This is a genomic window from Rhodococcus sp. P4_F5 (genome assembly GCF_056401315.1).
Map to the genome: position 1 here is coordinate 1 of NZ_JBFUJP010000035.1, position 52,513 is coordinate 52,513.

A 52,513-nucleotide genomic window follows, 5' to 3' on the forward strand; every position below is an offset into this window, starting at 1 on the left:
ATGGCGCAGGAGTGGGCGTTCGCCCGGCACTACAAGTCAGAACAGGCCCGACGGACAGCGTTGCCGGCGTGGTTGCACACCTACAATCACCACCGGCAACACTCCGCCATCGGCAGGAACGTTCCCTTTAGTCGTTTGACCAACGTCCCTGGGCAGTACAACTAGTCGAGCCTGATCGAGTCGGGTGAGGCGTGCGCCGCGATCACCTTCTCGACACCGCCGACGTCGTCGAAACCGCTCGCAGCACCCTTGTCGTTGGCGCCACCTGACGCCGGGAGAACCCCGCCATCTATCGCCGCGAGTCACAACCGATGCCGGCCGCCATTCGAGGCATCCATCAATCGACCGTTTCCCGGACACGAATCCGGTCGTGGAAGCGTGGTCCGGCGACCAGATCCTCGAGTGTCCCAAAAACGTGTCCGATTGCTCGAGTCCCAAAACCGGGGCCTGTCAGTGAGTTCTGGGACACTCACCGCCGTGAGCACACTGTTGGGTGTGACTCACGGCAGTAGATGGCGGTGTTCTTGCGCAGTCAGGTGGCGCCAACGATTCGCTTCGCAGACCATTCGATCGCGGCACACCCAACGACCAGCCCAACCAGGAGGCAGGCCGGGAAGACGAAAGTCATGGCATGCCAACCCGCACCCGGGAGCGCCAAAGCAATGACGACGGCTACTCCTATGACCAGAGCAACGGTCCGGCGAACCCGACGCACATCTACGCCCGGACGAATCCGAACCACGCCAAACCCCACCAGCCACGACAACAGGCACAGCCAACAAAATTCCAACAAGGACGAAGAACACGAGATACATCGGCCCATCCTCGGCTAACAAGCAGGCCCTATGGGCGTGCAAACGCGACGAGGTAGTCGAATTCACAGCTGCGCGCCCTCGGTCGACAGATCAAGATCCCGTGACCGCCAACTGACCGCCACGCCCGCAGCGTGCGGGGGTTCCTCGATGCCGTCTACGCCTGCTGCGTCCACTTCTCGAGCAGCTCGGCCAGCTCGGGTGCCTGGAACTGCTCGACCGGCCTGACGACGAGAACCGGCCGGCCCGGCAGCTCGGACTTCGGCGGGAGGTCGCGCATAGCGAACTGCTTGAAATGCACCATCCCCGACGAAATCGTGTGGTTCACGTCGTCGACGAGCCACCCCGGCGGGCGGCCTTTCGGCTCCCGCAGCGGATCGAACCCGACCTGCGCGACAAGCCATTTCATCAGGTGGTCGCGGTAGTGCGCATTGTCCTCCGCGTACTGCGGGTTCGCCTTGGTGAGGATCTTCTGCCACTGCTTGAACGGCGCATCAGGATCACTGCCTGCCTTCGCGAGCCCCACGAAGAACCGCATGGTGTTTCCGAAGCCCTTGATCTTCTGCTGGCAGGCTGGATGGTCCGCGGGGAGGTAGCGGCCGGTCGCGTGCCATGCCTTCATCTCGTCGCTGACGATCCTGGCCACCGCACGGTCGGCCGCCTGCGCCCACTGCTCGTTGCGGCCCTCGCACATCCTCGCCAGAGCTTCACCGTGGTCGAGCCACTCGGCCCAGGCGACGCCGTCGGGCGTCTGCCGGTACATCGCCCACCGGGCTACCTCTTCGCGGCGGGCGCGCTCCCTCGCGATCGCAGTCTGCTCTGCGAGAGCGCGTTGCTGCGCGGCGCTCAGCTGCGCCGCGGCCTGGGCCTGCCTCTGCGCCGCCGCCGTGTCCGCCGCGGTGCGCGCATTGGCCGCGTTGACCAGTTTGCGGTTGGTCGCCGCGTTCTCGCCGGCCCTCTGCTTCGCGATCCTGGTCTGTTTGCGCTGGGCGTCGGTCTGCGCCCGGCTCTCTGCGAGCATCTGCTCTTTGTACGTCGGTCCGTCGAAAAATCCCATGTGCGTTCCCACCCCTAGATCTCCCCGTTGAACGCCGAAGTCTACCGACCTAGGTATGCCCGGCCGTCTCGTCCGGAAGATAGAGCTCGTCCCAATTCTCGGGTGACTCGGCGATCCCCACTTCATATGCCCCACAGTGCAGCTGGGGTCTGACCGGCACTGACGCAAGCTCGGGCTGGCACTCAACTCCGACGACTTCACCGACGCCCAGGCCATCGCTGCCGTCGTCCGCATCACCGGCGGCAACTTCCGCCTCCTGCAACGGTTGTTCGCCCAGATTCACCRCATTCTGCGAGTCAAGAGCTCCACATCATCACGGCCGACGTCGTCGAAACCGCCCGCAGCACCCTTGTCGTCGGCGCCACCGGACGCCGCGAGAACACCGCCATCTATCGCCGCGAGTCACAGTTGTGGGACGGTCATGCGCCGGCAGGCCCCGGATCGCATCACCCCAGCTCACACCGTCCCATTAATTGATTCCAAAACAGAGTTTCGAAACCCTGCTACGGGAACAACTTTCGATACGCTCCGGAGTGTGGAGCTTGGATATGCGCGGGTGTCAACGACGAAGCAGGACCTCGAGCGGCAGATCGACGCCCCACCAAAGTGGGGATCGACCCGGCGAACATCTACGTGGACCGCAAGTCCGGTGCAACCACCGACCGCCCCGGTCTGACCGCGCTGCTCGGGTACGCCCGCGAAGGCGACGCCATCGTCACGCACACCCTCGACCGGCTCGGCCGGAACGTGCGCGACACCCTGAATCTGATCCACGACCTGCGGGAACGTGGGATCGGGATCCGTAACCTGGCCGACCCGATCCGGATCGACTCGAGCAATTCGGACGATCCGATGACCCAACTCGCCGTCGTGCTGCTCGCTCTGTTCGCGCAGATGGAACGCACCTCACCCTCGAACGCGCCGCCCACGCCCGGGAGCGCCCGGGAGGTCGCCACAGCGAAGGGCCGGCGCACCGGCCGCCCGTCGGTGGTCTCCGAATCCCAACTCGCCCACGCGATCCAACTGCAGGATGCAGGGGCCACCGCAGCCGAGATCACCGCGAAAACCGGGCTGGCAGCAGTCGGGCGCTGGCCGGTTCCAAGATCGCTGAGTTGACCGCGGACCTCACTGATGAGGGAGTGCTGTCGGAGCTGCCCCCGGGAGGCTGTGGCGGTGAGCTTGATGGTGTCGCCGACGCTGACCAGGCACACGTCCTCTCGGAGCTGTCCGGCGGCGGCTTCAGCGTCGAAGGCTGCTCCGCCACACTGGCTTTGGCCAAGTCCGGGAGTGTTTCTCCGCCCAAACCGCAGCAGCTGCGATACCAGGCGGGCGACACCGAAACTAGGTCCGTTGAGCCAAGGTAGTGCCCCTCGCAATCGAGGGGGCACTACCTCTCCGCACGTGTGCGCGCTGCTACGCCTGCTTCACGAGTGCGATGCCAACACTCGGGCCCCCGTCCGGAAGCTGGACGAGCGGACTATTGGTGAATGTGTACGGCGTGGGATCGAACACAGTGAAGCCCGGCATCACGTTAGGCGCGACATACGGTTGGGGGTTCACGACAACCCTTCCGCGGGTCGAATCGCTGGTGTAGAAGACATCTGGCGCAGCGGCCCCGAGCCCGATGAACTTCGCGGTCGGTGAGCTTAAGACGTTGATGTCGTACACCCGTCGATACTCGATTGCGTTGAACGAGGCGTTCGGCCCTGTTGACGGGATAGAGAAGTGCGTTATTCCCGCTGCTTCGTAGATCGGGAATCCCGCGGACCGGGCCGCGATCAGCGTTTGTACTGTGATTCCCTGTGGGGCCGCGATATCCCCGAGAGCGGCACGGGCCGCGACCTCGGTGACGGGCCTCAACTCATCCAGAGTCGGCGCGGCGGACGCCGGCGCAGCAGCACCGACGGCCACTGCAGCAGACAGCCCCGCCGCGACCAGAAGTTGCTTTGACCTGCGAATCTTCATACTTGTCCCCCTAGTTTGAATGTGATTGCCTAGCGATGCTACGCATGTGAAACCTGTTATGGCGGAAACTGATTCCGAGTTGATATCAATAGTCGGCGGTGCGGCGCGTACCGGCCACGCCAGCCTTGAAAGGGACTGTCCCCTGTTGGTGTACGCGGTCACGATCGCCCTCTCACCGGATGGGGAACGCGCTGAGCGCGCGGCCCCGATTGTGAGCGACCTTCTGTCGACTCTTCGCTCCCTGCTCACCGGCGGTAAGCAGTGAACGCCCCTGGCCGGAGTGGACGGCCACCACTGTGCCCCGCCCACGTCCTCGACCGCGTCCTCGACCTGCGGGCCGACGGACTGTCGTACCGGGGCATCTGCAAGCGCACTGATAGTTCACGCGCCGACCATCACGCCGACTGCCTCGGCTGCGATCTTTTCAGTAGATGACTGACCAGACCCACAGCACTACCGGAGCAAGCGGGCACATCCTGAGTGGGCGCGTACCTAGACTGATTGAACGGTCGGGGCGGGGCCGGCGGCTCCCGCCGTCATAGGGGCACTCGTCCCGTGCGACTTCCGCCGCGCACCGCCGCTGAGGGGAGGTGATTGAGATGGATAATGGTTTCTTCGGGCCCATCGGGGTGGCCATACTGAATGCCATCTCCTGGTGGAACTACCTGACACCCTGGTGAACTACACCGACAGCAGATCGGTGAGGAGACTTTGCCTTGCGGGTCCGGACTCGACACCGGAAGTGTTGCAGATTATTCCCAGACGTTGGATGTGGACCTTGCCGATACCCGAGGTGTCGCAGCGGGTGCTTTTCAACATCCTCGGGTGCGACCTGGGCGGGCACTGCCCGTAGTTGGGGCGGCCTTCGGAAGTGATTCATCGATGGACAACCCGATCTTCTTTATACCGATACCACGCGAGTGGCAGATCTGGCTGACTCAGCACACGCCATGCTGGTTCTGGCTGGCCGGCTGCCGCCCGTAACCCGAGGGGTGAGGCTGATATGGGTGACATGTTCTGGTACATCCCGCTGCTTCCGTGGGATGTCAAGCTGTGGCTGGCAGCCACATATCCGTGTGTCATCGACTTCCGGCAGAGCTGCGGGTGATCAAGATGGACGACCCGATTGTCTTTTTCGGCCCCGTGTTCGGCCCGCTGTACGTGGCGGTGGTCACCTGGCTCGTGTCGATCGGGGTGCTGTGATGCTCGACATCTTTCCTGTGCCGCCCTGGCTCTACGCCGTGCTGTACCAGCTGTGGTTGCTGGGCATCCCGCCGCACTGATCGGAAGGTGAACGCCGATGGACACGTACTCAATTTGGCTTGGCCCCCTTGGGGTGCTCATCGACCAGGCGCGATACATGTGGTTCGCGTTCAATGGATGGAAGTAGTCGAGATGGATTTCCCGCTGATCTACTGGCTCATGTGGCCGCCGTTCTTCAACGACCAGCAGCGGCAGTGGGCGCTGGACAACGTGCCCTGTTGGCTGGGCGGCTGGTGCTACTGAATGGACGTCATCGTGCAAGGCGAGATCTGGCTTTGCCCCGGGGCTCGCCATGGCCGCGATCCCTTGCCACCTTGGCGGGCGCTGCCCCTAAACACCCGAGAGGTGATCGCGATGGATTCCAGTGTTACCGCCACCAGTCGACAGATTCGGGTACTTGGCAAGATGACAGTGCGGGCACCCAGCAGGCATGGATCCGTCGACCCTCCAGCCGCACCAGGGTGCGGGGGCCGGCGCGCCATTTACAGCCGTCAAAACGCCGCCATCTACGGCTGAAAGTCACACCCGGTGTCGGAAAACCATCGTTATCTGGAGCGACCTGAAGGGCGTCCTCGACGTTGAGCACGTGCGGGTAAGACACCGGTGTCCACCCGTGCTGCGCAGTGACACGGGCGACGCGGCGGGTGATCGTCGCCAGCGCCCGGCGGCGAGCGCAGCAGGGTCATGCCCTCGATCAACCGCACCAGCTCGGGGTCGGTTCGTCTGCCCGTCGACCGACGCTGGGCCGGTGCCAGCCCCGCCAGGCCCTGGCTCAGATAGCAGTGCAGCCACCGTTGCACGGTCCGCAGTGAAGTGCTGGCCGCGGCCGCGGCGCGGGTCAGCGGCACACCGTCTTCCAGGTGAGGTCGCAGTACCGCGAACCGGCTCATCGCTTTGCTGCCGTTCGCGTTCGGTCAATCACGAGTCACCTCGCTTCTACGCTCGCCGGCCGCGACTGTATTGGTCACATTCTTGCGCCTGGCGCGTCCCGGGGTGCGAGCTGCGGCCAGGCCGTCTGTGTCGGTGGACGATGTCGCCGCCGCGATCAGGACTCGTCCCGGGCCCGTTGCAGTGTCGCGTACATCGCCGACCGGGACAGACCGCTGATCTCGCAGAGTTGGCCGGCGGAGTAGTCGCCCGAGTCGTAGTCCGTGAGCAGGCGTTTGCGTTGCAGGGCGGACAGCTTGGGTTGTTTGCCCTTGAGTCGGCCGGCCTTCTTCGCTTCGGCCATGCCCTCGCGGGTCCGGGCCCGGATGAGGTCCGACTCGAACTCCGCCATCAGCGACAGCATCCCGAAGAACAGCTTTCCCGTCGGGTCGGACGGGTCGTGGATGGATCCGCCGATGCTCAGTCGGGTGCCCTTCGCCTCGAGTTCCTCGGCGATCGAACGCAGATCCACCGCGGACCGCCCGAGCCGGTCCAGTTTCGCCACCACAAGGGTGTCGCCGGCGCGGCAGGCCGCCAGCGCCTCCCGCAGTCCCGGCCGGTCGCGGTTGCGGCCGGTGAATCCCTTGTCGGTGTAAATGCGATCCGGCTCGACGCCGAAGCGTTTGAGCGCTGTGCGCTGCGCTCGCAGATCCTGGCCCTGAGTTGAGCATCGGGCGTACCCGATCAGCATTCCGTCCACGAGAGGACAGTAGTCCGGCAAAGGCAACCCATGCCGGATCAACATGCAGGACGGATAAACAGGACACCTGGGGGTAGCGATCGCGCTGGCCGCAATCGAGCCCAGCCCGTCCGACGGGCGTCCTGTTGGAGGGTCGTCATACAGGAAACCCGACTGGAAAGCAGAGCCTGTGAAGTTTGACGGCAAGTCGCGGCGCTCTGTCATCGTTTGGTGGCGTTAGTCGCCGATGACGAGGATGCTCGCGGCGGCTTCGATAACTTCGTCGGCAATCGTCTCATCTCCGGCTGTCCCGCCACGGCCGCCAACAGATGGTCAAGTCCGGCTGCCCCGATATCTACCCCCAAACCCCGGTACGCGTTAGTGGTGCCAGCACACCCTAGCCGTATAGGGTGGTGGGCATGCAACTCGACACGATCCAGCAAACGACCGACAGCCTTATCACCGCATGGGGCGCGACCCTCCGCGACCTCATGGACTACGGATTGACAGAACACAAGGCGCGAAAAGCCCTCGCCAACACCGCGATCCCGTCCCTCCCTTCCAGCTCGGTCACGACGGTCCCCCACATCACCGGATTCACTGACACGGTCTGCCTCGTTCCGATGGGCGAAGTGGGTCGGCGCTACCTCAGCCACAACGTCTACCTCCGCGACTATGCACTCAAGGGGCAGATCCGACTGCGCTCTACCCACCTCGGATACTCAGACGACGGCTTCATCAAGACTGTCCGCCCCATCCTGCGTCGGATACGACTCGGATCAGGAGGGGCTATCGCGGGGGCCGGGGTGGTCAACTCCGCCGCGATCCAGCTGGAACCCGACTTTGGCACGTCATGGCCGGAGGCATGCACTCTCGTTGAGCTCGGCCCGCCCATCCCTGTCGGGCTGCCACTCGGATTCCGACCCAACCCCAATGGCGGCGCAACAGCGATCGCCGGAGTGCGGCACGTCGAACTCGATGCACTGTTCGCAGCCGTCCAGGCCGGAGGTGCGCTTACTGACGTGCCGTCGATCTGACACCTCAGGCTGACCATCTCGGGATCCTGGAGGCACCGACAGATGGGCGGCGCCCGGTCGCCCCCGACGGCATCGGTCACCGGAGTTTGCGGAGCATCTCCATCAACCACGAGTCAATCCGGATGTTCATCTTCCGGGTGCACTCAAGGACCGCCGACGCCTGCCCGTCGAGCTCCCCGGCGGCGTTCGCATGGAGGGCCACCGCCGGATCCGCGAAGTCGAGGGTGCGTTCCACGCCGTCCAGCGTGGCCAGCTTCTCGCCCGCAGCCGCCCGGCGGACCAGCAGGACGCCGCCGACCTTGGCGGGTTGGCCAGACGATAGGGACAGCCCGTATCAACGAGAGCTTCGGCAATTGCTGCAGCTCTCGACCTTTCCATGCCCGTCTTCACACGAAAGAAGCAGATGACACCTGACTCAACCGAATCCACGTCCACCGGCCGTCCGAAGAGCAGCCTCGCACAGACCGTGACCGCGTGGGCCACCGCCGCCGTTGCCGTAGCCCTTGGCGGTCTCGTCGTCGCTGGTGGCGCCCTCCTCACCGCTGCAGAAAACTCACTCAATCACTTCAGTGAGACGAGCACGGCCTCCAGTGCCGTGACTCAGTGGCTGTGCCTGCCGTACACCCAGTTCGTCCTCGAGCAGCACCGCGCCGGCCTCACCCCCGAGCAGATCGCGGGTGCCCTCGAAGTGTCCGAGTACAAGCGCGGCGGCCAGCTCGGTGTCAGCGCACCGGTCACCGACATCGACGGACCTCGCCTCGACTCGACGGACGCCTGCGGACTCCCCTTCGAGATCATCGACGCCGTCGCGCCTGCTCCGACCCCGGTCCCGGCCCCGTAGAGCACGCCCACACCCGACATGTCTATGACGGTGTCCGACAGATAATCCGGACACCGGCAAACTGAAACTGACGCCGATCTTCCACAGAACATCCGTTCAAGATGGTGTCGCAGTAAGACATCTCGGGGAGGACACGTTCATGAAGAAGCCCAGTCGACTGATCGCCACCGGAGCTTTCGCTCTGGCCGCCACCGGCGCCGCTGTTGTCGGTACCGTCGTTGCCGCGCCCGCAGCCTCGGCTGCCGTAGCACCCGGCAACTACACCTTCACCACGATCAACTTCGGCATCCCGTCCACCGCCCCGGCCAGCGTCCAGAACGGTGTCCTGACCCTGTTCGCGCCCCTCGGCCCGGTCAACCACCGGATCGTCGACGTCCCCGGTGGCGGATACATCGACTCCGGGCAGGGGCAGCGGTACTTCCTCGGCGGTGAGACCTTCATCGACACCTTCGTCGGTCCTGTCCGGATCGGCCACAGCATGCTGACCCCACGCTGATCGAACCCCACCCGCGCACTGCTACACACAGAACGCCGCCTCGTACTCCACGAGGCGGCGTTCTCCTTTCTCCACGACACGAACGCAGCTCCGGGGAGAGCGGGCAGCCCGGCATAGCGACCGTCTCGCCCGCGGGTGCGGTACCCGTGCCGCCACGGCAAGGACGAGAGCACACCAACGCCGACGCGCGGATGGAGTCGCACAAGGAGATTGACGAGCCGAACGTCGTCGGCCTGTACGCGGACGTCACCGACAGCACGGATACGATCGCGGAGCACTTCAACGACCCGTCTGTCGGCGGATACGGGAGGAACCGGGATCTGCCCACCGCGGTCGCCGACGCGTTCGTGTCCACGTTCGGCGTCGTCGACCTGCCGTATTTGAGCACCCAAAGCAGGCTGTGACCTGCATAAAAAAACACGTCCCCGGGGGGTCGGGGATCACCACACACTGAGGGGGAATCGTGCGAAGAGCTCTTCTCGCACCAGCAATCGCCGCGGCAATGTTGTTGTCCGGATGCGGATCCGACAGCGACGAGGCAGCCACTGGAGCCTTCCACGAAGGCAGCGAACCGTCGCTCGCCGACGATCCACTGATGGCCTGCTACGGGCGCGTCGGGTTCAAGGAACGCCAGGACTGTGTGCCCGGAGTCGGGACGATGTCGGCGCGGGACCTGAAGGTGAAGCTACCCGAGTACGCCAAGGTGATGATCGGAAAGATGGACCGCGGTCCGGACGAGGTGCCGGTAGCCACGCTGAACGTCGACGACCGGTGGCTTCGCGCGTTCCTGGTGCCGTATCGGATCTCCAGCCACGGGATGACCCCGGAGTCGAGGGGGACGCGGATTGAGGTGGTGAACCTCGCCGACCGGTCGACGGTCACCTCGATCGACCTGCCGAACACCCAGATGAACGCGATTCTCCCGGACACGAAGAACGGCCTGTTCGTTGCTGCATTAACCGACTTCGACCTGCTCTTCGAGGGCGGGTTTCGGAACAAGGGCCCGAAGATCGACGCGACGATGGCGGCGGTCGACCCCCTGGCGGGGAAGGCCCTGTGGCAGAAGAACGACCTGCTGACCTCCAACCCGGACGCGGTCATCGACCGTGGCGTTCTTCCGGCGTACGGGGTTCCGGACCGCGAGTGCGACGGGTACACGAAGGCGCGCACCGTGCAGGTGCTCGACACGAGGACCGGCGAAGCGAAGTGGTCGAAGCACGTCACCGAGCTCCGGGGGCCCAAGAACGGCGACCAGTGCACGGTCGACATCGTGTACGCCGACCCCGGACTGCCGTTCATCCCGGTCACCCGTAAAGGGGACCTGGCCGTCGTCGGGGTCCGCGATGACTACAACCTCACGACCAACCTCGATGTCGACACTGGTGAGGTGTTCGCGCCGCTGCCGTCCGAGGTCATCGAGCTGCCGAGCAAGTCGATGCCGGGCCGGTTCTTCGCCGACCCGCGCAGTCCGTTGACGCTGATCGAGGTTGCCCATGAGGGGCAGGTCGGCCGCACCGGCGGGGAGACGGGTTGGCTGGTCGTCGACCGGAATGCGGGGACCATCGTCAACCGGATCCCGGGGACGACACTGTCCGAAGTGAAGGCCGGCATCGTGGGCTTGTTCGATTCCCAGGTTTACCTGAAGAACTCGACGATCTTCACGATCGACGGTCGCACCAACGCCGAGGGTGGCACCGTCAGTGCGCTTCCCGTGCGGGTGGTCAATGGCTGGACGCTCCACGACGACGGCACCTTCACCAAGGACTGACTCCCCCGCATCACGAGAAAAGTGGCCTCACCGCGATCGGCGGTGAGACCACTTTTCTATGTGTTGACCTGTGATGATGTCACGTCCCGCCGGCAGCGGTGGCGGCGCCGGCTCGGGCAGTCGCCTACTTCGGCGACCTCATGCTCACGCTGCGTCTCGTTTGGGAGTCCTACCGCGTTCGAGTGAGCCCTGCCGAGATGATCGAGGCAACCGTGTCCGGGTCTCTGGGGGTGAAGGCCGGCGTCCCGTAACCCCAGATCTCCAACACGATTGCGGTGTGCTTCCTCGGCCGCAGTAGGTCGAGGCTGTACCAGTGGCTGAAATCGCCCGTGCCCCAGATCCTCCACCGACCTCCGATGTCGGGGAGTGCGGCGTTTTGCACGTACTCGATCTTCTCGTAGGGCAGGAACCTGCTCACGAACGGAAAATAGAAGTGTCGAATCGTCACGCCTCGATCGTCGAGACGCACAGTCCTGTCTTCGTAGAGAATCCCACCCATACCCGCGACCATAGCTTCGTGCTGTGGCGTGGGTTCACATCCGCTCCGGAGCGCTGACGCCGAGCAGTTCGAGACCGTTCGCGAGGACCTGGCGGGACGCGTCGCACAGCTCCAGACGCGCGATGTGCAGCTCGCCGGCCTCCTCGTCGCCCTGCGGCAGGATGCGGCACGCGTCGTAGAAGCGGTGGTAGGTACCCGCGAGCTCCTCGAGGTACCGCGCGATGCGGTGCGGCTCGCGCATGTCGGCGGCCTTCGCGACGACGCGCGGGTACTCGCCGATGGTGCGGATCAGGTCGCCCTCGCGGTCGTGCGTGAGCAACGCCAGGTTCGGGTTGGCCGAGCTCAGCCCCAGTTCCGCGGCGTTGCGAGCGATCGAGCACAGGCGTGCGTGCGCGTACTGGACGTAGTACACCGGGTTTTCGTTGCTGGTGCTCGTCCACAGTTCGAGATCGATGTCGATGCTCTGGTCGACCGACGAACGCACCAGCACATAGCGGGCGGCGTCGACGCCGATGGACTCGACCAAGTCGTCGAGGGTGATGACCGTGCCCGCGCGCTTGCTCATCTTCACCGCGACACCGCCGCGCACGAGGTTGACCATCTGCCCGATCATGACCTCCACGGTGTCCGGGTCGTCGCCGAAAGCGGCCGCGGCGGCTTTGAGGCGACCGATGTAGCCGTGATGGTCGGCCCCGAACATGTAGATGCACAGGTCGAAGCCGCGGGCCCGCTTGTCCTGGAAGTACGCGATGTCGCCGGCGATGTACGCGGCGTTGCCGTCGGACTTGATGACGACGCGATCCTTGTCGTCGCCGAAGTCGGTGCTCTTGAGCCACCAGGCCCCGTCCTCGTGGTACAGGTTGCCCGAACCCTTGAGGGTCTCGACGGCCCTCTCCACCGCACCCGACTCGAACAGCGAGTTCTCGTGGAAGTAGACGTCGAAGTCGACGCCGAACTCGTGCAGCGTGAGCTTGATGTGCTTGAACATCAGCTCGACGCCGATGGACCGGAAGGTCTCGTGGGTCTCGACCTCGGGCAGGTCGAGGATGCCCGGGGCCTGCTTCTGGACCTCGGCAGCGATGTCGCCGATGTAGTCGCCGGCGTAGCCGTCCTCCGGCGCCGGCTCCCCCTCGGCCGCGGCGATCAGCGACCGCGTGAAGCGATCGATCTGGGCGCCGTGGTCGTTGAAGTAGTACTCGCGCGTCACATTGGCGCCCTGCGCGGTCAAGATGCGACCGAGAGCGTCGCCGACCGCCGCCCAGCGCGTTCCACCGAGGTGGATGGGACCGGTGGGGTTCGCGGAGACGAACTCGAGGTTGATCGGCTTGCCTACGAGCATGTCACCCGTGCCGTACGCCGCACCGTCCTCGAGTACCTTCGTGACGATCGCGCCCCGCGCGTCGGCCGCGAGGCGGATGTTGAGGAAGCCGGGTCCGGCGACGTCGGCCGAATCGATGCCGTCGGACGCCGCCAGCTCCGCCGCCAACCAGGTGGCGAGATCGCGGGGATTGACGCCGGCCTTCTTGGCGACCTGCATCGCCACATTGGTGGCGTAGTCACCGTGCTCGGGGTTGCGGGGCCGCTCGATCGTCACGACTGTCGGAAGTACAGAAGAATCCAATCGTCGCTCAGTGAGAACCTTCGCGGCAGAGTCGCGGAGAAGTTCACTGAGCATGGTCGGGTTCATGGCAACGCACTATACGGACAGGTGTTCTGCGACTACCCGACGAATCCGCTGCATCACCCCTATAGAGCAGGGAATTGGGAGTGCTGGCGATCAGCCGCAGCACTCACCCAGTCAGCGAGCTTGCAGCGCGGATTACAGCGTCCGCGCACCTGGTGTCTTCGTCCAAGGTGCCGCCTTCCGCTGTCGCCGAATGTTGAGACAAGTACCTGCGGGAATGCGCGCGATGAGACGCTCTGAGGACGGAGCGTTGAGACGGAATCGCTTAAGGACGCCTCACTCGATTTAGGGTGTGCTTCTCGCTCATCCTGTGAGGATCTCTGACCGGTCGGAGAGATCGGAGTGAACGCCCACATACTCTTAGACGGACGGCCTGGAGTTTCCGAATGACTCCGTTGTTCGAGGAGGATCGTGGACACACCCAGCACGGCGCGGGCCGGGCAGTGGATGCGCGACTACGTCGCCGAAACCCTCTCCCGCACCGATCTCGAGTCATTCATCGACAACGTATGTCAGTCCATGGGGGCGGACGTCCCAGAACTGTCCACGGACGCCGAGATCCAGCGCGATCTCGAGTTGGCTGTGCGCAGTCAGTTTCGTCTCATCCTGGCCGTGAGGCGATCGGACACCTCGCCGCGGTGGTCGATCCCGGCCACCGAGGAAGGCCGTTCACTGGCACGAACTATTGCGCGCCGAGGGCTGGAACTACGGTTTCTCTCCCAGCTCTACCACGCCGGCCACCGGGCCGTATGGCGGTTCGTCTCCGGGTTCGTCAACGATGCCGACCTACCGGCGGACTTCAAGGTTCAGCTCGTCGTCGTGATGTGGGAGCAGACGAGCGAGGTCATGAACTCGATGCTCGCCGACCTCGCCGCCACCTACACGCAGGAACATGAACGGCTGCTCAGCGGCGCCTTCTCCATGCGGGTGAACACGGTCCGCGAAATCCTGGACGGCACCCAGCAGAGCGCCGACGAGGCCTCCGTTCAGCTCGGCTACCCACTGCACCGCACCCACACAGCACTGGTGCTGTGGACGACAGACCACGCGATCTCGATCGACGCGCAGATTTTCGAGCCGCTCGCCCGGCGACTCGCTCGATCAGCCGACGCCACCGAAATCCTCTGCGTCCCATCCGGACTACGGGGGCTGTGGGTCTGGATGGTGTCGAGGAACAACGAAGAGCCCACAATCGATTCCGCACTCGTGCCACCCGGGGTGCGTGTCGCGGTGGGCCGCCCGGGGCAGGGTATCGACGGGTTTCGGCGAACCCACCGTGAGGCGCAGGCGGCGCAGGCGATCGCCGCTCGCGCCCGACAGGATCGGTCCGTCACCAGCTACCGCGACGTCGAACTTGTCTCGATGCTCGCGTCCCGCCCGGACGCGATGAGCACTCTGGTCGAACGCGAGCTGCCCGGGATGCTGGGCGAGGACGAGCTGTCCGCCCGGCTCCGCGAGACTCTGCGCGCAGTCCTGTCGCAGCAGGGAAACCTCGAGTCCGCAGCTCGCCAGCTCTCCATTCACAAGAACACCGTCAGGTACCGCATGCAACAGATCGAGGAGCGACTCGGCCGGCGAATCAACCACCGGGCGGTTCACCTGGAACTGGCACTCGCCTGCTTCGATACCTTCGGCGGTTCGCTCCAGACGGATGTATCGACAGGACAAAACTCGCGAACGAACTTGGACAACTAGACCAAGCCACCAAACCTGTTCTCCTGCAAGGCTGAATGTCGACAGTACGTCTTCCAGTTTGAAAGATCTGTGGCAATGGCCACTGCGACCAATAGTCAAGTACGGGGAGGGTTTTGCAATGAAGACCAAGGGTGCGTTGCTGTGGGGCATCAACGAGAAGTGGTCCGTCGAGGAGATCGAACTCGGTGACCCGGTCGCCGGCGAGGTGCAGATCCGCATGGAAGCCGCCGGCATGTGCCACTCCGATCACCACATCGTCACCGGCGCGACGCCGATGGCGTCCTACCCGGCGATGGGTGGCCACGAGGGTGCGGGCGTGGTCATCAAGCTCGGCGAGGGGGTCAAGGATCTCGAGGTCGGCGACCATGTCGTGCTTTCGTTCATCCCGGCGTGTGGACGCTGCCCGTCGTGCGTGTCGGGACATTCGAATGTCTGCGATCTCGGTATGGGGCTGCTGCAGGGCCAGGCCATCGCCGACGGCACCCACCGTGTCCAGGCTCGCGGGGAGAACGTGGTCCCGATGAGTCTGCTCGGCACGTTCTCGCCCTACATCACCGTCCACGAGTCCTCCGTCGTCAAGATCGAGAAGGACATCCCGTTCGAGCTCGCCGCCCTCGTCGGCTGCGGTGTCCCGACCGGATGGGGTTCGGCGACGCACATCGCCGAGGTCAAGCCGGGTGAATCGGTTGCCATCATCGGCGTCGGAGGCGTCGGCATGTTCGCACTGCAGGGCGCGGTCGCGTCAGGTGCGCGCCACGTGTTCGCGATCGACCCGGTGCCGTTCAAGCGAGAGCAGGCACTCAAGTTCGGTGCCACGCACGCGTTCGCCTCGATGGAGGAGGCGATCGGCCCGATCATGGAGATCACCTGGGGCCGCATGTGCCAGAAGACGATCATCACCGTCGGCGAGATGAAGGGCGAGTACATCGACCCGGCCCTCACTCTCACGGCAAAGACCGGCCGCTGCGTCCTCACCGCGATGGGCCACATCGCCGACATGGACGTCAAGCTCAACGCGTTCACGTTCACGTTGCTCCAGAAGGACCTGCAGGGAAACATCTACGGTGGCTGCAACACCCGCGTGGACATCCCGAACCTGCTGAACCTGTACAGGGCCGGTCAGCTCAACCTCGAGGACATGGTCACCAACGTCTACTCACTTGAGCAGGTCAACGACGGCTACCAGGACATGCTCGACGGCAAGAACATCCGCGGCGTCATCCGCTACACCGAAGCGGACTGGTAGATCGTCGATCGGGCGTGCCTCGCAGTCTGATCGGGTGCAGACGCTCGATCAGATCGCGTAGTGGTCGGTGAACAACGCCTCGGCTGCTGTCGTCTACGACGGTGGCTGAGGTGTTGCGCATTTCGGGGATCGGGAGCGGGTCTACCCGCAGGCGTCGCAGGACTGGCAGGTCCGCCACCGGCCGCGGGCGGCTACCGTGAGGCGGGTGAGTACGAGCCAGCCGGTACCTGAAGATGCCAAACCCGCCGACCACCCAGCCCGGGTCTCCTCGATGTTCGACGGGATCGCCGGCCGTTACGACCTGATGAACCTCGTCATGACCTGGGGGCAGGAGCCGCGGCTGGTGCGGCGTACCGTCCAGCGGGCAAAGCTGCCCGATGCTCTGAAGGTGCTGGACCTGGCCACGGGAACCGGCGACATCGCCCACGAGGTGCTGCGAACCCACCACGACGCGGACGTCACCGCAGTGGACTTCGCGCCGGAAATGATGGCGATCGGCGCAGCCCGTCCCGATGGCGACCGGATCGCCTGGGTCGAGGCAGACGCGATGGACCTCCCGTTCGAGGACGACACCTTCGACGCCGTGACCCACGGCTACCTGCTGCGGAACGTGGCCGACATCCCCACCACGCTGGCCGAACAGTTTCGTGTGCTGAAGCCCGGTGGTCGGATGGTGGCTCTGGAAACCTCACCGGCGCCGGACAACATCCTCAAGCCTTTCTCCACCGCCTACGTCAAGTACGTCGTCCCGCAACTCTCACGGCTCATCACCAAAGATCCGGAGGCCTACGAGTACCTCTCGGCTACGACCCGGGGATTCCGGACTCCCGCCCAGGTCCAGGAGCTACTGAAGGATGCGGGCTTCGTCGGCGTCGGCCATGAACTGCACCTCTTCGGCACCCTGGCGATCCACTGGGCAACCAAGCCGAGATAGTCGATAGGCGACGGCCGTGCGCTGACGTCATTTCAGGCGATGGGATGAAGACTCCGGAACCGACCTGATGTACCACTTCTCGTGTTGCGGGTAGCCGCGGCGAGCCCGCGGGTAGCGACCACGGTCTCGGCACCGTAGATCACCAGCTTCATCGAAGGGGCTCCCCCATTCGTGCCGCATGCTCCAGCCGCTTGACCTGTCGGCGCGATGGAGGGACGGGCCCCCGATCGTGAATCGGAGTCGGTAACGCGAATGGGGGTGTCGACGATCTTGATCTTGAACATGTGAGCGCTACGTCTGAGGTCAGAGCAGTCTCGATGGGGAGGGCCGATTGTTGAGAAGAACTGCCGCGGTGTGGTTGGTCGCTTTAGGGCTTGCGGTGTCAGGTTGTGCCGATGGCGGCGAATCTAGCGATGGGGCGGACGCATCCTCTGCGACGACTACCTTCGCGGTATCAAGTTCGGGGCAGACCACACCGATGTCGACTTCGTTGCCGCCTGCTGCGACACCACCTCCGGTGACGGCGGACACCGGAGGTGGTGTTGCTGCACCGGAGGAGACGGAGGTGGTGACGGAACCGCCCGTTGTCGAGCACGAGGGTGGCGGGGACGAGCCGAGGCAGGGAGTCGACCCCAATCCGTTCAACTGCGTCGGTGACATCTGCCCCAATCCCTACACGGACGCGCCGCCTCCCGATCCGAACGCGGACCATCGGAACCCGCAAATTTCGTGGTGCGGAACCGATAAGAACGTCGACAACCGCGGAGCCACGGTGTACGACGACGGCACCTGGTCACCGTGGACGCAGTTCTGCGCCAACGAGTTCGACGCCGTGAACAATCCGCCCAATCCACCGGGAACGATGGGAGGCGGCGGAGCTGTCGCCGGTCCGTGCCGTCCCGACGAAGAGGGAACGATCACACACACCCCGGACATGCGCAAGCAACAGTGCACGGGTGGCCATTGGGTCTACATTCGCTGATCGCAAACCGACAGAGACACGCCCGACGTCCCCGAACGGTCGAACACGAAGGGGACGTGTCATCCGCACAGTTCACAGCCAAAAAAGGTGTTTCTGTCGGCGCGCTCGGCACCAACCGGCAGCGAACCGGTCGACTCAACTCACGCAGACGCGCGAGGAAATCCTCATAATCGGGACATGCCAACTTCACACAAATCTGCTTCGGCCGCAGTAACCGGACTCATCAGCGCGGCCATGTTCGTTGCCGCGCCAGGGGTAGCCGGCGCCACCGAGGCAACCGGCCCTTGCCAGCTCGGGACCAGCAACACAGAACCACGATCGTGCGCCCAGTCGGAGATCGGATACAACCGGGTGTTGACGCTGGGAAACGGCATCTGCGCCGGTTTGATGTCCGTCTCCGGGACTGCGTTTGACGGACCCCTGTGGGATTACTCCGAGGGCCGAGGGGCTGTACATTCCGTCGAACTGCGAATCTCGCAGGGCTTCTCACCGCTGGGCGACTGGGGATCGACCACCCTGGCCTGCGACGTCACTGCGATCATCGATTGGCAGAACCTCGACACCGGTCACAGTGGCACAGCGAGTCGGCCCGTACCCGCCAGCACCACCAGCACCCAACCACCGACGCTCATGTATGTGGGTACGGGCCCGGGACGGGTTCGGCTCACCATGCGAACCGACCACCCGAGCATTCCGGTTTCCACGGACGTGGTCGTCCCCTGACGTAAGTCAGCTCTCGTCGTACTTCTCCCAGAAGCGCGCCCGCAGCCGGTACCGCGTCCCCTCGTCCAGGTCGTACCTCTGCATCACGTCGGAGGCGTCGAGCAGCAGGGCCCGGTCGATGTCCCTGGGGACCGACGGCCTCGCCCGCTCGAGTCCGAGTCTGTCGTCGGGGGTGGCGCTTTCGTGGAACGAGGTGAGGATGCGCTGGACGACCTCGTCGAGGAGTTGGTCCTGTTCGGGATCGTCGACGTACCCGGGGAGTGCGTGCGCGGGAGATCCGGTCGAGACGCTGTAGGCGAGCACGCTCGTCGACTGCGGGGCCGCAGCTGCTGGGGCCGGCACGACCGTCGCGAGGTCGAGGGGTGTCCGGGTGACCGGCGGTGCGCCCGCCGCCGCGGGCCGGGCAGATGTGGGCTTCGGGCCGCTCGGCACGGGCGCCGRCCTCGGCGCACTGGGTGCAGGCCTCGGCGCGGGCGCGGGCTGGCGATCAACCTTCATCACCGCAGCATCGACCGCGGGGCCGTCGATGCTGTCGAGCTCGTCGGCGGCCCGGACCAGGTGCCGGCTCATGCCGTGCGGCCGACCCTCGACCGTGGGCACCGCCAGCAGCACCACCTGCACGCCATGCACCTGCGCCTCCTCGACCGCCTCGGTGAGGTCGTCATCGCCGGAGACGAGGAAGAACACGTCGGCCGCACCGTTACGGGCGTGCGTCACCAGGTCCAGGCCGATACGCAGGTCGACCCCCTTCTGCTCGCCGTTGACGCCGAACCGACCCAGTCTGAGCTTGACCTTGGACAGCTCGCCGATGTGCTCCTGCTGGCTGTCCGGGATTCCGTTGCGGGCCGAGTCGTACCAGTGGACCCGCAGCAGGGGCAGGCCCGACCTGGCCTCCGCGGCATCGACCAGTGAGCGGATCAGCTTGGCGTAGTCGACATGGATCCCGCTGCGCAGGGAGGTGCCGGTGACGCGAGTCGCGGCAGAGGCAAGCAGGTATCCGGTGTCGATGTAGAGGGAGCAGGTCGATCGCATGGGTCACTATGGCATGCGCGACAGGTGGTTCCGGCTGGGTCAATACCGAAGATCGCGTCACGGTCCAGGTGCGGCTGCCGAGTCAGTCAGGGAACCGTCCAGACACCTGCGCCGGGCGTGCTCGCGAGTAACCCGTATCCATAGGGCAGCGTGGCCAGGGCGACCACCGTCCCGGAACCGGTCTCGACCGGTGTGCCGTCACCGAGGTATGCGACACCAGCTGCACCGGTGGAGATGTTTCGCCAGTGGACGAAGACATCGGTGTACGGCCCAAATCGGGTCACTCCCGGAGTGTCTGTATCGGTAGTGGCGGTCAGGTAGAAGTAGCCCGAGCTCGGGAGTCCGGTCACACCGACGCCGAAACCGGAACCGGGAATGGCGAAGACAGTGTCGGTCGGTGCGGCGGCGGCGGGGTGTGCCGCGAGAAGCAGGGCCACGCCGGCTCCGGCGACGATGGATGCTCGGCGTAGACGGTGACGTTGCCTCATCGACGGACCTCCCTGCCTGGCGGCCCGCTCCAACCCCCGAACACCGGCGCCGGCCGAAGAAGCTCTCATTCTACGTCCGATACGGGTGTCCCCGACCATGAATCACCTGGTCGGGGCCGCCCTTAGCGTGCTACTCCCACCGTCGTTGAGGCGACGGTGGGAGGCCGCGAGCAGCACCGCAACCAAGGCAACGGGGAGGTAGTAGCCGAGGAGGACGAACACGGGAGTGGATGTGAAGAGTGAGCGGACGGAGCCAACTAGCAGGGTCATCGCCACTAGCCACGCAAACCAGCGACGAGTGATCACTGCGGGCAACAAACACAACAACACGGGGAGAGCCAGGATCAAGATGATTGAGTAGCCATAGTGCCCCGCGATGGGCGTGAGGCACTCCGCCGAGTTGTTGACACCCTGGGTGGGGAACAAGCCCACCTCGCACGACGTGATCTCAAGCATCGGTTCTGACGCGACTATCGCGCCGAAGGCGGCGGTGAGCACTGCGAGAAGGATCCACTCCAAACGGACGATCGGCATCGTGCGATCCTGTCAGGCCGATCCCGATCGCGATCGGCCGGCCGCTACACGCGCCCAGTCAATCTGCCGTCGCGTTTCGACAATGTCAGCCATTGACGCCCGGCCTCAGGCCCCTGGGAGATTTTTGTCCCACCCTGGCCGCAGGAAAGGCATCACAGTCTGGAGTGGGTCGATGATCTGGTGGACTACTCGCTCGATCGCGGCGGCGCCGAGCAGTGGGGAACCGTCTAAACAGCCGAGTTCACCCTCCCAGATCACGCCGCCTGCGGATCGTATCTCCAGCACGTCGCTGTCCGCGACGTACAGGCCGTAGCCACTGGCGGTGTCCTCTTCGGTGATTTCGTCTCGATGTACATAAGTGGACGTCAACCTTCCCGGTGCCGGGAGTACGACGACACCGTCTTCGACCGCCTTGCGGATCACCGCTTCGGGAAAACTGACGAACCGGGTGTACGAAATCTCCGGAAGATCGCCGCGAACATACGCCGCTGCCAGCTCCTCGGGCGGTGCATCAGCCATATCCGCCGGCAGCCACGTACGCGCCCACTCCTGTGCGTCTCCGACAACACGGAATGGCCATGTGCGTGAGTCGAACTCGGCTCGGGCCTGGTCCCACGCTATGCGCTGACGCTCGTAGAACTGCGTGCGCGCGCTGGGGGCCTYAGGCATCTCGGCCGGYGGTTTGTCCGGCTGCTGCTGCCGCTGAAACCACTTCCGCATTGACCATGCCATGCCATGCCATGCCATGAGTCAAACACAGCCCGCGGGCCTGCCCGGCACCTCAAGAAGTCCGCTCTGTGGCCGCCAGAGGGCACAGAGCCTGGCAGTCTCGAATTGTCACGCCACGACGCGGTGCAGCGCCTTCGCAGAGTCGACGATCGCGGGATGGTCCAGGTCCAGGGATTCGACGCGGACCAGATCCGGCCGTTGCCAGCTGGCCAGGACCGACCACTGCGGGCGGTGGTACGACCACCACGAGATGGCCTGCCAGGCTCGGTCTCCGTTGTGCGGTTCGGTCTCCGACCAGATCCGATGCCCCCACCCCTGAGTGACGGTGAGGTTGCGGGTGACGATCTGGGTCGGACGCAGCCCCAGCCGCACGAGCTGGGCCGGGTCGTCGAGGTCGAGCACCCGCAGATCGTCGGGGAGCTCGAACACGCCGAGTGCACGGCGCGCGCCCGGCAGCAGTGGGAACTCCAGCATCGACTCATCCCACTGCCCGAGGTTGCCGAAGCTCTCACCGCACGCGGCCTCGGCCAGACGTGAGACGTACCAGACGTGATAGTCCGGGTGGTCGATCCGGCCCCCGCGCTGCGGACGGTGCCCGTACACCGGATGCCCCGGCTCACCAGGCTTCGCGGTGGGTAGATACGGGAAGATGCGGTAGACGAGCACTCAGGCCGCCCCGCCCCACGCCTCGGCGTCGAGGGCGTCGAGGAGCCTGGACGGTCCCGACAGCTGGAGCACGTCGATCGGGCGGGCCCCGTCGAGGTAGCTGTTCGTGCTTTCCAACCACGTTCGGGCTGCGGTCTCGCCCCAGACCAGGCGAGCTCGGGCAAGGACATGCTCAAGGTCGATCAGCAACGGCGCCGCACCCGGACCCGGCCRCTCGTCGCCCTTGATCCACCGCGAAGGCTGCGACTTGTTCACCCCGACGATCGCGGCGAGCTGCGTACCACCGAATTCCTCGGCCAGATAGCGGACCCGCTCGGCCGACAACGGATCATCCGCCGCGACCCGCGGCGGCCTCTTCGCCGGCCCGGCCTTCCCAAGACCACCAGCGCCCGCCCCACGCCGCTGGGCAGTGCGCCCGGTAGTCGGGGACACCTTGAAAGGCACCTGCCGCCTGCTCGTCTTCTCCATGTCCCCATGCTACCCAACATCTGCGTTGGGTGGCATGGGAGCGCTCGCTCGAACGTCCAGACGCAGACTCCTGCGCCTGGCGCTGCTTTCCGCGTGCTCGCGAACGATGCTCGAGAGTGATCGCGCACCGGCCGATACGATCGGACAGTGGTCGGGATCCCGATGGCGGTGGCCCGATTCAACTACCGAATCATCCGGCTACCGCTGCAATGGTTCGAAGAAGTCGCGATGACGCGGCTCCACGAAGGGGCGGCGCTGCGCCTGATGTACGAACGCGCACTCATCCGATGCGACCGAACAGCCGCCTGCCTCCTACAAGACAAGGCCGCTGCCGCGCGAGCCCGAGCACTACACACACGAACCACCCCCGACATGATCGCCCTCACCGCTGCCCAACGCGACGCCGAGCAGAGGGAACAGGCCGCCGAGGTGGCCGAACCGGAACTCCTGCGCGGACACCGTCAGCGTTTCATCCACCGCCACCAAGCACAGCACCCACCGCCGTGACAACATGCGCCGAGAACCGCGAGACGAATGAAGGCCCCACCCAGATCCTGGGTGGGGCCTTCTGCGGTTTCTCCGGCGTCGCCTCGACCGCGGTGGGCCGACGTCCGCTGTCAGCGTTTCAGACGCCTACACGGTCGGCTGGGTCCTCCCCCAGCCCTGCCGCAGGGCGGTCTACCAGCCACCTGACATGGCGAAGAACGGCTTGCGGTGCACAGCGGGGTCGGTCACCGCGAGTCCGACGTTCCCGCGGGGGTGCGAGGCGGCTTCCTCGATGAACTGGTGGCCGGTCACCGGAGTCCACCCGGTTCCGGTGTTCCATACCGAGTTCGCCGGCAGCGACACCCTCCAGTTGTCGCCGTAGGCGAGGTTGATCAGATCCCCCGCGTGCAGCTGGGCGGCCAGAACCGTTTCCTCGTGGGTCAAGATGACACCGTTGTACCCATTGCCGCTGATGGGCGTCACCGCGCTCGCGGTCCCGGCACCTGCGGCAAGGATGGCCCCGGTCGCCGCCACACCGACGGCAGTAATGGATGCAGCACGCTTGATGCTCATAAGTCGATTCCCCTCCGTGTGTCTCTCGGTGGCACACCCCAGCGCGGCCACTCTTCTCGGGCCGCGGCGCCGGACACGCCTCGGACAGTAGCAACAGCTATTCGTCAGCCAAACCTGGCTTTCGGTCGGGACGATCGCCAATAACTGCTGTTGCCCTGCATATTTCAGCTCCACATAGGGGTTGCACACTGCGGGCGCCCGGTGACCTAGCTAACACCAGGGCGGAACCGCGAGGCCGACGCCGTTGGTTGATGCGGCTACTTCCGATCAGGAGACCTGCTCTGGTCGCAACGACGGCCGGAACTAGAGCGTGTCTCCCTACTGGCAGTAGCAAGATCAGATCAGCGACACTGGGCATCGTGTCGCCGGGGCCCTGCGTGTGGTGCGCTACTGGAGGTCCGGCGGAACGGGACGAACACGCTGCGCTTTCGAGGCATATGAGACCATTGGGTATGAATATGCAGTTTTGGGAGGTAACGGCGCTTTTCCGGCATCTGCGTAACTATCTCGTGAACGCCCGGCGATTCTTCGCGGGGTGGAGTGTCACCGAAGTCTCGCGCACTGAACACCCTCGTCTCGAAGACCGCTGAGCCAACGAGGTGTCGACGTGGTCGGTGCGGTACCCCTGGAACGTGCTGGCGTGAGCAGTGCGGTGGAGTACGTCATGGACGGCACACGAATTCATAGGCTGGAAGACGTCTTCGTGCTTGCGGGGGAAGTTGTGCGGGGCGTCGACGGCTACTTCGGCGCGAACCTCGATGGCTTCTCGGACTGCCTGACTGGCGGCTATGGCACGCCGGACGACGGCAACTTCTATTTCGTGTGGGAGAGCAGCGACAGGTCACGTGAGTCTCTGGGCTATTCGGAAACCGTGCGACAACTTGAGAGTCGGCTCGAATCATGTCATCCGACGAATCGGTCGAGGGTCCGTGCACAGCTCGATCAGGCACTCGCTGGAACGGGTCCGACAGCATTCGACTGGGTGGTGCGCATCTTCGCGTTTCGGAGTGTTCGACTCGACCTCCGATAGCAGCTGAGTGCCGCCATGCCGTGTCAGGTTCAACCATCAGAACCTCGCCCCTAGGCCGTGTTTCATAAGCCTGGGGTGCGGAGCCATTGGTTGATCGCGGCGACGCGGACGGTGGCGGGGTAGCGGACGGAGAGTTTGTCGTATCTCGTTGCCACAGCACGGTTCTGCTTGAGCAGGTTGATGCCGCACTCGACCGCGTGACGCTGCTTGTAGTGCTCGGTATCGAAGACAGGCGGCCGACCACCTGCCGAACCTCTCGTCTTTCGGTTTGCGGCCTGGTCGGACTTGACCGGGATCGTCGCCCGGATACCGCGCTTGCGGAGGTAGTTGCGGTTGGCGGCGCTGCTGTACGCCTTGTCCGCCAGTACCGCGTCAGGGCGGCACCGTGTCGCCCCGGCCCGAGTCGAGGCACCCGGATCTCCTCGAGAACGGTGGCGAACAGCGGACTGTCACCACACTGGCCAGCGGTGACGACGATCGACAAGGGCTTGCGGCCCTGCTCGCACGCCAAATGGGTTTTCGTGGTCCACCCGCCACGCGAGCGCCCCAACGCGTGGTCGGCGGGTTCGGTTTCGACCCCGCCAGGCGGCCCGTTCTGCTCGTCGCCGTTGCGGCGGGCGCCAGCCGCGTGCTGGTGGGCCCGGGCGATGGTCGAGTCGACACTGACGTCCCACACGACCGCGCCCGCCGCGCCGGCGAGTGCCTGCAATCGGGTGAGGATCCGCACCCACACCCCGGTGCCAACGGCGGAACAGCCCGTAGATCGTCTGCCACGCCCGCACCGGGGGGACGTCCCGCCACGGGAATCCCGTGCGGGTCCGCCACCGGATTCCGTCGATGAGCTGGCGTTTTATCCACTTCGGTGGGCGGCCAGCCTTCTTCCCCTGTGGTAGCAGTGGCGCAACCGCGCCCACTGTGCGTCGGTCAGCTCCGTCCTCCCCGGCACTGCTACGTCGACCACGACATTTCCATGCCGGAGTCACAGTCGTGGCTGTTGACCACTCGTTGGCTCCCCAGGACGAGCGGCGCCAGGTCCTACTTGTCCGTCACCAGCCGGTAGATCACGTATCCAACGAACCAGGTAATGAGGAAGACGCAGAGAACGAGAAGGACGTCGATCGCGATCACAAGCATGCAGACTCCTTGGTTAGTGGGCACTCACTAACCGTGATCGTAAGCTACGGTCGGCTGATGCCCGACCATGTACCTACTGCACGCGACCGGATCCTGGACGCGGCAGCGAGCACGATGAAGGACCGGGGCCTCGCTCGGGCAACGACGAAGGAGATCGCGGCGGCCGCCGGCTACTCGGAGGCAATGATCTACAAGCTCTTCGACGACAAGGTCGACCTGTTCTTGAGCGTGCTACGTGAACGGGTTCCCGCCGTCGACATTCTCACGCGTACTGATCGCACCCCCGGCGACGCAAACACTCTCTCCGGCAGGTTGACTGCCACTATCGAGCAGATCACGGAGTTCTATCGGCAGACGTTCGCGATTGGGGCATCGCTGTTCTCTGACGCTAACCTACTTCAACGCCATCGCAACGCCGTGATGTCTCAAGGTGCTGGACCGGCTCTTCTTCCTGCCGCAGTTGCCCAGTTTCTGGAACTCGAACAGCGGAACGACGCCATCGTTGCCGGCGCTCCGATTAATGGCGTCGCATCGTCGATTGCGGGCGCATGCTATCTGCGGGCATTCCTCGAACAGTTCTACGGACCCGACCATCCGCAGGAACCTATGCCTGAATTCGCGGCCTCGATTATCGCCGCAGTGTTGCCGTCTCTGACCATCCCGCGGCAAAGTTAGCAGTCACGACTTCTGAAACACGGCCTAGAAGCAAATCCAGCAAGAAGTCGGACCGGCACGTGGCCAATCGCACTCATCAGTGCAGGTCACGGCCCAGATGCTCGCGTCGTCGACCTTGCTAAACACGGTGCGACGTGTGCACGTCTTCGCTGCATCTCGACGACCAATTCACGCCCGAAACCCGACTCCCCCACTACGCCCCCTCGTCACTCCCTATTTCTGCGCGATCACCGACGGGAATTTCCTTTCCCGCAACGTCTCCGGAAAAAGGCCACCTCAGCGCGTATGTCGCCGAATGCCGGGTAGATTGACCGGCCAACTGGCTACTTTGACGAGCTTGAGTAGGTGGTCCGGGCGCCACCTGGTCTGATTCGCCGGCGTCGCAGGTGGACCCGCCAATTTGCGCTGCAAATCGACGGTGTCGGTCGACATGAGTAGATTGCCCGGGCAAGGACGGTTCGGGCCCGACACCGAACCGACGAGATGGCACATCGACCTTCCCTGCGAAAGAATTCCGCCGCCCCTTCTGGGCGTCGACCTCAAGCAGATCCCACGCGACACGCACAGTCACCAACACCGGGCGCGATCTGGACCCGCAATCCCAGGACAGCCCGCTCCCCTTTGCGGAGCACGTCTCGGGCCGTCATGCACCTCGTCCCACCTCCACCCGCGATGAGGAGCCGCGGACGACGCCGCGCCAGATGTACGCGGCCCACCCTGGTGCACCCTCGCCGCCGACGCCCTACGACGACATCGCCGAACACGACGACACTCCGGTCATCAGCGACGCCGGCTGGGCGGTGTTCGCCGCCTACCCGCCCGTGACCTGCAAGCAAACCGCATCCCGGATGCTTTGTCATACTGACAGAGGTGCTTGGTTTCGTCTCCACCTCGTCGGGGTCAGCCGAAGGAGGAAGCTATGGCCGTGGCCGCTCGCTCAATGCGCAGTCGTCGCCACTTTGTTGCCGCATCTAGTGCGATCGCGGCGTCGGTGGGCATCGTGCTGGTTGCATCGCCCACCGCTCATGCAGCTCCGACTGATTACCAGTTTCCGAATCCAGTTGTGGGCATCATTGCAGCCCCACCACCGTGGTACTTGGGCCCCAATGGTGGATCGGTTGCGGCACGAACCGATCCGACGTCTCCGGGACTCACTCGATTTGTCACCGGGAATGCAGGCTGCTCCTGCACCGTGCAGTGGCGCAACCTCACGACCGGCGCAACGGGAGTCTCCGAGGTGGGTTGGGTATTGGACGAGCGACCTATACACGGCTACGCGAACACCGGGTCGGGAATTCTGGTCGCCTCGGTCTGGCCAGCCAATTATCTGGGCACACCGGCCATCACGATTCTGCCGACGGCCGGTTCGTGGGTAGTTCCTTAGGTTCGATCGTCATCACCTGTCACTGGCGAACTCTCGGCGTTGGCGCAGCGAAGACAAGAAGCGTGGTCACGACTGTTCTTGGAGGTCGCCATGATTGATTTCGTTCGCCGATCGGTCGCCTGCGCGGCCATCGTGGCCGGTTCGGCACTGGCGCCGGCGGCCGTCGCCTCCGCCGCGGTCACCGTTCCGTTCCAGATCAACCCAGCGCCGTTCGGAAACCCGAACGGCAGCTTCGACGCTCCCCGGGTCCGCTGTGAGGCCGCGGTCGGCGAACAGCATGGGACGGTGACGATCACCGGCCCGACGGAAGGCGGTCGCGAGGTGACCGGCGAGCCTGGGGCTGGCCACTGCCAAGTCCCGGGCGACGTGCACTGGCTGAACCTGTCGAGCGGAGCCACCGGCTCCGCCCGGATGTCGCTCGCCCAGCACGGCAACCCGGCGGCAATCCTGCCGACCGGGACCGGGCAGGTCGTCCTCACCGTCATACCCGAACCCGGCACGACCACACCGGGCTTCGCGAGCGTCTACGTTCCATAGTTGACGGCATCGAGGGTCCCCTCACGAAGCGCTCCATGTAGCTCGTCCACCTACGCACCTCCGTCAACATCGGACCCGCGGGACACTTGTCGAAGGTGAAGTTAACAGGGCTCACCCCACACGAGACGCGCGCGAGCCAGGACATGTTCCAGGTCGATCAGCAACGGGGCCGCCGAGGGGCCGGGCCGCTCCTCCCCCTTGATCCAGCGCGAGGGCTGCGACCTGTTGACGCCTACGATTGCGGCCAGCGCCGCGCCACCGAACTCGTCGGTGAGGAACTTCACGCGCACGGCCGACAGTGGATCGTCCGCCGCTACTCGCTGCGACCTCCCGGATCCCGTCGCCTTCCTCTGCAAAGACACCGCGGTGTGACGGCCGGTTGCAGCGCTACGGCTGCGAGAAGTTCCTCCCGACACCCCTGCCACGTTCTTCTTCACCTTCCCCATTCTGCCCAACATCCATGTTCGTGACAGGTCGGCCCGACCGCCAATCTGACCAGCTCGGTGCAGCGACGAGATGACCCGCATACCCCGCACACCCCGCCTACGCTGGTAGGGAGCTTGAAAGGTGGACTCCAGATGACACGAGGACCCGAGACAGACGCACCGCAGGAGCTGCGCCCGGCGGCCGAGCTGGTGCAGTTGCTGGAGGACCTCGTCGACGGAGATGACTTCCGGAAGTACCTGGAGGATGTCCGTTACTACTCCGGACGACTGACCGAGGTAGCGGCCGCCGTCAGTCGGGTGACGGTGTTGGACGCACCTACCGCTGACGCCCTCCGGGCGCTCGCCGAGAAGGTGCGAGCGCCGATGCTCGAGGTCTCCCAGGCGGTGGCATTGCTCGTGCAGCGGCAAACCGCACTCGCTGCCGGCGAGAAGTTCGCGGTTTCGTATCCGTCAGGGACCGCTGACGACGGCTGGGGTCCGCTGGTCTCCGACGAGGAAGCCGCGGCCCTGGAACAGGAGAACCTCCGTCTCCAGATCGAACGGAGGCAAGAACAGTTGGCTAGTTCGCTCACCCGCCCGGAGGTGGCTGCGCTGCTCGGCGTCTCCCCGCAGACCGTCTCGGATATGCTCGCCGAGCACCGACTGGTCGGGCTCAAGGACGCGTGCGCGTGGAAACTGCCTGCGTGGCAGTTCACTCCGGATCTCGAGGAACCGGTTCTTCCCGAGATTTGGCGCCTGGCGCGGGAATTCCCCGGCGGTGTCGTGAGCTTGTCCAGATGGATGAGCCGACCGAACGAGAACTTCGCCGGCCGCACCCCCGCGCAGGAGATGATCCGCGACAGTGGCCTTGTCTTCGCGGTCATCAGTTCGCTGGTGGCCGCCTGATGGCCCGACCTGTTGGAGCCCGGTGGATCGCGACGGCTGCGACTCGGCAACTCGAGCCTGTGAAGGTCGGCAGAGGTGGCGTGACGACCGGGTTGCTGGACCTGTACCACTTTTTCGGCGGTGTCCCGTTTTTGCTGGATCAGAAACGGTACAGCTTGCTTGAGGCCAGTTTCAGCAGTTCAGGGCCGCAATCTCCTCGAACCACCCTGTCGATTTCTACTAATAGTTGATACAAAAAAGGGTACAAGCAATAGCCACCTGACCAGACCTGATGCGGATCAGGTACCTCCGATAGGTCGATGTACCACTTATTCCGAACAAAGCCTCTGGAGGCAGCGCCATGCACATGCTTGCGGAATCAGAACAACCATAAACGTCCTCATAGAGTTTTTCGGGCTTCGAAAAGTTGAAAAGCGGTACAGATCCCCGTCAGAGAGCGAAGCCGCAGGTCAGAGACCCATAGTGTCGTACCGTTTCAGCGGGTGTGATGTACCGCTTTTTCGCGGACTTGGATCACCGCAGGTCAGCTGGGTGCGTGAGCGGAAAAACTGGTACGCGAAAGTGGTACAGCGCGCTTGGTGTAGTCGAGTGATGCCACCAGAAGCGGAACCCTTGCCTCGATCGCGATTACGAGATCGAGGCAAGGGTTCCAGTTGGTCGGCTTGCTGCAGTTGTCATCCCCTGTGCGGCGGGGCGCGAGGGAGGTCGCGCAGCGACCGGACTGAGTGCCCCGAAGGCGATAAGGACCCTCGCGCAGCGAGGGCGACGAGGCGCCAGCCGAGGAGGTCGTCCCGGCTCTGCCGGGCAAACGAAGGGTGTAGTGAGCGAAGCGAATGAAACCCGAAGTGCGTCACGACTCCTTATGCCCTTTCACTGTTTGGCCACAGCAAGCGGCTCCGAGCGTTAGCGAGGGGAGTTTGCGTCCGTGGCGTACTGGGGAAACAGGGCAGAATCACCGTATTTGCGACCGGTCGCAAATAGGCGAGATACCCCGAAAACAGGGGGTCGCAAATACGGCCCCGTTTTCCTGTTTCCCCAGTCCAGAGCGGGTGCGCTTTGCGTCGTGTGTTCCAGGTCACTGACGCAGTTGACGCAAACCCTGTTTTTGGGGTTTGAGTCAGCTTCAGGGCCGCTGGCGAGCGCAGCGAGTGGGCGGTTCTGCACCCTTGTGGCGTCAGGGTCACAGCGGTCGCGTCAGCGGCCGGTGCCAGCAAGGCGCAGCCGTTCCCGTGGCGCCAGCCGCGGGTTCTCTGTGGGGGTTCAGGTGTCTTCGATCGGCGGCGTCAGCCGCGGCCACAACCTTCAGCGGAGGCGGAGTGGTTTCGTGGGTCCGTCGCCCGCGCGTGAGCGCGCCTTGAAGAAGAGAGTGGCGACGGTGAGGGCCCCACGAAGCCAGGCCGCCGCAGCGGTCCGGCGGCGGTGTTGCCAAGCGCGCCGAAGGCGCATCACGTCCCAGCCGGTCTCGAGGTCTTCGCTCGTCCTCCTGATGCCGGGGTGTGCGTCGGTCGCGTCAGCGGCCGGCGGGGTGGACGGTGTGGACCGGGGCGGTGCAGCCGGCCGGTGACACCGGCCCTGAAAGCAGACGTGTGACTGCAGCCGCTGCGGGCCTCTCCTGGGTGGGTGGGAGACGGCTGTGCGACCGGTGCTCCACCGGTGTGGGTGCGGCCTGAGAATTGGGCCGTGAGGTCGCCGTAGGCGGGCGTGTGACGCGGCGTCTGGGCACCGGTGACGTCACGAACGGGCGGCCACCGTAGGTGGCCGCAGACGGGGCCAACAGAGTCGGCCCTGGGTGGGCGTCAGGCGGTCCTCGGCGTCGGGAGGCGGCCAGGGCGCCGGCGGGCCGCTCGGGGTCCACAGGGCGGCCACGGAGCCTGTTCGCAGGCTCGGTCTGCAGCTGCTCGGAGAGCAGCGTGTCCGGCTCACCGGACGCGGCCCGGCCGGGGCGGTCTCCGTCCCGGCGCAGGAGTTCGAGTGTGTCGCCGGGGCTGGGCCTGGCTGCTACAGGCTCCGGCTGCAGCCGGGGACACAGGGCTGCTTCTTCGGCGCACGTGGGCGTGGTCGCAGCGCTCTTCTGCGACCGGCTCCGGTGCGCAGCATCCGGGGCCGCCAGGTCACCATCGATGGGTCGCTTCCCCTGGTGTCCACGTGCGCCGGAGGAGCTCGTTCGGCCGGGTCGGAGTATCGCGAGGATAGAAACCGATACCGGCGTCAGGGTGTCTCGGCCGGGGCCTGGTTGCTGTTATCGACTGGCCGCAGGATAAATGCGGAATGTGCCGTGTGAATTGTTCAGAAACCGGCTTTATCTGCTTTTTATCTGAATTGTTGGCACATGAGGCGGATCGGGAATTGTTTTGATGGTGGCGACACCGCCCACAGTGGCCTCAGAGAAACACGAGGGCGTCTCGGCGGGCGTTGCCGGCCTTCGCGCGAGGCGACAAAAGCCCAGGTCGCGGGGTTTCAGGACCTCGATGAAGCGGCCTCAGAGGTTCGATCGCTGCGATATGGCCACTGTGCTGCAGTGCAGCCCTCCAGGTGGCTGCAGTACAGATAGACCGCCACTTGGGATCCGATTGGACCGTGACTAGAACGCCGCCAGACCGTCAAGATGGGGGCTGCGCAACCGTCTGCATCGTGCACCGCGCCACACAGTGACCGCCCAGCAGCCGCCAATGTGGCGGTAACGCTGTTGATCAGGCACCTTAGGGCAGGTATTGCTGTTGTATGGCGGCCTGAGTGGCTGCGCCACAGCACAACAACCCAGCTAGGGACGGTGGTACCGGCACTATCGAGCCGGTTGTATTGCACCTCACTGGTAGCTGTACTGGCTCCTGAAGGACGGCAGTGCAGCACAACAACCACTATCAGGCCGGTTGTATTGCACGGCGCTGGCAGTTGTATCGGCTTCTGAGGGACGCAAGTGCAGCACAACAGCCGTTGTCGAGCCGGTTGTGCTGTTCCACTCCGGGCCCTGCCCGCCAGGTTGGTGACATGTAAGTGGCGGCACAGCAGCGGCACAAGAGCCGCCAGTGCGGCCGCGCAGTTGTACGGCGGTTGTGCTGCAACCTGATCGGACGGCGAAAAAGGAAGAACCCGCACCTGCCGGGAAAGGCAGAGTGTGGGTTCTGTGGTGGCCGGCGGCGGGTTGCCAAGTCAGGTGAGGCGTAGGCGGGCGCGGTCGGCACCGCCCAGGAGGTCGACGAGGCCCGTCAGGTCACCCTGACCGCGGCGTACCAGGCGAATCCGGAGCGGTCTCTCGCTGGCCGACGCCACCGAAGATGACGGCCATCTTCATCAACGAACCGGAGGAACCACCGGCTCAACGCCCCAGGGTCTTCGCTGCGGCGTTGCCCTTTAACGACCCAACGATCAGGACGGTGAATGCCGCCACACACACGATCGTTGCAGCGACAGCCGACACCACGGATCCGAAACCGGCCACGACTCCGATCACGACCTGGATGCACAATCCCACTACAGCTGTCCACATCGTCCTGCCAAAGAAGGGCCGCGCAACCTCATGGGCAAACTGCCACGCTTCTGGACTCGACATCGTCGCGTTCGTGCGTATGCCCACGACGAGATTCGGTTCATCTCCAACGAATCGAGGTAGCAATCCAGCGGCCACTGCAACTAGAAGCGTCATCGCTGATAGCGGGATCGTCAGCCCCAACAACTCTGATGTGTCCACTCGCTCCCCCTCGAAAGATTTGGCCAGAACGGACATTACCGACGAACTTGCCCAGGATCCGCGGACCGGGTTCCMTCGGATACGCGGGCTCTCACCCCGCAACCTGTTCTACATGCGCTCCTTCGCCGAGACCTGGCCAGGCGATATCGTGCAACGCCCTGGTGCACAACTGCCATGGGGGGCCAATCTCGTGCGGCCTTCGATGCTCAGCCGGACAGGAAATGGAAGAACCCGCACCTGCCGGGGAGGCAGAGTGCGGGTTCTCTGGTGTAACGGGCCGTATCGGATTCAGTCGCGGGTATAGAAGAGCACGTCGCCCACCCGGTCGAGTATCACCCTCTGGGCGGACTGATCTGCGTCGAGCAATGCCTCGGTGAGACGGCCGGCATTGCGAGCGCGTCGAGCGGGCGTCTGTGCGGTCACGTCCACAGTTCGGTGTGCGCTGACCAGGGGTACTCGTCGGGCGTGATCGGGAATGGCGGCGTCATTGATTCTTCGGCGCGAGCGTTCGGACTGATCACATCGAGTACATGTTCGGTGCAACGCTGTGCGGTGGTGCCTGTGGTGTCCGCGATGACCTCGCGGCAGCGACGGTCTGCGAGTTCGATGCCGGGATGTTCCTGCGCCCATTGCGCACGTAGAGAGGGATCGTCTTCGGCGACGTCGAACTGGATCCGGGGCATGTCCGGGAAGCGTTGCGCCACCAGGTCGATGACGGTTTGTTCATCGGAAGGGCGGATGAGGACAGTCAGGAGGACTTCACGATTGCGCACCAAAAGACCGTATCCGTGGCCCATGCGCGGACGCATCGAGTTTTCCCGGACAGGAAGAACCCGCACCTGCCGGGAGGGCAGAGTGCGGGTTCTGCGGTGATCGATGGGGCGGCGGCAGCGTCGATCCGATCTACGCGGACTCCCACACGGCGGTGGTGATCACGTCGGCGGCCTGCTCGATGTCCGAGGCGGTCCCCGCGCTGCCGGTCAGCCACACCACGATCGACACCGGGCGACCCTCCATGACCAGGGACGGCTGCGGCTCCGTGAACAGCGCCTGCACTGTCAACGGGTGCAGATCCTTCCCCAGCAGCGGCAAGACCTTCTCGAGGTGAGGGACCGCGCCGGCGGCGGTGAACTGGGCGGGCGGCAGCAGTCGGTTGCGGCCCGAGGTGAACGCCCACAGGGTGCCGTCGGTCAGGCGCTGCCGGATGCGGGCGGTGGTGACGCCGAGGCGGGCGGCGGCGTCAGTCACCGACAGGGAGCTGTGGACCAGGTCCTGCATGCGGATGTCTCGGTCCACGCGTGCTGCCGTCGCGGCGACGGGGTCGGTGACGAATCCGGACTCGGCGAGCAGCGCGGCGTCGTGTTCGGACAAGGCCAGCCCCGCCGGGTCCTTCACGGAGAGGCGGTGCACGATCCGCGCGAAGAACTCGCGGTCGACGTCGGCGCCGGTCACTTCTCGCACCGCCGCCTCGAAGTCCAGGTCCCCGTGCCGGTAGCGGTCTTCTGCGCTGCTCATCACCATCGCCCCCTCACAGTCATTTGCTCGTGTAAATCAACGATAGGTGCGTGGGTGGATCGCCACGCCTGATCCCGTCCGACGTTGCTGTCGGCTGGCTAGGGTCGACGCATGGACAGCGCAGAGATTCTGAGGCTGGAACATGCAGGATGGGCATCGTTGTGCCAGGGAACGGGGGCTGACTTCTACGGCCGGCTCATGACAGCGGATGCGGTCATGGTTCTCTCGCACGGCTTCGTGCTGGATCGCGACGCGGTGATCGCCTCGCTCGACGACGCCCCGCCGTGGCGGAACTACGAGATCAGTGAGGACCGCCTCATCGAGGTCGGCGAGGACACCGCGATCCTGGTCTACACCGGCCGGGCCTCGCGCGGCGAGGGCGCGCCGTCGTTCCACGCCCTGATGTCCAGCGTCTACACCCGTCGCGACGGCCAGTGGCGACTCAGGCTCTACCAGCAGACATCCGTTCCGGACGCCGACCACTAGATCACGTCTTGTTGTACGTGCCACCCGATCGGACGGGCGAAAAGGAAGAACCCGCGCCCCTGCCGGCGAAGGCGAGGTGCGGGTTCTGTGGCTAGCGTTGCGGCCGGCCGATGCTTCTCGACTGCTCGGGCGGTCCCCGGGCAGCTCCGGTAGTGGTATCGACGGGCCGCGATGCGGATCTCATCTGACCTTTCAGCGGAAACCCGGCCCTTCAGGGCCGGGAGGAAGCTGATCTGGATTGCGCAGTGGAACCTGTCGGACCCCTGTGAAACTCTCCGTGACAGATTCGTGCGAGTGGAAGGCGGTGGTGTTGGTGAAGCGGGTCGTCGTGGTCAAGCTCGCTGTCACCGCAGCGCAGGGCGCGGTGCTCAAGCAGACGTTGCTGGACTGCAACCGCGCCGCTGACCTCGTCTCCGACCTCGCTCAACGGGCGTCTGATCGTCGTGCGTTCTCGCTGCAGAAGTCGGTGTATGCGCAGTTGAAGGCCGCTGGCTTGTCGGCGCAGCCCGCGATCCGAGTGATCAAGAAGGTCGCGGACGCGTATGCCTCGCGGGCCGCGAACCTCAAGTCCGGGAATTATGGTCAGGCCGGGTCGAAACGGTATGCAGCAGTCGCTGATTCCCCAGTGCGGTTTCGGGGGTTGGCGGCGCAGCCGTTCGATGATCGGTGCTTGTCGTGGCAGGTCGATTCGTCGACGGTATCGATCTGGACAGTCGCGGGCCGGTTGAAGGGTGTGCCGTTCGAGTGCGCGCCGTGGCAGCGGAGAATGTTGGCGGACCGCAAAGGCGAGTCCGATCTGGTGTTCCGCGACGGCGCGTTCTACCTGTACGCGACAGTCGACCAGCCTTGCCCGAAACCTGTCGAGCCGGTGAAGGATCCGGTCGCGGGTTGGGTGGGAGTCGACCTGGGAATCGTCAACCTCGCAGTGACCACCGACGATGATCCGAACGATCTCGACGATCGCTGGTCCGGCGGAGCGGTCACACGGCGCCGCGCGAAGAACCAGGTGATGCGGTCGGCGCTGCAGAAGGTCGGGACGAAGTCCGCGAAACGGAAACTGAAGAAACGACGCCGGAAGGAACAACGGTTCGCCACCGACGTCAACCATCAACTGTCGAAAACTATTGTCGCTCAGGCGCAACGCACCGGGCGCGGTATCGCGATAGAGGACCTATCGGGTATCCGCGACCGGGTACGGCTGGCCAGGCAACAACGTACGCAGGTGCATTCGTGGGCATACGCCCAGCTCCGCACCCAGATCGAGTACAAAGCGGAGATGGTGGGGGTGCCCGTGCAGGTCGTCGACCCGCGCAACACCTCACGCACCTGCTCACGGTGCGGGTTCTGTGATGCGAAGAACCGTCGCACGCAATCGGTGTTCGAGTGCCGAGAATGTGGGTGGTCCACGCACGCGGACCACAACGCTTCCCGCAACATCGCCGCGCTCGGACACGAAAACTATTGGGCCGCCCAATCAACCGTGCCTAAAGCAGCCACCGCTCTAGCATCCAGCTAGAGCGGTGAGCAGCAAACCCGGCCCTTCAGGGCCGGGTAGTTGATGTCTTGTTGGACGGTGGCGGGGTGAGCTGGGCCCCCGTCCGCCTGGTTGGTGACACGGAAGTGACGACATAGCGGCGGCACAAGAGCCACCAGTGCGACATCGCAGTTGTACGGCGGTTGTTCTGCCACCGGATCGGCCGGCGAAAAAGAAGAACCCGCACCCTGCTGGGAGGCAGAGTGCGGGTTCAGTGGTGGGTGATGCGGTGCGGCAGGTCGGTCAGCTCGTCGGCGGCGCGACGATCCGTACCGCCCGGACCGACCGCGGCGGGCTGGCCACGGTGAAGCCGCACCGGCGAGCGGCTGCCACCAGCGGCTCGGGACTCGGGTCGGTCGGCCAGGCCGCCTCCCCTGCCTCCCCGAACAGTCCGACGGCGTTCGGCGTCGGCCCGGTGGTGAACCGAGTCTGATACCGCAGGCCGGCGAAAGCGGCCGAGAACGCTGCAGCCCATTCCTGCGGCACCGCGTACGGCGTGACGGTCGTCAGCTCCCGAGTGAGGCCGAAGTCCGCGGCGGCAGCGTCGCAGGTGTCGGCCAGTCGGTGGTCGTGCGGCACTGTCAGGGTGGACAGGCAGCGGGTGGATGCGAAGTCCTCGCTGATCACACCGGCGGTGACCAGGGCCGCGCCAACGGTTTCCCGGATGGCGGTGTGCTCGTCGAGGGCGAGGTAGCAGGTGCCGTGCGGCGGGGTCAGGTCGAAGCGGCCGCCGCCGGAGGAGGCGAACCACCACGGGCCGTTCTCGGCCCGGTGACCGCGGGTCAGTGGCTCCCCCGTAGCGAGCTCGCAGCTGGGGAACCCGGCGAGCGGCCGGGCCGGTGCGCGAAGAGCGACGATGTCACGGCTGCTCACGCGGCCCACCGTTCGGCGTCGGCGTGAGCCAGCGCCAGGGCCGTGTCGAGGTGGTGGCCGTCGACGATCCAGTCGGCTGCACTGCGGTCGCCGAGTTCAGGCTGCGGGCTGCGCAGCCACACCGCGCAGGTCCACGGGTCGGCGGCGGTGCGCAGGGTCTTCCATAGGGCGATCAGGTTCGGGTGCACCGTTCCCGCGTCCGTGAACTGCCAGGTCGGGTACACCCACTGGCCGTCGCCGAGCTTGCAGGCGATCACGGTGCCAGCGGTGACGGCCTTGTTGACGGCCTGCCGGCTGATGCCCCACCACCTGGTCAGGTCACCGGTGTCGTAGAACGGGCCAACGAGCTGGTCGTAGGTGTCCATGCGATCCTCCTAGCGGTTCAACTGCGTCAACCGGCCACGTCAGGCGATGGCGTCGCCAAGCTGATGGGCGGTGGCGACAGCCTCGACCTCATCTACGCGGACTCCCGGGCGACGGCGCTGATCACGTCGGCGACATGCTCAATGTCCGAGGCAATTCCCGTACTGCCGGTCAGCCACGCCACGATCGACACCGGGCAGCCCTCAACGGTCAGGGACGGCTGTGGCCGCGTGAGCAGCTCCTGCACAGTCATTGGATGCAGATCCTTCGCCACCAGCGGCATCACCTTCTCGAGGTGAGGAACCTCGCCAGTGGCAATGAACTGGGCGGGCGGCAGCAGACGGTTGCGGCCCGACGTGAACGCCCACAGGGTGCCATCGGCCACGCGCTGCCGGATGCGGGCGGTGCTGACGCCGAGGCGGGCGGCGGCGTCAGCCACCGAAAGGGAACCCTGGACCAGGTCCTGCATGCGGATGTCCCGGTCGACGCGTGCTGCTGTCGCGGCGGCGGGTTCGATGACGAAGCCGAACTCGGTGAGCAGCGCGTCGTCGTGTTCGGACAGCGCCAGCACTGCTGGGTCTTTCGCAGAGAGTCGGTGCACGATCCGCGCGAAGAACTCACGGTCGATGTTGGTACCGGTCGCTTCGCGCACCGCCGCCTCGAAGTCCAGGTCGCCATGCCTGTAGCGGTCTTCTGCGCTCCTCATCACCGCTCCCCTTTCGCCAACCATCCCGATGCTGACTTACTCCGAGCCACCTGGTCAAGAGTTGCCGGACAAGCTCAAGAAGAAGGCTCTCACGGGGGATCAAATATCCACTTCTATCGCCACATATCTGTAGATATCTAATCTTCTAGATATATCGGACAGAAAAAGCAGAACGACCTAGCTCAGGAGCTCCCGACGGAACGCTGCCAGCTCCTCTTCTACCGTGCTGGTGCCGTTCGCCACGCGCCGCGAGGCGGCCTTGTCTGCTTCGGTGACAGTTCCACCAGCGAGACGAACACCAGCGGTGGCGAACTGGATCGCCTCTTCAACGCTGCGGACAGATGCCTGCTTCGGCGCCTCGTGCGCGGGAGTCATCGGCAACACCTTTCCCTGTGCGGTTCGGTCGATCAGATCCCGAATTTTACTTGGTCGCGGGCCTCAACGCGGGAGCGCGGTGAGTCCGTGTTTGCGCATCAGAGCCTTCACCCCGTCGCGCTCGTCGTACAGGTATGCCCTGGCCAGCCGGTCGTTGAAGGTGTCAGCCAGTTGAGGGTCGCGCTCGTCGACGGGAACGACCAGCAGCCGGCCGTGGCCGATGAGCAGGCTGTTCGCGACGAACAACGCTGTGCGCTTGTTCCCGTCCTCGAACGGTTGGGCCTTGGCGAGCACCACGAACAGGTCCAATGCCTGCTCTGCCACATCCTTGCGGTCGGCCACAGAGTCCGTCAGCTGCTGGAGACCCTTCTCGGTCAGCGCGGGAGGCGTGTGCCGGCCGTAGCGGGTCTGGACGCCGATCTGCTGGTCCTCGGTGCGAAGCTTCCCGGGGTGTATCGCGCCACTGCGGGTGATCTGCGCATTGATAGTGCGGACGTAAGCGGCGTCGATCGGCTGACCGCGATGGTCGATGACGAACTGCGCGACGTCCCGAAGGTCTTCGAGCAGCGCGAGGTCGGCACGGGAGGAGACTCCGGCCAGGCTTCCTGAGCGCAGGAAGTTCTCGGTGTCGCGCCGACCGACAGTGAGGCCGTCGAACACCCTTCCCGCGGAGTAGACGACACCGGCAAGGTCGGCGAGGTTGATCGCGGACAACAGCCCGCGGCGCCCTCTCCCTTGGCCGTTGGCCTGGTCGACACGCTTGCTGTGGCGGCTGCGCCGTGTGCGCTGCTCGGCCCGGCCGTCCGCTTGATCCTTGGCAACCTCGGCGTAGCTGGCCTCAAGCGACTTCTCGCGAAGTGATTCGAGATCGTCGGGGTCGGAGATCATGTTTCACATCATCACTCACCAACTGAGTCACTGAAACGACAGGAAAGGAAGAACCACCATCAAGGTGACCTGACGCTCAACCGTCAGGGCGGCCTGACCGCGACAATACCGACGGCCCACTGACAGCAATACCGACAATAGCTTGATTACTGGCATTCCTGGCATTGCCGCCCATCAGCGATTCCCAGAGCATCCCGCAGACATGTTCCGACAGCCGCAATAACCAGGAGTACAAGTATTACTTGCCACCCACCCATGCTAAGCAAAAAGAACAAAGTGCACACCCAAGGAATGCAAGGAATGCAAGGAATGCAAGGAATGCTGGCAAACATAGGGAGTCCCACGCGCAAGTCTCGAGACCGAGGCAGAGCGATGGCTACACGGGAGAAGGTGTCTCCACAACGCACGTGGCGGCTTCCAACGTCGTGGCGCGCTGGCCGGCCTCCGACTAGAGAGGCCCTCGCTCATGAGGGCGTCATCGAGGTGACGTCCGCGAGATCGTCCCTCAACGGGACGTAACCGCCTCTCTCGCCAGTCCAGCCTATGGTCCGACGACTCGGTAGGTCTGCCGCGCCGTTGCTCCGCACAGGGACGATCACGGCACCGAGTTGGTCACCGAGAGTGCTGAGTGCGTCAAGGAACGGATCTGCTGGCGGTGGACCAGCAGCCATCGTCGCAGCACACATCAGCTCGCTGTCGAAGGCGATGAGCACTGGGGCGTTCGCGATCTCGGCCGCCAGGATCTCGGCGCGCTGACCTGCATCGTTGCGATCAGAGGGTGGCGGCCCGAACCGGTTCTCGAGCCACGCATGCCACACCACACGCTCGGCGCGGTGCCGGACGATACGTTCGGCCGCGACCCTGGCGAGTCCGGCGTCGTCGGCGACCTGGTCCAGAGTCCGCTCCCCGAGCGCCAGGGCACCCCTGTCCAGGGTGATCAGCCCAGCCACCTGCAGATCGGCCAAGGCCGCGTAGCCGGCCGACGTACGCAACTGCGCCGCGGCGAGCGCGTTCTTCACAGTGGTCGCCTGGCCACTGTGGATCAGGTCGTAGAGCCGCCGCAAGCGCAGCCCGAGCACGCTCCATGCCTGGTGAACAGGCTCGACGTGAGCTCGTGCGATCGCAACCTCGGTGGGTTCACGACCCGTTGCGGGCATGGTCAGGGCGTACCGGTCGGCGAGCTGGCCCGCACCCACGGCGACACGCAGCACCGGTGATCCTGGCGTGTCTCTAAGCACACGCAGCGCTGCCCAGACACGGGATTCGGACATCAGTCCTGCAGCGAATGAGAGGCTGCGCCCTCCGATAGCCACCACGGGTACACCCTCTATCAGCTCCCCGGCGAGAGCGGAGGTGTAGGCGAGGGCCTGGACGACTGCGTGCAGAACGGGACGCAGTCGGGATCCCCGGAACTCCTGATCGATCCACGTATGTGCCGCGGCGAGCCACCTGCGGCGAATTCGATCGCCGCGGAAAGAACCATCCCCCCCGTACCCCCCTGTGTGCTTGTTCTTGTGCGTGAGTTCGCGGAATTCGGATGCGTTGCTCGCAGCCCAGGTCAAAGCGTTCGCTACGTCCCGACATAGGGCCTCCGCGATGCGCTCCGGTGAGCCGTACCGGTCGTAGGCCTCATGCAGGCCCGCATAGTCGTCAGATGCGAGGAGCCCGATGATGTCGGCGGCACTGGCGCCCCGGAATACAAGAGCGATGAGCACGGAATACCGGGCCTCGGACGGGGACTTCCAGCGGGAGCCGTTGAACTTGCCGGACCGCGCGAAGGCTGCCACCTCAGCCGAGATCGGGTCGGTGCGGCAGTAGCGGTCATGCAAGCGGCGTGCGTCACCAGCGCCAACAAGACGTTCCTCGCAAGTCAACGCGACCTGCACGGCAGCAACTCCGGTACTAGGGTCCGGTGCACCAGCGCCACCGAGCCGTTCGAGCATATGGACGACAACATTGGGGTCGGATCGCCGCTCGAACGCATCGACCGCGTCCGCCAGCGTGCCGTCGAGCCGCCGGTACCCACCTTCGCGACACAGTGACCCGGGGACACTGATACAGCCCTGCTTGGTGTTGAGCATCGGATTCTTGTCGAAGGTGGTGAGCCGGTTCTCGAGCAGTGTCATCAGGCGACGCAGATCGTCAACGCGGAGCGGTGCGCCCTTGGCGAGCGGAATGAGAATGTGCCGACCGCCGCTGGTGGACCTGTCGGTGACCGTGCGGCCGCCGCACTCGTGAATCAAGGCCAGGGCACACTCGAAGTCGGTGTCGACCTGGTCGGTGCCGCGGCGCTTCGCGTCGAAGTCGAGTACGAGCAGCACGGTGCTGCCGTCCGCGTTGTAGAGGTGGACCGCGGCCGGCGCATCGGGCAGGTGGTCAGTCAGAGGCCCAGCGGTGGCGAATTTGCCGCCGTCATCGAGTTTGGACAGGCGCAACGTGGGCCGCGCGGCCATCAGTGGAACGAGAGTTTCCCACACGTTTCCGGGTGTCGACTCATCGACACAATCATCAATTCTTGTATCTGAGTCAGGGCAGCATGTACCCTGAGATCTGTCTGGCAAGACAGTCCCTTCGGGGAAACGCAACACCGAGACTCAAGTTGGTTGCTTGCTTCTCATTCAAAACTCAAGACTCGATCGAAAACCCTCGTTCCTGTTAGCAGCAGGTGCGGGGGTTTTCGCTTTCGGTCAAGCTGAGCCGGTGTTGCTGAGTGTGTGTAGTTGGCCGGGACTACGCGCAGGTGAAGTCCCGGTCGAAAGACTCAGGCCGCAGGCAGCACCTCCCGAGGTCGGGCCTGCCGATCGAGCTCCAGGATCAGATCCGGACGGCCGGTGTACGTCGCCAACAGATCTGCGACGTATTGACTCAGAGAGCCGACGCCGGCTGCTTGCCGGTGCGCCTCGAGGATCTCGTACACGTCCGTGGGGACGCGTGAGGTAACGACCCTTCGCGCCCCCTTACTTGCCATTGCCATTGTCGGGACCCTTCAGTTATCCAACCAAGCTGTCGCAGTTCAGTAATCCAACCAAGCTGTCGCAGCTGCCACACAAAAGTACCTGTCCTGGGACGTGGTGCGAGTCCGCGATTCGCCGTTCGGCGGTGATGGTCCCGGCGGTGAACCTCGGCTGAATCACCGAATGGAGGCTCGTAGATAATTCCGTCTACTTTCCCAAAAGGACTCATGCCCAGAGGTAGACCCTGTCGTAGACTTTGTCGCCGAATTACTGGCTCCAATAACATTTATTGGGCCGCAGCACCTCGAAGCCAGGCGGCAAAATGTGACAATGATCATAATTCCGAAGGGCGTGGCAACCGAGTTGCCGGAAGTGGCACGGAAGGCCACGACACGAACGCACCAGACTCCCAGGGCTCCGACAAGGTCGTGAGTGAGACCCGCTGAGCTGCGGTTTCAGCGCTGGGCAATCCCCGATGAGGAGTGAAGGTTGGGGCGGACACGACCGTCTCGGCGGTGATTCAAATTCCTGCGCAATCGCCACAACCAGGAACGAGTCGTACCCGCAACCTCATCTTTTCCAACATCGGCACCGGTGTCCGACACCGGGATCCGCGACGCGCTCGATCAGATGCCCGATCCACGAGCACGGCGCGGGGTCCGGCACCGGCTCACGATGACCCTGTCGGTGGCGCTGTCAGCGGTGCGCGCCAGTTCGCGATCGTTTCCGACGATCGCCGAGTGAGTTCACGATGCGCCAGAGGAGGTGCTGGAAAGGCTCGGGATCGAGGGCCGGCCGCCGTCGGAGTCGACGATCCGCCGCACCCTCGCTCGCATCGCTGCGGCTGTCTTGGACCAGGTCATCGGCGTGTGGGCCTGACTGCAGACCAGCATGATGGACGGCCGCCGGGCGATCGCCGTCGACGGCAAGACACTCCGAGGCGCGAAGGGCGCGGCCGGGCACCCGACACATGCTCGCCACCCTCGATCACGGCGGCGGAGTCCTTCTCGGGCAACTCGAGGTCGGTGCGAGAACCAACGAGATCCCGCTGATCACGAAGCTGCTCGCCCCGTTCGACCTCACCAATGTGGTGCCGGGCCGCCTGCTCACACACCATGAGCTTGTCGCAGATGGCCACGATGTCGCCGAGTTCTACGAGGTTCAGCATGCCAGCCGATACAGATTCGGTGAGCCGTCAATCTGGTCAGGGCCGAATCGAAAGAGCTTGACGCGCAAGGCATCAGGCTACGAAAGCTCGACTATCCTGCCTGGGGGATCGATACAGCCCGCCGCCATGGGGACCGACAGAGACGCCCCTAGGGCTGCCGCGGTGTTGTCGTTGCTCCAAGACTCCCCAGCCTTCTTCAAGCCCCCGTCAGCGCTGCCGGCGGGGTTTTGTACGTGCGGCATCAGGCATCACCACCAATGCCGTCACGGTGACCGTTGGCCAGCAGTGCGCGCAGGCTTTCTGCCGGAATGCGTACCGGAACGCCCGGCTTGCGGGCGAAAAGGGTTTTGAGGTGGCCGTCGGCAAGCAAGCGCCAGATGGCACGCTGGCTGAGCTGTAGCCGTTCGGCCACCTCAGGCACGCTGAACGCCCGTAGGTCGGAGTACGGATCGGGGGGTGTCGATGCAAAGGTTCGAGTAGACAAAGAGACTCCAGGACAGAAAAAACTGTCCGGCTCCCGCGCACTGTGGCGTCTTACCCGGCTAGGTATCGGGGGTATCTCAGACGACCCCGAGGCATCTCTTGTCTGGCTCCCAGCCTACATGCCACGCCATGCAGTCCCCTGCCACGACACGGTGGACCACAGGGCCTGCCGCCGCAAACGGCTAGGGCCCACGTAGGGCCCACGACCCCACGCTTAGCCCTCCGTAAAACGAAGAAAACCCCCTGTTACCAGGGGGTTCTTCGGGTGGTCCCGGCTGGGATCGAACCAGCGACCTTCCCGGTGTGAACGGGACGCTCTTCCACTGAGCCACGGGACCGAACCGCGCTGTGAAAACTCTCGCGGCCGAACGAGGAGAAACATTAACACGACCTCGACGTCGGGGGAAATCCCCAGGCCAGAGGCCATATCTCCCCCCGCCAAGTCGGAAGGCTCGCGCCCTGGGACGCCCAACTCCGGGGAGGGAGCTCTGCCCTGGGGCGGCCGGTGCCGGCGAAGATCCCACGGCCACCACCGGTGGCGGTACGCCCGGTCACCCAGCCACGGGGACACCGTCGACTCGGCCGGTAGCCGGAGGCAGCGCCCACTCCCCCCGAGTCACCGTCGAGGGACCAGCCGCGACGACGGCTCCCACGAAGGCAGGCCCCAACGGACGCAGGCCTCATTTCGGCCCTACCTCCTTTCCACTTCACCGCTCCCTTGCCGCCGGCCCTCATTCCCGTTCGCCCTCACTTGCCACCCGCGCGCACCAACCTCGGACGCCGTCACCGCCAGACCTCGCCGGCACTGATCCCTCTTGGCAGCAGTCGCTCCCCCGCCGGCAGGCCCAGGGGCTCGTGCGTGGTTGACGGGCCCCGGACCCGCCAACCACGCACGAGCACGAAGTGCCCATTTGGCTCGATTTACCCACTCTGACCTGGCGATTTGTGGCCACCCACCCCGTGGGCTAATGTTTTGTCTCGCACCACGGAGCACACAAGCCCCGGAAGTGCAGTGCGGACGTGGCGCAGCTGGTAGCGCACAACCTTGCCAAGGTTGGGGTCGCGGGTTCGAATCCCGTCGTCCGCTCGAGAGGTTGGACTCAACCTTGCGGTGGAGTGGCCGAGTGGTGAGGCAACGGCCTGCAAAGCCGTGCACACGGGTTCGATTCCCGTCTCCACCTCGCGCGATTAGCTCAGCGGGAGAGCGCTTCCCTGACACGGAAGAGGTCACTGGTTCAATCCCAGTATCGCGCACCAAGACAAAGGCAGGACCCGGAACATCGGGTCCTGCCTTTGTTCGTTTCGGCGATCGCCTGTCAGTCGCAGCAGTCGCAGTCGCGCTCCCCTGCCATCGGCCGCGTGAGCCCCGCATCGACCGGCGTCGGACAGCACGTGTCCCCCTTCCAGGCGCTGCGACCCTCCTTGACGGCGATCACGGCGATCACGAGGGCGGCGACGGGATCGGCCCAAGACCATCCGAAGGCGCTGTTGAGCACGAGGCCGACGAGCAGCACCGCCGACAGGTAGGTACACAGCAGGGTCTGCTTCGAATCGGCGACGGCGGAGAGTGAACCCAGTTCGCGACCGGCGCGGCGCTGAGCCCACGACAGGACCGGCATGACCACCAGGCTCACCGCGGCCAGCACGATCCCCACGGTCGAGTGGCGCGCCTCGCCGAACCCGAACAGCGACCGCACCGCGTCAACGCCGACATAGGCGGCGAGGGCGAAGAACGAGAATGCGATGACGCGCAACGCCACCTTCTCCCTCGCCTCCGGATCACGGCCGGCGAACTGCCAGGCCACCGCGGCGGCGGAGGACACCTCGATCACCGAGTCGAGACCGAAGCCGATCAGTGCGGTGGACGAGACCCGGGCACCTTCACCCAGCGCAATCGCGGCCTCGACCACGTTGTAACTGATCGTGGCCGCGACGAACAGCCGGATCCGACGAGCGAGGACCTGCCTGCGATCCACCGTGGGGCCGACGCCCGCACCCGGGCCGACCGCGGGCAGTCCGAGATTCGAGGACATCAGCAGCACGCCTCGGCGGCCGCGTCGGGGCAGCAGGACGGATCCACCGCGAGGACCAGGCCGATCAGGTCCTCGAGCGCCCGCCCGATCCGCGGGTCGGCCAACTCGTACCGGCTGCGGCGACCCTCCGGAACGGCGACCACGAGCCCGCAGCCCCGCAGGCAGGCGAGGTGGTTGGACAGGATCTGCCGCGACACCCCGATCTTGTCCGCCAGCTCCGAGGGGTATCCGGGCTCCGCGTACAGGCTCAACAAGATCCGGGAACGCGTCGGGTCCGCCAGCGCGAATCCGAATCGCGACAGCGCATCACCGTGTTTCAGTGTCTCCATGGACAAATAGTACAGCTGAATCTGTATACAGATCAAGATGTACCATTCCGGCGAAACCGCCCGCCCCTGCGACGGAGCACCACCGCGCCAGCTCGAATGACGATCCGATTCGCCGCGCTGACCTGGCGATTTCACACCGCGCCCAGAGTGCGCTACTGTTCCTCTCGCACCACGGAGACAGGCCAAGCCCGCCTCCGAGATGCAATGCGGACGTGGCGCAGCTGGTAGCGCACAACCTTGCCAAGGTTGGGGTCGCGGGTTCGAATCCCGTCGTCCGCTCGAGAGGTTGAATCGACCTCACGGTGGAGTGGCCGAGTGGTGAGGCAACGGCCTGCAAAGCCGTGCACACGGGTTCGATTCCCGTCTCCACCTCGCTTTCTGAGGTCCCGCGCGATTAGCTCAGCGGGAGAGCGCTTCCCTGACACGGAAGAGGTCACTGGTTCAATCCCAGTATCGCGCACCACGAACACAGTCAGGGTCCCCGTCCGCGGGGGCCCTTTCCTGTTTCTCCGGGACACATGGTTCCCCAATTCCCACTCCACGGAAAATTCTGCGCCCCACGGCAGGTATCGCACGCCCACGACAGGCCCAGACTGGTAGACAAGAGCGTCCGACGAGGAGGGTCCCATGTCCACTGCACCTGGTGCCGAACCACCGCCCCTCCTGTTGCTGACCTTCGGCGTCGCGGCCCGAACCCTCGACGCCGCCAGCACCGTCGGCCGCGCCGCCCGGGGCGCCGTCCGGGCGGTGCCACTCGTCGGTGCCCGGGTCGACGCCGTCACCGAGAGCACCCTCGCCCGGGGCGAACGGGCGGTCCGGGCGACCGCCGAACTGGCCCGCGCCACGCTGCGCGTCGTCGTGCGCGAGGTGGTGGCCGCCGCCCTGCTCGAGGTGGACCTGACGCGGATCGTCCGGGAGTACGTGGACCTCGACCTGATCGCGGAGGGCATCGACGTCGACGCAATCGCCGGACGGATCGACCTGGACGCGATCGTGCGCCGGCTCGACCTCGACGCGCTGGTCGACACCGTCGACCTCGGTCGGCAGGTCGACCGCATCGACGTCGACGAGATCGCCCGCCGACTCGACATCGACGCGGTGATCGCCCGCATGGACCTGATCGAGCTCGCCGGCAACATCATCGAGGGCGTGGACCTGCCCGACATCATCCGTGAGTCCACCGGATCGCTGTCCTCCGAGGCGGTCCGCGGCGTCCGGAGCCAGGGCATGCAGGCCGACGACGCCGTCGCGGGCTTCGTCGGCCGACTCTTCGGCCGGGACCCCGGCCCGGATGCCGCGCCGCGGGGCGACGACGACGCCGGACACGGCGAATCCGAACCGGGTGTGCGGTGACCGGGCCGCACCCCCACCCGCACCCCCACCCGCACGGTCCGGAACAACGGACGGCAGGCATCGTCACCCGGGTCCTGTGTGCCGCCATCGACCTCGGGGTGGTGCTCACGATGGTCGGCGCCACCTACCTGGGCCTGACCTTCGTCCGGTTGCTGTTCTCGCCGCAGAACTTCACCTTCCCCGAGCCGCACGCACTGCTGTCCGTGAGCACCTCCCTGATGCTGTCGGTGCTGTACCTGACGGTCTGCTGGGCGACGACCGGGCGGACGGTCGGCGCCATCGCGATGGGCCTGCGGGTGGTCACCATCCGAAATCGCAAGCTGCGCTGGACCGTTGCCGCCGCCCGAGCCGCACTGTGCGTGTTCTTCGGGATCGGGCTGGCATGGGTGGCCGTGGACCCGCAACGCCGGTCCCTGCAGGACATCGCGCTGCGGACCCGCGTCGTCTACGACTGGGACCAGAATCCCGAACTCGTCAGCGGGTGACGCCGGCCCCGGCGCGGACCGTCGCCCGGTACATCGCCCCGGATTCGGGCGCGGGAGGCAACGGCGCGACAACTTCCGCCGCGAAGGCCTGGAGCATGAAACCCACCAGCCGACGCCATGATTCGGGGGCATCCTCGCCCGTCGCCGCCACCACACCGGCATTCGCCATCAGCAGCAGCAGCACCAGATCCTGCGAACAGAAGCCCGGGCACAGCCGGCCGGCCTGCTTGGCCCGGTCGATCAGTTCGGCGAACCCGAGATAGGCATCGCTGCGCGCGTGCTCGAACTCGGTCGCGGCGGGGCACGCGGCCATCTTCCCGGCGAACCCCGCTACCGGCGCGATCGGCCGACTGGTCGTCGACAACCTGCTCGAGGCGGGGCACACCGTCACCGCCTACGCCCGCAACCCCGCCAAGGTGCCCGAGCGGTGGGGCGCGCAGGTGCGCGTGGTGGTCGGCGAGATCACCGACGCCGCGGCGGTCGACTCCGCCGTCGCCGGGGCGGACGCTGTCGTCAGTGCGCTCGGTCCGAGCATGGAACGCAAGGCCACGGGCCTGCCGCTCGTCGAGGGCACCGAGCTGATCGTCGCGAGCATGCGGCGCCACGGAGTCCGCCGATACGTCGGCAACGGGACCCCGAGCGTCCTCGACCCCCGGGAGAAGCCGACCGTGCAGACCCGGCTGATCGGCGCGATGGCCCGCACGTTCCTGCCCCGCGCCTACCGGGAGATGCTCGGAATGTCGAACGCGGTCACCGAATCCGGGCTCGACTGGACCGTGGTGCGGTTCATCGCACCCGCCGACGGTCCGGCGGCGGGCGTGCGGAAGGTCGGCTTCTTCGGCGCCGACAGGATCGGCTGGAAGGTCACCCGCGCGGACATCGCGGCCTTCACCGCGGCCCAGGTCGACGGCGACCGCTACGTCGGCGCGGCACCGGCGATCAGCAACTGACCTTCCCGGCGGCCGCCGACCTGTCGGCGACTACGGCTGCATGCCCATCGAGCTGGCGAGCATCGGCCAGGAGTTGTGCAGGTCGTCCTGCCAGTAGCCCCACGAGTGGGTGCCAACCGGCCTGAAGTCGAACGTCGCCGGGATCTTCAACTCCGCCAACCGGTTCGCGAGGTTGTGGGTGCACATGTTCACGGCCGACTCGATGATGCCGCCGACGATCACCTGGTTGGCGAGCGTCGCCGGGCTCCCGTTGACCCCCGGGGCGTCGAGGGTCTCGTGGGGCCCGGGCAGGCCCGACCCCGAGGACACGTACAGCTGTGTGCCCCTCAGCTTCTCGGCGTTGACCACGGGGTCGTTGGCGACCCAGCCCGGACCGTCGAGCGGCCCCCACATGTTGGTGACGTCTCCCCCGCCTCGTCCCTCCACGACGAGCTCGATGAAGGCCTGCCCCTCCGGGGTGCTGGTCTCGGCGCACCCGCTGTAGGCGCCCACACTCCTGTACAGGCCGGGTGCCGCGATGGCCAGGTTGAGCACGGAGGTGGCGGTCATCGAGATGGCGGCAATCGAGTTGACGCCGTCGGTGCCGAACTCGGCGTCGACGATCGGCGGCAGCTCCTTGGTCAGGAAGGTCTGCCACTTGTTGCGGCCCAGTACCGGGTCGTCCTTCTCCCAGTCGGTGTAGTAGCTGAAGGCACCCTCGAGCGGCGTGACGACGTTGACGTTCTTGTCCTGGAAGAAGGACAACACGTCGGTCCGGTCCTGCCAGGTCGCGGTGTCCTCGCCGCCGCCTGCACCGTTGAGCAGGTACAGCGTGGGCCGCGGGGCGCTGGTGTCCGCCGGCAGGATGACCTCGATCGGGATGGTGCGACCCATCGACGCCGAGTACACCTCGGCGGTCACCGTGCGGTCGCCGTTCCTCGTCACCCCGGCGAGGTAGGACCCGGCCGCCGCCTGGGTGACGGCCGCGGCGACGGTGCCCGGCGGGTGGTCCCCGGCCGCCGCGATCGCGGGAGTCAGCAGCATCGGCAGCACTGACACCGTCAGCACCGCCGACGCCACCCGGCCGGGTCCACCTCGTCGAGTCCTCATGCCCGCACCTTTCGACTCCTCGCGGGCGAAACTCAGCGCTGCGCCGCGATCAGGTCCCGATACCAGTAGTACGAGTCCTTCGGCGTCCGCGCAAGGGTCTCGTAGTCGACGTGCACCAGCCCGAAGCGTTCCTGGTAGCCGGCCGCCCACTCGAAGTTGTCGAGAATCGACCACACGAAGTAGCCCCGCACGTCGACGCCGTCGTCGATCGCCCCGCGCAGCGCGACCAGGTGCTCGCGGTGGTAGTCGATCCGGTTCTCGTCCCGGACCCGCCCCTCCGCGTCCGGCGCGGCGTCGTGGAACGAGGCGCCGCTCTCGGTGATGTAGATCGGCGGCAACGCGTCGCCGTAGCGGTCGGCGAAGATCCCGACGATCTCGCGCAGGCCCGCGGGCACGATCGGCCAACCGAAGTCGGTGCGCTCGTAGCCCTCGAGCGCGACCGGCTGGAACGGCATCCCCGGCGGCAGGTCCACCTCGAGCACACCGGTGGAACCCGCGTCCGACGTCGGCGCCGCGATCACCGTCGGTTCGTAGTAGTTGATCCCGAACCAGTCCAGGGGCTGCGAGATGACCAACAGGTCCTCCTCGACCGGCCCCTGCAGGATCGCCGCCAGCTCCTCGGCCGGGTAGCTGCCCCGCAGCACCGGGTCCGCGAAGGTCCAGTTGACGATGTGGTCGTAGATGTCGGCGGCCTCGACGTCCGCCTCGGAGTCGCTGGCCGCGTGCACGGGCGCGTGGTTCGACGCGATGCCGATGTTCGTGCACCCCGCCGCGCGCAGCGCCTGCACCGACAGGCCGTGCCCGAGCAGCTGGTGGTGCGCGGCCTGCAGCGCACCGAACCCCAGTTCCAGCCCGGGTGCGTGCACCCCGAGCGCGTGCCCGTAGAGGGTGTGCACCACCGGTTCGTTGAGCGGCATCCACATGTGGACCCGATCCCCGAGCCGGCGGCCTACGATGTCGGCGTACTCGGCGAGACGCTGGGCGGTGTCTCGGCTGAGCCAGCCCCCGGCGTCCTGCAGCACCTGCGGGAGGTCCCAGTGGAACAGCGTGACGGCGGGCTTGATGCCGGCCGCACAGAGCTCGTCGACGACCCGGTCGTAGAAGTCCAGTCCGGCCTCGTTGACGGCGCCGCTGCCGGTCGGCTGCACCCGCGGCCACGACACCGACAACCGGTACGAGTCCACCCCGAGCTCACGCATCAGCGCGACGTCCTCGCGGTAGCGGTTGTAGTGGTCGATGGCCACCGTTCCGGTCTCACCGCGGACCACCGCGCCCGGGCGCTCGCAGAACTCGTCCCAGATCGATCGGCCCCGGCCGTCGGCGTCGACTGCGCCCTCGATCTGGAACGCGGCCGCGGCCACGCCCCACAGGAAGTCATGTGGGAAGGACGGATTCGTACCGGAAGCAATCATCCGCCGAGTGTGCCCAATTGTTGGACAGGCGTCCAGCCCGGTGTTTCAATTCGTCTACACACCGCCCGCACGGGCCCCGGCGAAAGCACCCCTCGCACATGACGCTTCCCACGCCCGACCGTGACTCGACGCCGCCCACACCCACCCAGCGCAC

53 protein-coding genes, 7 tRNA genes and 1 pseudogene are annotated in these 52,513 nt (G+C 65.4%); 29 read left to right on the forward strand and 32 right to left on the reverse strand.

What is annotated here, in order from left to right; all coding sequences use genetic code 11:
• Nucleotides 1-165: integrase core domain-containing protein (locus AC1DU4_RS15270; protein ID WP_477841273.1), on the forward strand; the 165-nt coding region annotated here is incomplete at its 5' end.
• A gap of 804 nt (nucleotides 166-969) precedes the next feature.
• Here AC1DU4_RS15270 and AC1DU4_RS15275 read toward each other — a convergent pair.
• Nucleotides 970-1,833, reverse strand: a complete 864-nt coding sequence (locus AC1DU4_RS15275; protein ID WP_477841177.1) for a hypothetical protein — start codon at nucleotides 1,831-1,833, stop codon at nucleotides 970-972.
• Between the two features lie 642 nt (nucleotides 1,834-2,475).
• Between AC1DU4_RS15275 and AC1DU4_RS15280 the strand changes: the two genes are divergently transcribed.
• Nucleotides 2,476-2,985 carry a recombinase family protein gene (locus AC1DU4_RS15280; protein ID WP_477841179.1) on the forward strand — a complete coding sequence of 170 codons (510 nt, stop codon included), beginning with the start codon at nucleotides 2,476-2,478 and terminating at the stop codon, nucleotides 2,983-2,985.
• Between the two features lie 297 nt (nucleotides 2,986-3,282).
• Here the strand turns inward: AC1DU4_RS15280 and AC1DU4_RS15285 are convergent, their stop codons facing one another.
• Nucleotides 3,283-3,834 (reverse strand): hypothetical protein, encoded by a 552-nt coding sequence (locus tag AC1DU4_RS15285; protein WP_477841181.1) that lies wholly within the window; start codon nucleotides 3,832-3,834, stop codon nucleotides 3,283-3,285.
• A 1,380-nt stretch (nucleotides 3,835-5,214) separates the two neighbouring features.
• On the opposite strand from AC1DU4_RS15285, the gene AC1DU4_RS15290 reads away from it, so the two are divergent.
• Nucleotides 5,215-5,340 (forward strand): hypothetical protein, encoded by a 126-nt coding sequence (locus AC1DU4_RS15290; RefSeq protein ID WP_477841183.1) that lies wholly within the window; start codon nucleotides 5,215-5,217, stop codon nucleotides 5,338-5,340.
• 302 nt (nucleotides 5,341-5,642) lie between these two features.
• Here AC1DU4_RS15290 and AC1DU4_RS15295 read toward each other — a convergent pair whose 3' ends face one another.
• The gene (locus AC1DU4_RS15295) at nucleotides 5,643-5,987 is read right to left on the reverse strand and encodes a helix-turn-helix domain-containing protein (RefSeq protein ID WP_477841185.1); all 345 of its coding nucleotides are present in this window, start codon (nucleotides 5,985-5,987) and stop codon (nucleotides 5,643-5,645) included.
• A gap of 155 nt (nucleotides 5,988-6,142) precedes the next feature.
• Complete coding sequence (locus AC1DU4_RS15300; RefSeq protein WP_477841275.1) at nucleotides 6,143-6,715, reverse strand: recombinase family protein; 573 nt, start codon at nucleotides 6,713-6,715, stop codon at nucleotides 6,143-6,145.
• 407 nt (nucleotides 6,716-7,122) lie between these two features.
• On the opposite strand from AC1DU4_RS15300, the gene AC1DU4_RS15305 reads away from it, so the two are divergent.
• Entirely contained in the window at nucleotides 7,123-7,740 is a 618-nt protein-coding gene (locus tag AC1DU4_RS15305; protein ID WP_477841187.1) for a hypothetical protein, read from the forward strand.
• Nucleotides 7,741-7,816: 76 nt separating this feature from the next.
• On the opposite strand, the gene AC1DU4_RS15310 is transcribed toward AC1DU4_RS15305, so the two are convergent.
• Complete coding sequence (locus AC1DU4_RS15310) at nucleotides 7,817-7,975, reverse strand: hypothetical protein (RefSeq protein WP_477841189.1); 159 nt, start codon at nucleotides 7,973-7,975, stop codon at nucleotides 7,817-7,819.
• A 360-nt stretch (nucleotides 7,976-8,335) separates the two neighbouring features.
• Here AC1DU4_RS15310 and AC1DU4_RS15315 point away from each other — a divergent pair, with 360 nt between their 5' ends.
• The 4 genes from AC1DU4_RS15315 (at nucleotide 8,336) to AC1DU4_RS15330 (ending at nucleotide 10,845) form a co-directional block, all read left to right on the forward strand.
• Nucleotides 8,336-8,581 (forward strand): hypothetical protein, encoded by a 246-nt coding sequence (locus tag AC1DU4_RS15315; protein ID WP_477841192.1) that lies wholly within the window; start codon nucleotides 8,336-8,338, stop codon nucleotides 8,579-8,581.
• Between the two features lie 139 nt (nucleotides 8,582-8,720).
• Nucleotides 8,721-9,077 (forward strand): hypothetical protein, encoded by a 357-nt coding sequence (locus tag AC1DU4_RS15320; protein WP_477841194.1) that lies wholly within the window; start codon nucleotides 8,721-8,723, stop codon nucleotides 9,075-9,077.
• 146 nt (nucleotides 9,078-9,223) lie between these two features.
• Nucleotides 9,224-9,481, forward strand: coding sequence for a hypothetical protein (locus AC1DU4_RS15325; RefSeq protein WP_477841196.1), 258 nt, complete (start codon nucleotides 9,224-9,226; stop codon nucleotides 9,479-9,481).
• Nucleotides 9,482-9,672: 191 nt separating this feature from the next.
• The gene (locus AC1DU4_RS15330; RefSeq protein WP_477841198.1) at nucleotides 9,673-10,845 is read left to right on the forward strand and encodes a hypothetical protein; all 1,173 of its coding nucleotides are present in this window, start codon (nucleotides 9,673-9,675) and stop codon (nucleotides 10,843-10,845) included.
• Nucleotides 10,846-11,014: 169 nt separating this feature from the next.
• Here the strand turns inward: AC1DU4_RS15330 and AC1DU4_RS15335 are convergent, their stop codons facing one another.
• A complete protein-coding gene (locus AC1DU4_RS15335; RefSeq protein ID WP_477841200.1) occupies nucleotides 11,015-11,344 on the reverse strand; it encodes a hypothetical protein in 330 nt (109 codons plus the stop codon).
• 34 nt (nucleotides 11,345-11,378) lie between these two features.
• Complete coding sequence (argS, locus tag AC1DU4_RS15340) at nucleotides 11,379-13,031, reverse strand: arginine--tRNA ligase (RefSeq protein WP_477841202.1); 1,653 nt, start codon at nucleotides 13,029-13,031, stop codon at nucleotides 11,379-11,381.
• 408 nt (nucleotides 13,032-13,439) lie between these two features.
• Here argS and AC1DU4_RS15345 point away from each other — a divergent pair, with 408 nt between their 5' ends.
• The 4 genes from AC1DU4_RS15345 (at nucleotide 13,440) to AC1DU4_RS15360 (ending at nucleotide 17,885) form a co-directional block, all read left to right on the forward strand.
• The gene (locus tag AC1DU4_RS15345; RefSeq protein ID WP_477841204.1) at nucleotides 13,440-14,723 is read left to right on the forward strand and encodes a PucR family transcriptional regulator; all 1,284 of its coding nucleotides are present in this window, start codon (nucleotides 13,440-13,442) and stop codon (nucleotides 14,721-14,723) included.
• Between the two features lie 118 nt (nucleotides 14,724-14,841).
• On the forward strand, nucleotides 14,842-15,969 hold the full coding sequence (locus AC1DU4_RS15350) for an NDMA-dependent alcohol dehydrogenase (RefSeq protein ID WP_477841206.1): 1,128 nt from the start codon (nucleotides 14,842-14,844) through the stop codon (nucleotides 15,967-15,969).
• Between the two features lie 205 nt (nucleotides 15,970-16,174).
• Nucleotides 16,175-16,903, forward strand: coding sequence for a ubiquinone/menaquinone biosynthesis methyltransferase (locus AC1DU4_RS15355; protein WP_477841208.1), 729 nt, complete (start codon nucleotides 16,175-16,177; stop codon nucleotides 16,901-16,903).
• Between the two features lie 517 nt (nucleotides 16,904-17,420).
• On the forward strand, nucleotides 17,421-17,885 hold the full coding sequence (locus AC1DU4_RS15360; protein ID WP_477841209.1) for a hypothetical protein: 465 nt from the start codon (nucleotides 17,421-17,423) through the stop codon (nucleotides 17,883-17,885).
• A gap of 729 nt (nucleotides 17,886-18,614) precedes the next feature.
• On the opposite strand, the gene AC1DU4_RS15365 is transcribed toward AC1DU4_RS15360, so the two are convergent.
• The 6 genes from AC1DU4_RS15365 to AC1DU4_RS15390 all read right to left on the reverse strand — a co-directional run bounded on the left by AC1DU4_RS15365 (nucleotide 18,615) and on the right by AC1DU4_RS15390 (nucleotide 22,525).
• Nucleotides 18,615-19,640: an NYN domain-containing protein gene (locus AC1DU4_RS15365; protein ID WP_477841211.1), complete on the reverse strand. Its 1,026-nt coding sequence runs from the start codon at nucleotides 19,638-19,640 to the stop codon at nucleotides 18,615-18,617.
• A gap of 86 nt (nucleotides 19,641-19,726) precedes the next feature.
• Nucleotides 19,727-20,128 (reverse strand): hypothetical protein, encoded by a 402-nt coding sequence (locus tag AC1DU4_RS15370; RefSeq protein WP_477841213.1) that lies wholly within the window; start codon nucleotides 20,126-20,128, stop codon nucleotides 19,727-19,729.
• A 102-nt stretch (nucleotides 20,129-20,230) separates the two neighbouring features.
• The gene (locus AC1DU4_RS15375; RefSeq protein ID WP_477841215.1) at nucleotides 20,231-20,662 is read right to left on the reverse strand and encodes a hypothetical protein; all 432 of its coding nucleotides are present in this window, start codon (nucleotides 20,660-20,662) and stop codon (nucleotides 20,231-20,233) included.
• A 105-nt stretch (nucleotides 20,663-20,767) separates the two neighbouring features.
• Nucleotides 20,768-21,181, reverse strand: coding sequence for a hypothetical protein (locus AC1DU4_RS15380; protein ID WP_477841216.1), 414 nt, complete (start codon nucleotides 21,179-21,181; stop codon nucleotides 20,768-20,770).
• Between the two features lie 318 nt (nucleotides 21,182-21,499).
• Entirely contained in the window at nucleotides 21,500-22,057 is a 558-nt protein-coding gene (locus tag AC1DU4_RS15385) for an RES domain-containing protein (protein WP_477841218.1), read from the reverse strand.
• A complete protein-coding gene (locus AC1DU4_RS15390) occupies nucleotides 22,058-22,525 on the reverse strand; it encodes an antitoxin Xre/MbcA/ParS toxin-binding domain-containing protein (RefSeq protein ID WP_477841220.1) in 468 nt (155 codons plus the stop codon).
• A 147-nt stretch (nucleotides 22,526-22,672) separates the two neighbouring features.
• On the opposite strand from AC1DU4_RS15390, the gene AC1DU4_RS15395 reads away from it, so the two are divergent.
• Nucleotides 22,673-23,032, forward strand: coding sequence for a hypothetical protein (locus tag AC1DU4_RS15395; RefSeq protein WP_477841222.1), 360 nt, complete (start codon nucleotides 22,673-22,675; stop codon nucleotides 23,030-23,032).
• A gap of 171 nt (nucleotides 23,033-23,203) precedes the next feature.
• On the opposite strand, the gene AC1DU4_RS15400 is transcribed toward AC1DU4_RS15395, so the two are convergent.
• Nucleotides 23,204-23,584, reverse strand: coding sequence for a hypothetical protein (locus AC1DU4_RS15400; RefSeq protein ID WP_477841223.1), 381 nt, complete (start codon nucleotides 23,582-23,584; stop codon nucleotides 23,204-23,206).
• A gap of 640 nt (nucleotides 23,585-24,224) precedes the next feature.
• Between AC1DU4_RS15400 and AC1DU4_RS15405 the strand changes: the two genes are divergently transcribed.
• A complete protein-coding gene (locus AC1DU4_RS15405) occupies nucleotides 24,225-24,614 on the forward strand; it encodes a barstar family protein (protein WP_477841225.1) in 390 nt (129 codons plus the stop codon).
• Nucleotides 24,615-24,676: 62 nt separating this feature from the next.
• On the opposite strand, the pseudogene AC1DU4_RS15410 reads toward AC1DU4_RS15405, so the two are convergent.
• Nucleotides 24,677-25,575: pseudogene (locus AC1DU4_RS15410) on the reverse strand (IS5 family transposase).
• A gap of 230 nt (nucleotides 25,576-25,805) precedes the next feature.
• Between AC1DU4_RS15410 and AC1DU4_RS15415 the strand changes: the two are divergent.
• Nucleotides 25,806-26,423 carry a TetR/AcrR family transcriptional regulator gene (locus tag AC1DU4_RS15415; RefSeq protein ID WP_477841227.1) on the forward strand — a complete coding sequence of 206 codons (618 nt, stop codon included), beginning with the start codon at nucleotides 25,806-25,808 and terminating at the stop codon, nucleotides 26,421-26,423.
• A gap of 1,474 nt (nucleotides 26,424-27,897) precedes the next feature.
• Entirely contained in the window at nucleotides 27,898-28,344 is a 447-nt protein-coding gene (locus AC1DU4_RS15420) for a hypothetical protein (RefSeq protein ID WP_477841229.1), read from the forward strand.
• A gap of 101 nt (nucleotides 28,345-28,445) precedes the next feature.
• Here AC1DU4_RS15420 and AC1DU4_RS15425 read toward each other — a convergent pair whose 3' ends face one another.
• Nucleotides 28,446-28,634, reverse strand: a complete 189-nt coding sequence (locus AC1DU4_RS15425; RefSeq protein ID WP_477841231.1) for a hypothetical protein — start codon at nucleotides 28,632-28,634, stop codon at nucleotides 28,446-28,448.
• A gap of 288 nt (nucleotides 28,635-28,922) precedes the next feature.
• Here AC1DU4_RS15425 and AC1DU4_RS15430 point away from each other — a divergent pair, with 288 nt between their 5' ends.
• A complete protein-coding gene (locus AC1DU4_RS15430; RefSeq protein WP_477841233.1) occupies nucleotides 28,923-29,675 on the forward strand; it encodes a hypothetical protein in 753 nt (250 codons plus the stop codon).
• Nucleotides 29,676-32,991: 3,316 nt separating this feature from the next.
• On the opposite strand, the gene AC1DU4_RS15435 is transcribed toward AC1DU4_RS15430, so the two are convergent.
• The 3 genes from AC1DU4_RS15435 to AC1DU4_RS15445 form a co-directional block, all read right to left on the reverse strand.
• Entirely contained in the window at nucleotides 32,992-33,363 is a 372-nt protein-coding gene (locus tag AC1DU4_RS15435) for an SdpI family protein (protein ID WP_477841235.1), read from the reverse strand.
• 419 nt (nucleotides 33,364-33,782) lie between these two features.
• Nucleotides 33,783-34,136 (reverse strand): hypothetical protein, encoded by a 354-nt coding sequence (locus tag AC1DU4_RS15440; RefSeq protein WP_477841237.1) that lies wholly within the window; start codon nucleotides 34,134-34,136, stop codon nucleotides 33,783-33,785.
• A gap of 130 nt (nucleotides 34,137-34,266) precedes the next feature.
• On the reverse strand, nucleotides 34,267-34,878 hold the full coding sequence (locus tag AC1DU4_RS15445; RefSeq protein WP_477841239.1) for a hypothetical protein: 612 nt from the start codon (nucleotides 34,876-34,878) through the stop codon (nucleotides 34,267-34,269).
• Nucleotides 34,879-34,989: 111 nt separating this feature from the next.
• On the opposite strand from AC1DU4_RS15445, the gene AC1DU4_RS15450 reads away from it, so the two are divergent.
• Together AC1DU4_RS15450 and AC1DU4_RS15455 are read left to right on the forward strand one after the other, a co-directional pair.
• Nucleotides 34,990-35,364 (forward strand): nuclear transport factor 2 family protein, encoded by a 375-nt coding sequence (locus AC1DU4_RS15450; RefSeq protein WP_477841241.1) that lies wholly within the window; start codon nucleotides 34,990-34,992, stop codon nucleotides 35,362-35,364.
• Nucleotides 35,365-35,677: 313 nt separating this feature from the next.
• Nucleotides 35,678-36,880, forward strand: coding sequence for an RNA-guided endonuclease InsQ/TnpB family protein (locus AC1DU4_RS15455; protein ID WP_477841243.1), 1,203 nt, complete (start codon nucleotides 35,678-35,680; stop codon nucleotides 36,878-36,880).
• Nucleotides 36,881-37,141: 261 nt separating this feature from the next.
• Here AC1DU4_RS15455 and AC1DU4_RS15460 read toward each other — a convergent pair whose 3' ends face one another.
• The 6 genes from AC1DU4_RS15460 to AC1DU4_RS15485 all read right to left on the reverse strand — a co-directional run bounded on the left by AC1DU4_RS15460 (nucleotide 37,142) and on the right by AC1DU4_RS15485 (nucleotide 42,556).
• Nucleotides 37,142-37,771, reverse strand: a complete 630-nt coding sequence (locus AC1DU4_RS15460; RefSeq protein WP_477841245.1) for an RES domain-containing protein — start codon at nucleotides 37,769-37,771, stop codon at nucleotides 37,142-37,144.
• Complete coding sequence (locus AC1DU4_RS15465; protein WP_477841247.1) at nucleotides 37,768-38,136, reverse strand: hypothetical protein; 369 nt, start codon at nucleotides 38,134-38,136, stop codon at nucleotides 37,768-37,770. The genes AC1DU4_RS15460 and AC1DU4_RS15465 overlap by 4 nt, the downstream gene beginning before the upstream one ends.
• 92 nt (nucleotides 38,137-38,228) lie before the next feature.
• Nucleotides 38,229-38,840, reverse strand: a complete 612-nt coding sequence (locus AC1DU4_RS15470; RefSeq protein WP_477841249.1) for a hypothetical protein — start codon at nucleotides 38,838-38,840, stop codon at nucleotides 38,229-38,231.
• Nucleotides 38,841-39,017: 177 nt separating this feature from the next.
• Nucleotides 39,018-39,215: a hypothetical protein gene (locus tag AC1DU4_RS15475; RefSeq protein WP_477841251.1), complete on the reverse strand. Its 198-nt coding sequence runs from the start codon at nucleotides 39,213-39,215 to the stop codon at nucleotides 39,018-39,020.
• A gap of 63 nt (nucleotides 39,216-39,278) precedes the next feature.
• The gene (locus AC1DU4_RS15480) at nucleotides 39,279-40,103 is read right to left on the reverse strand and encodes a Fic family protein (protein ID WP_477841253.1); all 825 of its coding nucleotides are present in this window, start codon (nucleotides 40,101-40,103) and stop codon (nucleotides 39,279-39,281) included.
• Nucleotides 40,104-40,567: 464 nt separating this feature from the next.
• Complete coding sequence (locus AC1DU4_RS15485) at nucleotides 40,568-42,556, reverse strand: hypothetical protein (RefSeq protein WP_477841255.1); 1,989 nt, start codon at nucleotides 42,554-42,556, stop codon at nucleotides 40,568-40,570.
• 1,095 nt (nucleotides 42,557-43,651) lie between these two features.
• On the opposite strand from AC1DU4_RS15485, the gene AC1DU4_RS15490 reads away from it, so the two are divergent.
• The gene (locus tag AC1DU4_RS15490; protein ID WP_477841257.1) at nucleotides 43,652-43,801 is read left to right on the forward strand and encodes a hypothetical protein; all 150 of its coding nucleotides are present in this window, start codon (nucleotides 43,652-43,654) and stop codon (nucleotides 43,799-43,801) included.
• Between the two features lie 665 nt (nucleotides 43,802-44,466).
• Here AC1DU4_RS15490 and AC1DU4_RS15495 read toward each other — a convergent pair.
• Together AC1DU4_RS15495 and AC1DU4_RS15500 are read right to left on the reverse strand one after the other, a co-directional pair.
• Nucleotides 44,467-44,646 (reverse strand): helix-turn-helix domain-containing protein, encoded by a 180-nt coding sequence (locus AC1DU4_RS15495; RefSeq protein ID WP_477841258.1) that lies wholly within the window; start codon nucleotides 44,644-44,646, stop codon nucleotides 44,467-44,469.
• 328 nt (nucleotides 44,647-44,974) lie between these two features.
• A tRNA-Val gene (locus AC1DU4_RS15500) sits at nucleotides 44,975-45,046 on the reverse strand.
• A 676-nt stretch (nucleotides 45,047-45,722) separates the two neighbouring features.
• Between AC1DU4_RS15500 and AC1DU4_RS15505 the strand changes: the two genes are divergently transcribed.
• From AC1DU4_RS15505 to AC1DU4_RS15515, 3 genes are all read left to right on the forward strand, one after another.
• Nucleotides 45,723-45,795 (forward strand) — tRNA-Gly (locus AC1DU4_RS15505).
• A gap of 23 nt (nucleotides 45,796-45,818) precedes the next feature.
• Nucleotides 45,819-45,889, forward strand: a tRNA-Cys gene (locus tag AC1DU4_RS15510).
• A gap of 1 nt (nucleotide 45,890) precedes the next feature.
• Nucleotides 45,891-45,965 (forward strand) — tRNA-Val (locus AC1DU4_RS15515).
• Between the two features lie 59 nt (nucleotides 45,966-46,024).
• Here AC1DU4_RS15515 and AC1DU4_RS15520 read toward each other — a convergent pair.
• Nucleotides 46,025-46,741 carry a cation diffusion facilitator family transporter gene (locus AC1DU4_RS15520; protein ID WP_477841260.1) on the reverse strand — a complete coding sequence of 239 codons (717 nt, stop codon included), beginning with the start codon at nucleotides 46,739-46,741 and terminating at the stop codon, nucleotides 46,025-46,027.
• A complete protein-coding gene (locus AC1DU4_RS15525; protein WP_477841261.1) occupies nucleotides 46,741-47,070 on the reverse strand; it encodes an ArsR/SmtB family transcription factor in 330 nt (109 codons plus the stop codon). The genes AC1DU4_RS15520 and AC1DU4_RS15525 overlap by 1 nt, the downstream gene beginning before the upstream one ends.
• A gap of 206 nt (nucleotides 47,071-47,276) precedes the next feature.
• Here AC1DU4_RS15525 and AC1DU4_RS15530 point away from each other — a divergent pair.
• The 5 genes from AC1DU4_RS15530 to AC1DU4_RS15550 all read left to right on the forward strand — a co-directional run bounded on the left by AC1DU4_RS15530 (nucleotide 47,277) and on the right by AC1DU4_RS15550 (nucleotide 48,908).
• Nucleotides 47,277-47,349: transfer RNA gene (locus tag AC1DU4_RS15530), tRNA-Gly, on the forward strand.
• 22 nt (nucleotides 47,350-47,371) lie between these two features.
• Nucleotides 47,372-47,442, forward strand: a tRNA-Cys gene (locus AC1DU4_RS15535).
• Nucleotides 47,443-47,458: 16 nt separating this feature from the next.
• Nucleotides 47,459-47,533, forward strand: a tRNA-Val gene (locus AC1DU4_RS15540).
• Nucleotides 47,534-47,697: 164 nt separating this feature from the next.
• Complete coding sequence (locus tag AC1DU4_RS15545; protein WP_477841263.1) at nucleotides 47,698-48,423, forward strand: hypothetical protein; 726 nt, start codon at nucleotides 47,698-47,700, stop codon at nucleotides 48,421-48,423.
• Nucleotides 48,420-48,908 (forward strand): RDD family protein, encoded by a 489-nt coding sequence (locus AC1DU4_RS15550; protein ID WP_477841265.1) that lies wholly within the window; start codon nucleotides 48,420-48,422, stop codon nucleotides 48,906-48,908. Before AC1DU4_RS15545 ends, AC1DU4_RS15550 begins: the two co-directional genes overlap by 4 nt.
• Here AC1DU4_RS15550 and AC1DU4_RS15555 read toward each other — a convergent pair.
• The gene (locus tag AC1DU4_RS15555; RefSeq protein WP_477841267.1) at nucleotides 48,898-49,272 is read right to left on the reverse strand and encodes a hypothetical protein; all 375 of its coding nucleotides are present in this window, start codon (nucleotides 49,270-49,272) and stop codon (nucleotides 48,898-48,900) included. The two genes, AC1DU4_RS15550 and AC1DU4_RS15555, sit on opposite strands and share 11 nt — an antisense overlap.
• 1 nt (nucleotide 49,273) lies before the next feature.
• Between AC1DU4_RS15555 and AC1DU4_RS15560 the strand changes: the two genes are divergently transcribed.
• The gene (locus AC1DU4_RS15560) at nucleotides 49,274-49,858 is read left to right on the forward strand and encodes an NAD(P)-dependent oxidoreductase (protein WP_477841277.1); all 585 of its coding nucleotides are present in this window, start codon (nucleotides 49,274-49,276) and stop codon (nucleotides 49,856-49,858) included.
• A gap of 30 nt (nucleotides 49,859-49,888) precedes the next feature.
• Here the strand turns inward: AC1DU4_RS15560 and AC1DU4_RS15565 are convergent, their stop codons facing one another.
• Nucleotides 49,889-50,947, reverse strand: a complete 1,059-nt coding sequence (locus AC1DU4_RS15565; RefSeq protein WP_477841269.1) for an alpha/beta hydrolase — start codon at nucleotides 50,945-50,947, stop codon at nucleotides 49,889-49,891.
• Nucleotides 50,948-50,979: 32 nt separating this feature from the next.
• Nucleotides 50,980-52,359: a GH1 family beta-glucosidase gene (locus AC1DU4_RS15570; protein WP_477841271.1), complete on the reverse strand. Its 1,380-nt coding sequence runs from the start codon at nucleotides 52,357-52,359 to the stop codon at nucleotides 50,980-50,982.
• Nucleotides 52,360-52,513 lie beyond the last annotated feature (154 nt).

Coding starts and splice junctions, on each gene's coding strand:
- AC1DU4_RS15275 (WP_477841177.1), bottom strand. CDS start 1,833: ATGCTCGCAGAGAGCCGGGCGCAGACCGACGCCCAGCGCAAACAGACC.
- AC1DU4_RS15285 (WP_477841181.1), bottom strand. CDS start 3,834: ATGAAGATTCGCAGGTCAAAGCAACTTCTGGTCGCGGCGGGGCTGTCT.
- AC1DU4_RS15290 (WP_477841183.1), top strand. CDS start 5,215: ATGGAAGTAGTCGAGATGGATTTCCCGCTGATCTACTGGCTCATGTGG.
- AC1DU4_RS15295 (WP_477841185.1), bottom strand. CDS start 5,987: ATGAGCCGGTTCGCGGTACTGCGACCTCACCTGGAAGACGGTGTGCCG.
- AC1DU4_RS15300 (WP_477841275.1), bottom strand. CDS start 6,715: ATGCTGATCGGGTACGCCCGATGCTCAACTCAGGGCCAGGATCTGCGA.
- AC1DU4_RS15305 (WP_477841187.1), top strand. CDS start 7,123: ATGCAACTCGACACGATCCAGCAAACGACCGACAGCCTTATCACCGCA.
- AC1DU4_RS15320 (WP_477841194.1), top strand. CDS start 8,721: ATGAAGAAGCCCAGTCGACTGATCGCCACCGGAGCTTTCGCTCTGGCC.
- AC1DU4_RS15330 (WP_477841198.1), top strand. CDS start 9,673: ATGGCCTGCTACGGGCGCGTCGGGTTCAAGGAACGCCAGGACTGTGTG.
- AC1DU4_RS15335 (WP_477841200.1), bottom strand. CDS start 11,344: ATGGGTGGGATTCTCTACGAAGACAGGACTGTGCGTCTCGACGATCGA.
- argS (WP_477841202.1), bottom strand. CDS start 13,031: ATGAACCCGACCATGCTCAGTGAACTTCTCCGCGACTCTGCCGCGAAG.
- AC1DU4_RS15350 (WP_477841206.1), top strand. CDS start 14,842: ATGAAGACCAAGGGTGCGTTGCTGTGGGGCATCAACGAGAAGTGGTCC.
- AC1DU4_RS15370 (WP_477841213.1), bottom strand. CDS start 20,128: ATGAGGCAACGTCACCGTCTACGCCGAGCATCCATCGTCGCCGGAGCC.
- AC1DU4_RS15375 (WP_477841215.1), bottom strand. CDS start 20,662: ATGCCGATCGTCCGTTTGGAGTGGATCCTTCTCGCAGTGCTCACCGCC.
- AC1DU4_RS15380 (WP_477841216.1), bottom strand. CDS start 21,181: ATGGCTGATGCACCGCCCGAGGAGCTGGCAGCGGCGTATGTTCGCGGC.
- AC1DU4_RS15400 (WP_477841223.1), bottom strand. CDS start 23,584: ATGAGCATCAAGCGTGCTGCATCCATTACTGCCGTCGGTGTGGCGGCG.
- AC1DU4_RS15415 (WP_477841227.1), top strand. CDS start 25,806: ATGCCCGACCATGTACCTACTGCACGCGACCGGATCCTGGACGCGGCA.
- AC1DU4_RS15420 (WP_477841229.1), top strand. CDS start 27,898: ATGATTGATTTCGTTCGCCGATCGGTCGCCTGCGCGGCCATCGTGGCC.
- AC1DU4_RS15430 (WP_477841233.1), top strand. CDS start 28,923: ATGACACGAGGACCCGAGACAGACGCACCGCAGGAGCTGCGCCCGGCG.
- AC1DU4_RS15445 (WP_477841239.1), bottom strand. CDS start 34,878: ATGAGCAGCGCAGAAGACCGCTACCGGCACGGGGACCTGGACTTCGAG.
- AC1DU4_RS15450 (WP_477841241.1), top strand. CDS start 34,990: ATGGACAGCGCAGAGATTCTGAGGCTGGAACATGCAGGATGGGCATCG.
- AC1DU4_RS15465 (WP_477841247.1), bottom strand. CDS start 38,136: ATGGACACCTACGACCAGCTCGTTGGCCCGTTCTACGACACCGGTGAC.
- AC1DU4_RS15470 (WP_477841249.1), bottom strand. CDS start 38,840: ATGAGGAGCGCAGAAGACCGCTACAGGCATGGCGACCTGGACTTCGAG.
- AC1DU4_RS15475 (WP_477841251.1), bottom strand. CDS start 39,215: ATGACTCCCGCGCACGAGGCGCCGAAGCAGGCATCTGTCCGCAGCGTT.
- AC1DU4_RS15480 (WP_477841253.1), bottom strand. CDS start 40,103: ATGATCTCCGACCCCGACGATCTCGAATCACTTCGCGAGAAGTCGCTT.
- AC1DU4_RS15485 (WP_477841255.1), bottom strand. CDS start 42,556: ATGGCCGCGCGGCCCACGTTGCGCCTGTCCAAACTCGATGACGGCGGC.
- AC1DU4_RS15520 (WP_477841260.1), bottom strand. CDS start 46,741: ATGTCCTCGAATCTCGGACTGCCCGCGGTCGGCCCGGGTGCGGGCGTC.
- AC1DU4_RS15525 (WP_477841261.1), bottom strand. CDS start 47,070: ATGGAGACACTGAAACACGGTGATGCGCTGTCGCGATTCGGATTCGCG.
- AC1DU4_RS15545 (WP_477841263.1), top strand. CDS start 47,698: ATGTCCACTGCACCTGGTGCCGAACCACCGCCCCTCCTGTTGCTGACC.
- AC1DU4_RS15565 (WP_477841269.1), bottom strand. CDS start 50,947: ATGAGGACTCGACGAGGTGGACCCGGCCGGGTGGCGTCGGCGGTGCTG.
- AC1DU4_RS15570 (WP_477841271.1), bottom strand. CDS start 52,359: ATGATTGCTTCCGGTACGAATCCGTCCTTCCCACATGACTTCCTGTGG.